This is a genomic window from Agrobacterium tumefaciens str. B6 (genome assembly GCF_001541315.1).
Taxonomy (GTDB): Bacteria; Pseudomonadota; Alphaproteobacteria; order Rhizobiales; family Rhizobiaceae; genus Agrobacterium; species Agrobacterium radiobacter.
The window spans coordinates 1-55,944 of record NZ_LMVK01000017.1 but is presented as its reverse complement, the minus strand read 5'-3'; the positions used below and the strand labels follow the sequence as shown (position 1 = coordinate 55,944).

Annotated in this window: 55 protein-coding genes (1 of these 55 only partly in view); 18 read left to right on the top strand and 37 right to left on the bottom strand. The window is 60.8% G+C overall.

The genetic code is table 11. The features are described from left to right. Both ASB65_RS15125 and ASB65_RS15120 read right to left on the bottom strand, forming a co-directional pair. Positions 1-123, bottom strand: partial view of a DUF1007 family protein gene (locus ASB65_RS15125; RefSeq protein WP_060724482.1) — the start only. 519 nt of this gene lie to the left of the window's left edge; the window shows 123 of its 642 coding nt (coding positions 1-123); its start codon is at positions 121-123; its stop codon lies beyond the left edge, outside the window. Between the two features lie 107 nt (positions 124-230). Continuing rightward, complete coding sequence (locus ASB65_RS15120) at positions 231-1,409, bottom strand: hypothetical protein (protein ID WP_060724481.1); 1,179 nt, start codon at positions 1,407-1,409, stop codon at positions 231-233. A gap of 269 nt (positions 1,410-1,678) precedes the next feature. Here ASB65_RS15120 and ASB65_RS15115 point away from each other — a divergent pair, with 269 nt between their 5' ends. From ASB65_RS15115 to ASB65_RS15105, 3 genes are all read left to right on the top strand, one after another. After that, positions 1,679-1,966 (top strand): hypothetical protein, encoded by a 288-nt coding sequence (locus ASB65_RS15115; protein WP_003505460.1) that lies wholly within the window; start codon positions 1,679-1,681, stop codon positions 1,964-1,966. A gap of 539 nt (positions 1,967-2,505) precedes the next feature. Continuing rightward, a complete protein-coding gene (locus ASB65_RS15110) occupies positions 2,506-3,153 on the top strand; it encodes an outer membrane protein (protein WP_060724480.1) in 648 nt (215 codons plus the stop codon). 211 nt (positions 3,154-3,364) lie between these two features. Beyond that, positions 3,365-4,546: an MFS transporter gene (locus tag ASB65_RS15105; RefSeq protein ID WP_060724489.1), complete on the top strand. Its 1,182-nt coding sequence runs from the start codon at positions 3,365-3,367 to the stop codon at positions 4,544-4,546. A 187-nt stretch (positions 4,547-4,733) separates the two neighbouring features. Here the strand turns inward: ASB65_RS15105 and ASB65_RS15100 are convergent, their stop codons facing one another. The 3 genes from ASB65_RS15100 to ASB65_RS15090 form a co-directional block, all read right to left on the bottom strand. Beyond that, positions 4,734-5,726 carry a WD40 repeat domain-containing protein gene (locus ASB65_RS15100; RefSeq protein WP_003505463.1) on the bottom strand — a complete coding sequence of 331 codons (993 nt, stop codon included), beginning with the start codon at positions 5,724-5,726 and terminating at the stop codon, positions 4,734-4,736. A gap of 407 nt (positions 5,727-6,133) precedes the next feature. Beyond that, positions 6,134-7,240: a CobW family GTP-binding protein gene (locus tag ASB65_RS15095; RefSeq protein ID WP_060724479.1), complete on the bottom strand. Its 1,107-nt coding sequence runs from the start codon at positions 7,238-7,240 to the stop codon at positions 6,134-6,136. Positions 7,241-7,353: 113 nt separating this feature from the next. Next, positions 7,354-8,154, bottom strand: a complete 801-nt coding sequence (locus tag ASB65_RS15090) for a creatininase family protein (protein ID WP_060724478.1) — start codon at positions 8,152-8,154, stop codon at positions 7,354-7,356. 79 nt (positions 8,155-8,233) lie between these two features. Here ASB65_RS15090 and ASB65_RS15085 point away from each other — a divergent pair, with 79 nt between their 5' ends. From ASB65_RS15085 to ASB65_RS15075, 3 genes are all read left to right on the top strand, one after another. Next, positions 8,234-8,743: a MarR family winged helix-turn-helix transcriptional regulator gene (locus ASB65_RS15085; protein ID WP_060724477.1), complete on the top strand. Its 510-nt coding sequence runs from the start codon at positions 8,234-8,236 to the stop codon at positions 8,741-8,743. A 133-nt stretch (positions 8,744-8,876) separates the two neighbouring features. After that, positions 8,877-9,899, top strand: a complete 1,023-nt coding sequence (locus tag ASB65_RS15080) for a LacI family DNA-binding transcriptional regulator (protein ID WP_003505469.1) — start codon at positions 8,877-8,879, stop codon at positions 9,897-9,899. Positions 9,900-10,262: 363 nt separating this feature from the next. Continuing rightward, on the top strand, positions 10,263-11,225 hold the full coding sequence (locus ASB65_RS15075) for a 2-hydroxyacid dehydrogenase (RefSeq protein ID WP_060724476.1): 963 nt from the start codon (positions 10,263-10,265) through the stop codon (positions 11,223-11,225). Positions 11,226-11,454: 229 nt separating this feature from the next. Here ASB65_RS15075 and ASB65_RS15070 read toward each other — a convergent pair whose 3' ends face one another. The 11 genes from ASB65_RS15070 to ASB65_RS15020 form a co-directional block, all read right to left on the bottom strand. Beyond that, on the bottom strand, positions 11,455-12,582 hold the full coding sequence (locus tag ASB65_RS15070) for a Gfo/Idh/MocA family protein (RefSeq protein WP_060724475.1): 1,128 nt from the start codon (positions 12,580-12,582) through the stop codon (positions 11,455-11,457). Between the two features lie 232 nt (positions 12,583-12,814). Further along, entirely contained in the window at positions 12,815-13,627 is an 813-nt protein-coding gene (gene iolB, locus ASB65_RS15065) for a 5-deoxy-glucuronate isomerase (protein WP_060724474.1), read from the bottom strand. A 186-nt stretch (positions 13,628-13,813) separates the two neighbouring features. Next, positions 13,814-14,722, bottom strand: a complete 909-nt coding sequence (iolE, locus tag ASB65_RS15060) for a myo-inosose-2 dehydratase (RefSeq protein ID WP_003505474.1) — start codon at positions 14,720-14,722, stop codon at positions 13,814-13,816. 1 nt (position 14,723) lies between these two features. After that, on the bottom strand, positions 14,724-16,550 hold the full coding sequence (gene iolD, locus ASB65_RS15055) for a 3D-(3,5/4)-trihydroxycyclohexane-1,2-dione acylhydrolase (decyclizing) (RefSeq protein ID WP_060724473.1): 1,827 nt from the start codon (positions 16,548-16,550) through the stop codon (positions 14,724-14,726). Continuing rightward, entirely contained in the window at positions 16,547-18,463 is a 1,917-nt protein-coding gene (locus ASB65_RS15050) for a bifunctional 5-dehydro-2-deoxygluconokinase/5-dehydro-2-deoxyphosphogluconate aldolase (protein ID WP_060724472.1), read from the bottom strand. Before ASB65_RS15050 ends, iolD begins: the two co-directional genes overlap by 4 nt. Before the next feature lie 203 nt (positions 18,464-18,666). Then, positions 18,667-19,482, bottom strand: coding sequence for a MurR/RpiR family transcriptional regulator (locus ASB65_RS15045; RefSeq protein WP_060724471.1), 816 nt, complete (start codon positions 19,480-19,482; stop codon positions 18,667-18,669). A gap of 168 nt (positions 19,483-19,650) precedes the next feature. After that, positions 19,651-20,367 carry an ABC transporter ATP-binding protein gene (locus ASB65_RS15040; protein WP_060724470.1) on the bottom strand — a complete coding sequence of 239 codons (717 nt, stop codon included), beginning with the start codon at positions 20,365-20,367 and terminating at the stop codon, positions 19,651-19,653. Then, the gene (locus ASB65_RS15035) at positions 20,348-21,112 is read right to left on the bottom strand and encodes an ABC transporter ATP-binding protein (RefSeq protein WP_060724469.1); all 765 of its coding nucleotides are present in this window, start codon (positions 21,110-21,112) and stop codon (positions 20,348-20,350) included. Before ASB65_RS15035 ends, ASB65_RS15040 begins: the two co-directional genes overlap by 20 nt. Continuing rightward, positions 21,109-22,116: a branched-chain amino acid ABC transporter permease gene (locus tag ASB65_RS15030; protein WP_060724468.1), complete on the bottom strand. Its 1,008-nt coding sequence runs from the start codon at positions 22,114-22,116 to the stop codon at positions 21,109-21,111. The genes ASB65_RS15035 and ASB65_RS15030 overlap by 4 nt, the downstream gene beginning before the upstream one ends. 1 nt (position 22,117) lies before the next feature. Beyond that, on the bottom strand, positions 22,118-22,981 hold the full coding sequence (locus ASB65_RS15025) for a branched-chain amino acid ABC transporter permease (RefSeq protein WP_003505482.1): 864 nt from the start codon (positions 22,979-22,981) through the stop codon (positions 22,118-22,120). 88 nt (positions 22,982-23,069) lie between these two features. After that, positions 23,070-24,242 carry an ABC transporter substrate-binding protein gene (locus ASB65_RS15020; protein WP_060724467.1) on the bottom strand — a complete coding sequence of 391 codons (1,173 nt, stop codon included), beginning with the start codon at positions 24,240-24,242 and terminating at the stop codon, positions 23,070-23,072. Between the two features lie 377 nt (positions 24,243-24,619). On the opposite strand from ASB65_RS15020, the gene ASB65_RS15015 reads away from it, so the two are divergent. Then, a complete protein-coding gene (locus ASB65_RS15015) occupies positions 24,620-24,991 on the top strand; it encodes a hypothetical protein (protein WP_060724466.1) in 372 nt (123 codons plus the stop codon). A gap of 27 nt (positions 24,992-25,018) precedes the next feature. On the opposite strand, the gene ASB65_RS15010 is transcribed toward ASB65_RS15015, so the two are convergent. The 6 genes from ASB65_RS15010 to ASB65_RS28730 form a co-directional block, all read right to left on the bottom strand. Continuing rightward, positions 25,019-26,752 (bottom strand): M14 family metallopeptidase, encoded by a 1,734-nt coding sequence (locus ASB65_RS15010; protein WP_060724465.1) that lies wholly within the window; start codon positions 26,750-26,752, stop codon positions 25,019-25,021. 5 nt (positions 26,753-26,757) lie between these two features. Continuing rightward, complete coding sequence (locus ASB65_RS15005) at positions 26,758-27,606, bottom strand: ABC transporter permease (protein WP_003505486.1); 849 nt, start codon at positions 27,604-27,606, stop codon at positions 26,758-26,760. A gap of 6 nt (positions 27,607-27,612) precedes the next feature. Beyond that, complete coding sequence (locus ASB65_RS15000) at positions 27,613-28,536, bottom strand: ABC transporter permease (protein WP_003505487.1); 924 nt, start codon at positions 28,534-28,536, stop codon at positions 27,613-27,615. A gap of 88 nt (positions 28,537-28,624) precedes the next feature. Further along, entirely contained in the window at positions 28,625-30,160 is a 1,536-nt protein-coding gene (locus ASB65_RS14995) for an ABC transporter substrate-binding protein (RefSeq protein ID WP_060724464.1), read from the bottom strand. A 41-nt stretch (positions 30,161-30,201) separates the two neighbouring features. Beyond that, positions 30,202-32,022, bottom strand: coding sequence for an ABC transporter ATP-binding protein (locus ASB65_RS14990; protein WP_060724463.1), 1,821 nt, complete (start codon positions 32,020-32,022; stop codon positions 30,202-30,204). 138 nt (positions 32,023-32,160) lie between these two features. After that, on the bottom strand, positions 32,161-32,298 hold the full coding sequence (locus ASB65_RS28730; protein ID WP_174014793.1) for a hypothetical protein: 138 nt from the start codon (positions 32,296-32,298) through the stop codon (positions 32,161-32,163). 228 nt (positions 32,299-32,526) lie between these two features. Here ASB65_RS28730 and ASB65_RS14985 point away from each other — a divergent pair, with 228 nt between their 5' ends. After that, on the top strand, positions 32,527-32,829 hold the full coding sequence (locus ASB65_RS14985) for a putative quinol monooxygenase (RefSeq protein WP_060724462.1): 303 nt from the start codon (positions 32,527-32,529) through the stop codon (positions 32,827-32,829). Positions 32,830-32,892: 63 nt separating this feature from the next. On the opposite strand, the gene ASB65_RS14980 is transcribed toward ASB65_RS14985, so the two are convergent. Then, positions 32,893-34,794 carry a bifunctional sugar phosphate isomerase/epimerase/4-hydroxyphenylpyruvate dioxygenase family protein gene (locus ASB65_RS14980; protein WP_060724488.1) on the bottom strand — a complete coding sequence of 634 codons (1,902 nt, stop codon included), beginning with the start codon at positions 34,792-34,794 and terminating at the stop codon, positions 32,893-32,895. A 119-nt stretch (positions 34,795-34,913) separates the two neighbouring features. On the opposite strand from ASB65_RS14980, the gene ASB65_RS14975 reads away from it, so the two are divergent. Further along, positions 34,914-35,609 (top strand): TetR/AcrR family transcriptional regulator, encoded by a 696-nt coding sequence (locus ASB65_RS14975; protein ID WP_060724461.1) that lies wholly within the window; start codon positions 34,914-34,916, stop codon positions 35,607-35,609. Here ASB65_RS14975 and aroQ read toward each other — a convergent pair. From aroQ to pcaD, 12 genes are all read right to left on the bottom strand, one after another. Next, entirely contained in the window at positions 35,581-36,024 is a 444-nt protein-coding gene (gene aroQ, locus ASB65_RS14970; RefSeq protein WP_060724460.1) for a type II 3-dehydroquinate dehydratase, read from the bottom strand. The genes ASB65_RS14975 and aroQ overlap by 29 nt on opposite strands. Further along, a complete protein-coding gene (locus ASB65_RS14965; RefSeq protein WP_060724487.1) occupies positions 36,021-36,890 on the bottom strand; it encodes a shikimate dehydrogenase in 870 nt (289 codons plus the stop codon). Before ASB65_RS14965 ends, aroQ begins: the two co-directional genes overlap by 4 nt. A 72-nt stretch (positions 36,891-36,962) precedes the next feature. Beyond that, positions 36,963-37,721 (bottom strand): amino acid ABC transporter ATP-binding protein, encoded by a 759-nt coding sequence (locus ASB65_RS14960; RefSeq protein WP_003505500.1) that lies wholly within the window; start codon positions 37,719-37,721, stop codon positions 36,963-36,965. A gap of 29 nt (positions 37,722-37,750) precedes the next feature. Continuing rightward, positions 37,751-38,590, bottom strand: a complete 840-nt coding sequence (locus tag ASB65_RS14955) for a transporter substrate-binding domain-containing protein (RefSeq protein ID WP_060724459.1) — start codon at positions 38,588-38,590, stop codon at positions 37,751-37,753. A 30-nt stretch (positions 38,591-38,620) separates the two neighbouring features. Beyond that, positions 38,621-39,460, bottom strand: coding sequence for a transporter substrate-binding domain-containing protein (locus tag ASB65_RS14950; RefSeq protein WP_060724458.1), 840 nt, complete (start codon positions 39,458-39,460; stop codon positions 38,621-38,623). 39 nt (positions 39,461-39,499) lie between these two features. Beyond that, on the bottom strand, positions 39,500-40,150 hold the full coding sequence (locus ASB65_RS14945; RefSeq protein WP_020009039.1) for an amino acid ABC transporter permease: 651 nt from the start codon (positions 40,148-40,150) through the stop codon (positions 39,500-39,502). Between the two features lie 10 nt (positions 40,151-40,160). Beyond that, complete coding sequence (locus tag ASB65_RS14940) at positions 40,161-40,829, bottom strand: amino acid ABC transporter permease (RefSeq protein ID WP_060724457.1); 669 nt, start codon at positions 40,827-40,829, stop codon at positions 40,161-40,163. A gap of 368 nt (positions 40,830-41,197) precedes the next feature. After that, complete coding sequence (locus tag ASB65_RS14935; RefSeq protein ID WP_060724456.1) at positions 41,198-42,259, bottom strand: 3-carboxy-cis,cis-muconate cycloisomerase; 1,062 nt, start codon at positions 42,257-42,259, stop codon at positions 41,198-41,200. Positions 42,260-42,271: 12 nt separating this feature from the next. Beyond that, positions 42,272-42,892, bottom strand: a complete 621-nt coding sequence (gene pcaG / locus ASB65_RS14930) for a protocatechuate 3,4-dioxygenase subunit alpha (protein WP_060724455.1) — start codon at positions 42,890-42,892, stop codon at positions 42,272-42,274. 2 nt (positions 42,893-42,894) lie between these two features. Then, positions 42,895-43,635, bottom strand: coding sequence for a protocatechuate 3,4-dioxygenase subunit beta (gene pcaH, locus ASB65_RS14925; RefSeq protein WP_060724454.1), 741 nt, complete (start codon positions 43,633-43,635; stop codon positions 42,895-42,897). Continuing rightward, entirely contained in the window at positions 43,632-44,051 is a 420-nt protein-coding gene (pcaC, locus tag ASB65_RS14920) for a 4-carboxymuconolactone decarboxylase (RefSeq protein WP_060724453.1), read from the bottom strand. Before pcaC ends, pcaH begins: the two co-directional genes overlap by 4 nt. A gap of 3 nt (positions 44,052-44,054) precedes the next feature. Continuing rightward, entirely contained in the window at positions 44,055-44,852 is a 798-nt protein-coding gene (pcaD, locus tag ASB65_RS14915) for a 3-oxoadipate enol-lactonase (protein ID WP_060724452.1), read from the bottom strand. A 94-nt stretch (positions 44,853-44,946) separates the two neighbouring features. Here pcaD and pcaQ point away from each other — a divergent pair, with 94 nt between their 5' ends. Beyond that, complete coding sequence (pcaQ, locus tag ASB65_RS14910; RefSeq protein ID WP_060724451.1) at positions 44,947-45,888, top strand: pca operon transcription factor PcaQ; 942 nt, start codon at positions 44,947-44,949, stop codon at positions 45,886-45,888. A 199-nt stretch (positions 45,889-46,087) separates the two neighbouring features. On the opposite strand, the gene pobA is transcribed toward pcaQ, so the two are convergent. Continuing rightward, complete coding sequence (pobA, locus tag ASB65_RS14905; RefSeq protein ID WP_060724450.1) at positions 46,088-47,260, bottom strand: 4-hydroxybenzoate 3-monooxygenase; 1,173 nt, start codon at positions 47,258-47,260, stop codon at positions 46,088-46,090. Between the two features lie 117 nt (positions 47,261-47,377). On the opposite strand from pobA, the gene ASB65_RS14900 reads away from it, so the two are divergent. Beyond that, the gene (locus ASB65_RS14900) at positions 47,378-48,301 is read left to right on the top strand and encodes a helix-turn-helix domain-containing protein (RefSeq protein WP_060724449.1); all 924 of its coding nucleotides are present in this window, start codon (positions 47,378-47,380) and stop codon (positions 48,299-48,301) included. On the opposite strand, the gene ASB65_RS14895 is transcribed toward ASB65_RS14900, so the two are convergent. After that, complete coding sequence (locus ASB65_RS14895; RefSeq protein WP_060724486.1) at positions 48,271-49,032, bottom strand: IclR family transcriptional regulator; 762 nt, start codon at positions 49,030-49,032, stop codon at positions 48,271-48,273. The two genes, ASB65_RS14900 and ASB65_RS14895, sit on opposite strands and share 31 nt — an antisense overlap. Before the next feature lie 136 nt (positions 49,033-49,168). Between ASB65_RS14895 and ASB65_RS14890 the strand changes: the two genes are divergently transcribed. The 7 genes from ASB65_RS14890 to ASB65_RS14860 form a co-directional block, all read left to right on the top strand. Next, on the top strand, positions 49,169-49,876 hold the full coding sequence (locus tag ASB65_RS14890) for a 3-oxoacid CoA-transferase subunit A (RefSeq protein ID WP_003505517.1): 708 nt from the start codon (positions 49,169-49,171) through the stop codon (positions 49,874-49,876). Next, positions 49,873-50,568 carry a CoA transferase subunit B gene (locus ASB65_RS14885; RefSeq protein ID WP_003505518.1) on the top strand — a complete coding sequence of 232 codons (696 nt, stop codon included), beginning with the start codon at positions 49,873-49,875 and terminating at the stop codon, positions 50,566-50,568. The genes ASB65_RS14890 and ASB65_RS14885 overlap by 4 nt, the downstream gene beginning before the upstream one ends. Positions 50,569-50,578: 10 nt before the next feature. Next, positions 50,579-51,784, top strand: coding sequence for a 3-oxoadipyl-CoA thiolase (pcaF, locus tag ASB65_RS14880; protein ID WP_060724448.1), 1,206 nt, complete (start codon positions 50,579-50,581; stop codon positions 51,782-51,784). 434 nt (positions 51,785-52,218) lie between these two features. Next, positions 52,219-53,247, top strand: a complete 1,029-nt coding sequence (locus ASB65_RS14875) for a LacI family DNA-binding transcriptional regulator (protein WP_060724447.1) — start codon at positions 52,219-52,221, stop codon at positions 53,245-53,247. A 279-nt stretch (positions 53,248-53,526) separates the two neighbouring features. Beyond that, positions 53,527-54,468, top strand: a complete 942-nt coding sequence (locus ASB65_RS14870; RefSeq protein WP_003505521.1) for a sugar ABC transporter substrate-binding protein — start codon at positions 53,527-53,529, stop codon at positions 54,466-54,468. 137 nt (positions 54,469-54,605) lie between these two features. Continuing rightward, on the top strand, positions 54,606-55,535 hold the full coding sequence (locus ASB65_RS14865) for a substrate-binding domain-containing protein (protein ID WP_060724446.1): 930 nt from the start codon (positions 54,606-54,608) through the stop codon (positions 55,533-55,535). 165 nt (positions 55,536-55,700) lie between these two features. Next, positions 55,701-55,944: TIM barrel protein (locus tag ASB65_RS14860; RefSeq protein ID WP_155643907.1), on the top strand; the 244-nt coding region annotated here is incomplete at its 3' end.

The window sequence follows — 55,944 nt, the reverse complement described above, 5'->3', positions numbered from 1 at the left end:
AACGGTGCCGTTCGGCCCCTCGACGATTTCCATGCGGGCTTCGGCAAAGATGTGCGGATGCGCAGCCGCCGCGACGGGAACGCAGGCGAGGCCGGCCGCGAGGAGCAAAAAGCGTCTGTTCATTATCCGGTCTGTCCTGCCTTCGAATCTTTAAGACCCGACTCTAGCAGAAATTGGGACCGAATTTCGACCTGATGCGTCTGATCCTTCGCGCGGGCCGCCAAGGGATTTCAGAAGGTGCCGCTGAAACGCGAGGTGATGCTGGAGCCGCTATAAGCGAGGTCGGTCTCGCGCTCACCATGCAGCAGGCGGTTGAACTCCAGCTCCAGCTTGCTGTTCTTGCCGGTATCGAAGGACAGCGTGGCGACCAGCCTGCGCTCGCTGGTATCGTAATTATAATAGATCCAGTCCTTGTGGACCCGGTTCAGGGCAAGATCGAGCCCGACCTTTTCGGTGAGCCTGCTTTTCACGACGAGTTGCCAGCGACGGTGAAACTCGGCGATCGGATCATCCGGATCGAAAAGCGCATAGTCCTGCGAATAGCCGACGCCGAAGGCGATGCGCTCGGTGGCCTTCACCTCGGCTTCGGCCCGAAGATAGGGCCGGGTACGCTTTACCTGGTCGCTGATCTCGTCACCGGAAATGGATGTGAAGCCCGCCTCGGCCAGAACCGCGAAACGATCGGAGAACTTGTAACCATAGGCCAGCGAGCCGCGCAGCGTATTGGCAGGGAAACGTTCATATTTCTCCTGCTGCCCCTCGGGCACGACGATATGGTCATAAGCAAGCGTCAGGCCCGCCTCGCCGCCGGCCAGCGGCCGCGCATGTTCGGCCTTCAGCGATAAAAGCGCCTCGTTTGCCTCCAGCCGTGTGGGCATGAAATAGGCCGGACGGAACCGCGCCTTGCCCTTCATCAGGCTGGCAAAGCTTGCCGTCAGCGTGTTCTTGCCGCCGAGCGCAAGGATGCCGAGCTGGGAAGAGGCCTCCAGCTTGTGATCGAGCTGCCGGTAACCAATGTCTTCTTCGGGTAGATGCAGGAAGATGTCGCCGGCATCGCTGCGGGTGCCGCGCAGCTCGATGGCCCATTCCAGCTTTTCGGAAAACCGTTTCGTCAGCCCCAGCGCCGCGATGGTGTTGTGTTCATTGGCGAAGCGGTAACGGGGGAGGCGGACCTCCTCGTGTTCGAGCGAATAACGCAACTCCGCACCATCAAGCACGACCTTGCCGTTGAGCCCGAAGCCGGCACGCAGCGAAATTGCACTCAGCCTGTTGGTGTCGGCGAAATAATTGGTGTCATAAGCAATACCGGACTTATAGGTGACATTATGCTCATCGGCTTTTTCACCCGCCCACGCGCCGCAGGCGCAGGCAAGGCCGAGAACAAGTGCGATATATCCCCCCAGCCGCATTCGCATCTCCGGTCGCTAATTAAGCAATATCTTATATTTGGATGGTTAATAAAGTCTCCGCGCCGTTTTACTTTCGTAGCCGAAATTCAGTGCGCCAGTACCGGAATAGAGGTGGCGGATTCCATAAGAAGATATGTAAAATTATATTAAAATCACCAGTATTAAAGTTAACTGTTTATTCTAATATTAGCCTTTGCTTGAATTAGAATCCTCTAAATATACAGTTCAGTTACGCCAGATGGCGTGATCAAACAAACGAGGAGAGAGAAATGATTGCAAAGTTCGCTTGTGTAGCCGCTATTCTTACTGTCGCTTCCGTTGGTCAGGCCAATGCGGGCGGTCTTCTGGGTGGCATCCTGTCCGGCAACAGCAACAAGGGCGGCGCCCTTGTCGTCGTCTCGCCCAGCATCGATCTCGGCGTCAGCGGCATCCTGTCCAATAACGGGATTTTGAACGGCAACAAGACCGGCATCCTGAACGGCCTGCTGAACGGCAACAAGACGTCAGTCGATGTCATCGACAACAAGAATGACGGCGGCAAGAAGCGCCGGCACTAACTGAAATTTGGAACGGGATGGCGAAACCATCGGGCTTTTCTCCATCCCGCTCCAACGGGACAGCTCGAAAATCATCAGGGATTTTCGACACAGACGATGCGCAGCGCATAAGCCGGCAATGATCCTCGAGTTGCGTGTGTTTGACGCATGGCGTTTCCGGCAAGAACAAACGGCGCATCGCATGACTGGAAGGGGGCCTTGCGGCCCTCTTTTTTTTAACCGTGTTACCGACATGGCGGCCCCGCACAAAAGTGCCTGACGACCACTACTCATGATGGTTTTGTGATGTCGTGAGAGCCCTTTTGCGTCAGGGCGGACGCCGTGTGAATGTCCGCGTAAATTCCGATTTATATTTGGTAAATATTGCAGATATTAATCGAAATACGCTCCATGGCGGTGTTTTTGCCTAAGCTATTTACGCGATTTTAACCATGACGTTCTTCAATCTGTGGGTGTGCTAACCCCATGATGCTGCGCTTCTGGTCGCGAAATACTCGCAGCCCGCAGGTGACGGGATGTTATTTTCAAGGAGCTATCGCATGTTGAAACAATCTCTTCTCGCGCTCGGCCTGCTCGGCGTTCTCTCCGGCGTGGCCGCTGCCGCCGACGCCGTCGGCGACATTCCGTCCGCACCTGTTGTCAACGACGTTGCGCCTGCCTTTTCCTGGGATGGTGTTTATCTCGGTGCGTCTGCGGGTTACGGCTGGAACCGGGTCAAGTCGACGACTTTTGGCGTCACCACCAAGCATGAATTTGACGGCGGCCGTTTTTCCGGCTTCGCAGGCTATAATGCCGAAGTTGCCCCTTCCGTCATTCTCGGCGTCGAGGGTGATCTCGGCTACGCTTGGGGCGACAAGACCATTGTCACCAGCGAAGTTTCTGCAGGCCTGAACGGCTCTGCGCGTCTGCGCGCCGGTTACGCAATCGACCGCGCGCTGATCTATACCGCCGCCGGCTACACCGCGACGGACAGCGAAGTCAAAGCGCCGTTCGGTGAGGACAGCAAGGTCCTGCACGGCTGGACGGTTGGCGCAGGCGTCGACTATGCCTTCACCAACAACCTGTTTGGACGCGTCGAATATCGTTACAACGACTTCGGCAAGGCAACCTACCATACCGGTCCGATCACTTCGACCGGCGATGTCAGCGAACACGTCGTCAAGGTTGGCCTTGGCGTGAAGTTCTGACGGTTATTCCGTTTTCGACAGGGGGCGGCGCAGCGTTGCGACGCCCCACACACCTGATGCGGCGATGCTGGCATCGGTACAGCGGACGCTGAAGACGTTCCGCAGGAAATCAAAACGCACATTGCCTTTAGCGCAGGCTTGAACAACGGGCCGTTTTGATGTGATGGTGGGTCCCAATCCACTCCCGCTTGCCAGTCTCCAGTCGACTCCCATGCTACAGAAAAGCACTTCGCCGGGCGCTTTTGACCGTCAGGCCTATTTGATCGCGTTGCTGGTTTTCATCGCCGGCAGCACCAATGCCGCCATCGTGCCGTTTATCGGTTTTTACATCATTCAGGTGCTCGGCCATCCGCCGGCGACGCTCGGTCTCTACAGCGTGACGGCGATGGTGGCCTCGATCGTCGCCAGCCGTCTTTATGGCGAGCGGGTGGACGCCGGCGTGCGGATCAAGCCGCTGCTCATGCTGTCCATTGCAGGCGCCTTCGTGGCGGCGGCAGCCGCGAGTTTCGGGCATCTGGCGCTGCTGGTGGCGGTAACGGCGACGGGCATGGGGCTTTCCAACGCCGCCACTACCCTCGTCTTCAGTTATGGCCGGTATCACGGCCGGGTGGAGGCGCTCGATACCACCGCTTATAATGCCTTCCTCAGAATGATGGTGTCGCTGGCCTGGATGCTGCTGCCGGCCGCAGCCTTTCTGATCGTCGATTTCGCCGGCGCAAAGGCCGTCTTCGTGAATGCGATGTTGATGGCGGCCATCTGGGGGGCGCTTGCGCTTGCCATCGTGCCGCGTGGCCAGACCTGCCCGATGGAGCGGCGGGATGAGGGCGGGGCCCATGCGGGGCGCAACCTGCCGCTGCTGATGGCGGCGACGGCCAGTTTCTGCATGTCTTTCGCCCATGCTCTCTGCGCCTCGGCCCTGCCGGTATTTCTGGTGCGCGAGGTGGGCCTGCCGGATTATGCGCCGGGCCTGTCGCTCAGCGTCAAATGCGCCATGGAAGTCCTGCTTATCCTGCTCGCGCCGAGGGTCATGCGCCGGATCAGCGCGCGGCTGCTTCTGAGCATCGCGGCGGTGACGGCGATCGCTGCCTTCAACATCATCGCTTCGGTCACGACCCTGCCGGCCATGCTGGTGGGGGCTGCCATGGAAGGTTCCTATTACGGCCTTTTCGCCGGCACATCTCTCACCTTCGTGCAGGGCTTTGCCCGCGGGCGCACGGCGCGGGCGACGGCGCTCTACATGAATTCGATCTTTCTTGCAGCACTTTTTGCGGTGCCGCTGATGGGGTTCGTGTCGCAATATGCAAGCTTCGGCACCTCGATCCGGCTCGCTTCGGTCGGTGCGGGTGCTGCGCTGCTGCTCTTGTTTCTGACGCGGCGGCAGGTGGCGGATTAGGGTGTTCGGCGCAGGTAGGGAGGATTTCATCTGGCCTTGCGGCCCGATCATCCCTCATTCCTGTGCTTGTCACAGGAATCCAGTCAGCCCAAGTCCTTGGGCTGAAAAAAGAGGTCTCTCGCCGCGCAGACGCGCGTCGGCTGGATTCCTGTGACAAGCACAGGAATGAGGGGCAGGGTGTTGGCCCTCACGCCGAAATATCGATGATCCCGCAATCACCCGCTTCCGAGGCGAAGGCGAGCAGCTTGCCGGTGGCGCTCCAGTCCATGGCTGTAATGGCGCCCTTGCCGGGGCGGCGAAGCAGGGCTTCCTTGCCGTCGGCCAGGCGCACACCGAGGATCATGCCGTCGATGAAGCCGATGGCGAGCACGTCTTCCACGGGGTGGAAGGCGACATTGGTGACCATGATGTTGGCGCGGCTGCCAAGTTCTTCCGGAGCCTTGCCCATCGGGCCGTCCTTGCCGGCGAATGGCCAGACAATGGCGGCTGGCGCACCTGATGAGGCGAGCCATTTGCCCTTTGCCGACCAGGAGATGGATTTCACCTTGGCGGGATAACCGGTCATGCGCATGTGGCGGGCTTCCATGCCGCCCTTGGTCGCTTCCATCTTCCAGCCATGCAGGGCATTTTCCTGCATGGTGGTGACGAGGAACTTGCCATCGGGCGAGAAGGTGACGCCGGTATGCGCTCCCTTCCATTCCAGATCGACCGGATCGCCCGCACTTGCCACCCAATGCAGCGTCACGCCGTTATAACGGGCGACAGCAATGCGCAGACCCTTCGGCGCGAAGGCGATGGCCTCCACTGTGCGCTCTTCCTTGAATTCCTTGACCGTACCGTCGGATAGCCGCACGAAGCTGGACTTGCCGACGCCATAAGCCACTGCCTTCTGCGGCCCGCCGGCAACGACGCCGACCCATTTGCGCGGCACATTGGCGAGCTCGCTGATGCTGCCATCATGGCCGATGCGCAGCACACGGCCGTCTTCGCCGCCGGAAAGCAGCGTGGCGCTGTAGGGATCGCGAATGCAGGTCAGAAGCCCGTCATGCGCCTGCGTCACCTTCTCGCCGCCATCCAGGCGGTGAATGGTGCCGGCGGCGGTGGCAAACAGGGGAATGTCGCCGAGAAAATGGGTCGAGACCACGTGGCCTTCGATATCAAGCGGGGCAACAGTCGGCATAGGGCATCGGTCTTTCGTATCTGTGTCTGGTGGGGCGACGATGTCGACCCCGGCGGCAGGCATGGTTCTAGAGCATTTCCGGCAAAAGCGGAACCGCTTTTACGTTCGCACGATTCGTGAAATCAAGGAGATAGACCGCTTTGTAGTCGAGGAATCCACGGCATACGGCACCATGATTTTACAGGACGTGCATCTCCCTGTCCCTCATTCCTGTTCCCCGGGACAAGCCCGAGGATGTCACAGGAATCCAGCCGACGCGCGTCTGCGCGGCGAAAGACTCCTCTCAGCCCAGGGACTTGGGCTGGCTGGATCCCTGTGACAAGCACAGGGATGAGGGGCGGTGAGCGCATCCGAATGACGGAGGCGGCGTCACCCCGGCGCAACGCCGGGGTACCGAAGAGAGAGGATCAGGCCGTGGCGAGGCAGGCGTTGAAGCTCTTTTCCAGCTTTTCGCGGTCCAGTTCGCGGCCGATGAAGACGAGGCGGCTTTCGCGCTTTTCGTCTTCCTTCCACGGGCGCTGGTGATCGCCCTCGATGATCATGTGCACGCCCTGCACCACGTAACGCTCCGCATCACCCTTGAAGGCGATGATGCCCTTGAGGCGCAGAATGTTCGGGCCGTCTGTCTGGGTGACCTTCTGGATCCACGGGAAGAACCGCTCGGGGTTCATCTCGCCGCCGCGCAGCGAGACCGACTGCACCGTCACGTCATGGATCGGGGAGGCCGCGCCATGGTGGTGGTGATCGTGCCCATGGTCGTGATCGTGATGCCCGTGATCGTGGTCATGGTCATGATGATGGTGGTCGTGGTGATGATGATCGCAATCGGGGCCGCAGGCATGATCCTCATGGCCGTGCTCGAGGAAGTGCGGATCGTTTTCCAGCGCGCGCTCCAGATTGAAGGCGCCCTGATTGAGAACCCGGGCAAGATCAACACCGGAACGGGTGGTCTTGTAGATGCGCGCGGACGGGTTGATGGCGCGGACGATATCCTCGATGCGGGCCACTTCCTCAGGCGAAACGAGGTCGGTCTTGTTGACAACGACGACATCGGCAAAGGCGATCTGGTCTTCAGCCTCGCGGCTGTCCTTCAGGCGCAGCGGCAGGTGCTTGGCATCGACCAGCGCCACAACGGCGTCAAGCTCGGTCTTGGCGCGCACATCGTCATCCATGAAGAAGGTCTGGGCGACGGGCACCGGATCGGCAAGGCCTGTCGTTTCGACGATGATGCCGTCGAAACGGCCGGGCCGGCGCATCAGGCCTTCCACGACGCGGATCAAATCGCCGCGCACCGTGCAGCACACGCAGCCATTGTTCATTTCGTAGATTTCTTCATCAGACTCGACGATCAGATCGTTGTCGATGCCGATCTCGCCGAATTCATTGACGATGACAGCGTATTTCTTGCCGTGGTTCTCGGAGAGAATGCGGTTGAGAAGCGTCGTTTTGCCGGCGCCGAGATATCCCGTCAGGACGGTGACTGGAATGGGCTTGGCTGGTGCTGTTTCGGTCATGGAAAACCCCGCGTGGAGAGAGGCTATCAAGCCTCAGGAAGATGTGTCGTCGTCCATATAGGCGCGACGCCCTGGCAGTTCAAAGAGATTTTGGCCGAATTCGGCCATGTCACTCAAATTTTGTTATAAAATAACGTTATGTCAAAAGCGTGGATATCTTCAAGCAGTTCGACAAGGCCATTCACAGCGTGGGAAATCAGCCTTTCGCCCTTTTCCGCTGTCGCGGCGGCGGCGTTTCCGGCAGCCCCGTCAGGGTTGAGATCGCTCATCAACCAGCCGAAGGCGTGTGGGCCATAGGCGCGCAGGTGTTTGAAGCGGCTGGCGAAATCGCTCTGGCGGGAGGCGAAGCTGGCGGCCTTTTGCATCGCCACCCGCTCGGGGTGAAGCGCCAGCATGACCGATGTCTCGATATCGCCGCCGTGAATATCGATCGCCTTGTCCTCCGGCTTCACGATATCGGCCGGCACGCCGAAACGGGTCCAGCTTGTGGCGACCGCCAGCATGCCGAAACGGGCGCGGGCCTCGATGGCGACAATGGTCATCAGCGGTGAATTGCCGCCATGGGCGTTCAACATCACGAACTTGCGTACGCCCTTTTTATATTCCGCCTCGGCAATGCCGAGCCAGCGCTCGATGGCCTCATCGTAACGCAAGGTCTTGGTGCCCGGCACATTCATGTGTTCGATGGAATATCCGACCGGTTCCACCGGCAGGAGGGAGACGGGCAGGTGGCCGGGCAGGGCGGCGGCGAGACGGGCGACAATGCCTTCGGCAATCAGCGTATCGGTCTCGAAGGGCAGGTGAGGCCCGTGCTGTTCATGCGCGCCGAGCGGCAGCACGGAAATTGCACCTGTTGCGCGAAGATGAGGGTCTGTTACGTTTTCGTCGTGATAATGCGTGTATGAGTTTGGCATCTGGCAGTCCGCACGTGTATTCGGTAAGGATTTCCAGCAACATATATCGGTTCCGCCACAGGGTAAAAGGCACTCGCATATGAGCAAGGACAAATCCGGGCATAAGGACAAAGGCGCCAAGAAGGAAAAGGGCAGCAAGAAGGTAAAGGACGCCAAAAAGAGGGATGAGAACTTCAACCCCGAGGAACTGGCGCAATCCATTACCCAGGCCGCCCGCTCCATGCGCACGGCGCTGAGCCACAGCCTTGCCGAAAGCGGGCTTTATGCCGGGCAGGACGGCGTTATCCTGGCGCTGGCGCAGGAAGGCAGCCTCACGCCGGGGCAGATTGCCCAGAAACTCGGCGTAAAGGCGCCCACCATGACGCGCACTATCGGCCGCATGGAGGCCCAGGGTTTCGTGGAACGCAGCGGCGACGACGAGGATGGCCGCGTGACGCTGGTGAAGTTGACGGAAACGGGCCTGAAAAGCGTCGACCACATCAACACCTCGATAGCGGATTGCGGAGCAAGGGCGATAGAGGGGCTTTCGGCCAAGGATATTCGCAACGTTGTTAAACTTCTCAAGGCAATCGACGCCAATCTTCAATAATCTTGTTGAAATTTTTAAAAGAACCATCTGTTTTGTGGCTATTCCTTAAACGGGTTGCGGATTTTGTTTAAATTGTTTAATTGCAATTTAAACGGAGACATCCGTCAGTGACACGCGTTTGGGGAGGAATGCCGTGGCCCAAAAAGTCAAACTGTCTACGATTGCCGAAAGCCTCGGTCTTTCGACCGCCACCATTTCCCTTGCATTGCGCGATAGCCCGCTGGTCGCTGCCGATACGCGGGACAAGATCAAGGAACAGGCGCGGGCGCTGGGTTATATCTATAACCGCCGCGCCGCCAGCCTGCGCACCTCGCGCTCCGGCATTGTCGGCGTGGTATTCCATGATGTGATGAACCCGTTTTACGGGGAAATTCTCAAAGCCATTGAAAGCGAGCTGGACCGCAGCCGCCAGACCTTCATTCTTTCCAATCATTATGATTCGGTGGAAAAACAGCGCACCTTCATCGAGACGCTGCTGCAGCTCGGCTCGGACGGCATCATCATGTCGCCGGCCATCGGTACGCCGATCGAGGACATGACGCTGGCCGAAGAAAACGGCATGCCTGCCATTCTGGTCGCCCGCTCCATGGACGGTGTCGATATGCCGACCTATCGTGGCGATGACAGCTACGGCATTTCGCTCGCCACCAACCATCTCATCAGCCTCGGTCACCGCACCATCGCCATGGTTGGCGGCACCGACCAGACCTCGACCGGCCGTGACCGTTACCAGGGTTACGTCAATGCGCTGCGCAAGGCGGGCATCGAGGTCGATCCGAACCTGCGCATTCCCGGCCCCCGCTCCAAGCAGGGCGGGTTTGAAGCGGCGGTGCATTTCCTGTCGCTGCCGCAGAAGCCGACCGCCGCCGTCTGCTGGAACGATCTTGTCGCCATCGGCCTTATGAACGGCATTTCCCGCGCCGGTCTGGTGCCGGGTGTCGATATCTCGGTAACCGGCTACGACGATCTGGAGGAAGCGGCGATTGCCACGCCGGCGCTGACCACCGTTTCCAACGGCCAGGCCGAGGTGGGGCGCTTAGCGGCCCGCGCGCTGCTGGACAGGCTGGCGGGCAGCCATGAGCCTGACGGCATTCACCTCATCAAGCCGGAAATGCGCATTCGGCAATCGACCGGGCCGGTGCGGCCGCGGGTGTGAGCTCGTTTGCGACTCTGAGCCGGCTGACCGCGCGCCCATAGCCGTCGTCGGCGTTTCCTTCCCTCGTCATGCCGGCCTTGAGCCGGTATCCAGCCAGCCCAAGTCCTTGGGCTGAAAGGATTGTTTTCGCCGCGCAGACGTGTGTCGGCTGGATTCCGGCTCGAGGCCGGAGTGACGAAGCTATATAGCGACGCCGCAAAAAAATCGGCATGAAACTTCCGTCTGCCCCCATAGCATCCCCTTATTGCCCTTTTCACGGCTGCCGTTGTTTGAAAAGATCGCCGCCCAGAGGAGTGGTATGGCGAGCAGTTCGCTTGAAAGCCACTCCGGCTATCGGAATGTTATCAGGAGGAATATCCGCTCATGTCTGACAAAAAGGCCGTCGTTCTCGTTCCCGGCAAGATAAACCCGCGCGTTCTCGAGCGCCTCGAAGGCAAGGTCGAGATCCTGACAGTGCCTGCCGGCGCCGAGCCGGTTCTGCCTGAGGGTGCGGCTGAGCGCATTAATGCCATCGCCGTTTCCGGCGTCGTCAACGCCAAATGGATCGATGCGCTGCCGAAGCTCGAGATCATCGCCAATTTCGGTGTGGGTTATGATGGCGTGGATGCCAAACATGCCGCCACGCGCGGCATCGTGGTGACGAATACGCCAGATGTGCTGAACGACGAAGTGGCCGATACGACGATTGCGCTGTTGATCAACACCGTGCGCCGGCTCTATCAGGCCGAAACCTGGCTGCGTGACGGCAAATGGGTTGGCGAAGGGCCGTTTGCCCTCTCGCCATTTTCGCTGCGCGGCCGCAAGGTTGGCCTGTTCGGCATGGGTCGCATCGGTCAGGAAATCGCCAAGCGGCTGGAGCCCTTCAAGGTGGAGATCGGTTACCACACCCGCAGCAAGCGGGATGGCCTCTCCTATACCTATTACGGTTCGCTGAAGGAGATGGCGAAAGCTGTCGACATCCTGATCTGCATCGTGCCCGGTACGCCGGAAACCCATAAGGCGATCAACGCCGAAATCCTGACGGCGCTTGGGCCTGAGGGCGTGTTCATCAATGTCGGGCGCGGCTCCAGCGTCGATGAGGATGCGCTTCTTGAAGCGCTTAAAAGCGGTGCTTTGGGGGCTGCCGGTCTCGACGTGTTCTATGCCGAGCCGAAGGTGCCGGAAGCCTTCCTGTCGCTGCCGAATGTCTCCCTGCTGCCGCATGTTGCCTCCGCCTCGGTTCCGACGCGCAATGCGATGGCCGATCTCGTGGCCGACAACATTCTCGGCTGGTTCAAGGATGGCACGGTGCTGACACCGGTGCCGGAAACGCCGGTGAAGGGGTGAGGTTCCGGCGATACTATGATGGGCTGCGGGAGACAGCCCATCCAGGTTTCTAAGAATGCGCCAACCTCTCATCCGTCATCCTCGAGCTTGCCCCGAGGATCCACAAGCCGTTGCAGTCGATGGATTCTCGGGGCAAGCCCGAGGATGACGTCGAGTGCAAAGGTTCAATGGTCATGTCCGAGAACGGAGAGAGGGCTCGGCGTCACCTAGGACGCTTTTACGCCAACCCCTATTCCGCAATCTCCTCCGCCGTCACCCAGCGCCCTTTGGCAAACGACCGGGCCATGGCGTGGATGCTGCGCTCGATCTTCAGCCCTTCTTCGAAATCGATGATATGGGCCTTCTTTCCCTCGATCGCCGCTATCAGTTCGCGGCATTCGATCACTTTCAGATCATTGAAGCCGAGGCCGTGGCCGGGGGCGGGGATGAAGCGGTCATAGGGCTTGTGGTGGGGGGCAGCGAGGATGGTTCTGAAACCCTGCTCCTCGGGGCGTCCATCCGTGGTGTAGAGCTGGAACTCGTTCATCCGCTCCTGGTCGAACAGGATCGAGCCGGTGGAGCCGTAGATCTGGATGGCGATGCGGCCCTTGCGGCACCAGGCCGAACGATTGGCGATTAGCACGGCGGAAATGCCGCCTTCGAGTTTCAGAAGCACGCTGGCAAGATCGTGTGTTTCCACAGCGCGTTCACCACCACCTTGCAGGGGGCGGGTTTCGTAGGGCTTCACCATATCGGTGATCGCGCTTTCGGCGTGGCCGAACAGGGCAAAAAGCAGCGACAGCGGGTGAACGGCGAAATCATCCAGCGCGCCGTAACCGGAGGACGCCTCGCTCTTCCAGTAAAAGGGCTGGGTGGCATCGGCCATGAAGTCCTCATCCATCTCGGCGCGGACATGGTAGACTTTGCCGATCACGCCTTCGTCGATCAGACGGCGTATGTGGCGGATGACAGGGTTCTGGATGTAGTTGTAGCCCATCGCCGCCGCCTTGCCCGACCGGCGGGCCGCATCGCGCATCTTCACCGCGTCAGTAAAGGCGGGCGCCATCGGCTTTTCGCACCAGACATGCTTGCCGGCCTCAAGGGCGGCAATGACCATGTCCGGATGGAACGCATTCGGCGTGGTGACCGAGATGACGTTGATCTCGGGATCGGACAGCAGATCGCGCCAGTTGCCGGTCGAGCGGGCAAAGCCGAACTCGGCCGCCTTTTTTGCTGCCAGTTCAGGATTGACTTCCGCCAGCGTCACGAGGCGCGGGCGCTCCACATCGCCGAAGACGCTGGTGACGTTGTTCCACGCGAGCGCGTGGCATTTGCCCATGTAACCCGTGCCGATAAGGCCCACGCCAAGAGCGGCCATGGTATTCTCCTCCCGATAGTTTTATAATGAAATCAATTCTTTGGATGCATTTGTTTCGCTCCAAGACAGTCTCGAAACGTACCTCCGCGCGCGCCCTCATTCCTGTGCTTGTCACAGGAATCCAGCCGGCGCGCGTCTGCGCGACGGAAAGACTTCTTTCAGCCCAAGGACTTGGGCTGGCTGGATCCCTGTGACAAGCACAGGGATGCGGCGGCGGCGGAATATGCCTGCCTTACGGATTATCCCGCTTGAAAATCCAGTCGTGATCCGGGTGGTTCTTGAAGCGCCATTTGCGCATCGGCCCCGCCATCACGTTCAGATAATACATCTCGTAACCGTAGGGCGCGCCGCAGGGGTGATGGCCCTTCGGGACGAGCACGACATCGCCATCCGAAACCGCCATGGTCTCGTCCAGAGAGCCGTCTTCGGTGAAGACGCGCTGGAAGCCGAAACCCTGCGCCGGGTTCAGCCGGTGATAATAGGTCTCTTCCAGATAGGTCATGTCGGGGTAGTTATCCTCGTCATGCCGGTGCGGCGGATAAGACGACCAGTTGCCTGACGGCGTGAAGACCTCCGTTACCAGCAGGCTGTCGGCCACGTCGCGCTCTTCCATGGCAATGGGGAAGATATAACGTGTATTGGCGCCCTTGCCGCGTTCGGTCAGCTGCACACCGGCGGGGCCGATCTGCTGCGCCTCGCGGCTGCCTTTTTCGCCGGGTGCGGTGCAGACGCCGACGGTGCAATCACTCGTGGCCGTCAGCGACCAGTCAGAGCCGGCGGGAACATAAAGGCAATGGGGCGGCTTGCGCTCGAACACATTCATGCGGTCGCCGAGTTCGCCGAAGTCCTTGCCATCAGCGGAAATCGTCGCCTTGCCTTCTACCAGCACGAGGATGACTTCCGTATCGCCGGTCTTCTCCGCCGCCGTTTCGCCCGGCTTCAGGCGGTAGAGGCCGAAACCGACATAACCCCAATCCGCGCTTTGGGGCGTGATATCGTGCACCTTGCCGCTTGTCGCGACCGGCTTGCGCAGAAGTGAGGTCATGGTGATGTTCCTTTTTGGTCAGTCGTTCGTCGGTTCTTGCCGTCTCGTCACCCCGGCCTTGAGCCGGGGTCCAGCCGGCGCGCATCCGCGCGGCGGGGAGAGTCTTTTCAGCCCAAGGCTGGCTGGATACCGGCTCAAGGCCGGTATGACGGGTGGAGTAGGCTGCCTCGCTTTCCGTGGTTCAGTTCAGGCAGCCTGAGCCTTGTCCAGCCCCGCCTCGCGCGCAAAAGCCTTCAGCGATTTCAGTCCAAGGCTCTGATACTCGAACGGATTACGCACATCAGGATCCTGCTCCGCTTCGATCACCAGCCAGCCGCTGTAATTGTGTTCGGCCGCCACTTTCAGCACCGGCGGAAAATTCACGCCGCCCTCGCTGTCGCCGGGCACGGTGAACACGCCGCGGCGAACGCCTTCGAGGAAGGAGAGCCGCTCGCCCCGTACCTGATCGGCAATGGCAGGGCGCACGTTCTTGGCATGGATATGGCCAACGCGACCCATGTATTTCTGCGCGACGCGGACCGGATCGCCGCCGCCGAACAGGCAATGGCCGGTATCGAGCAGGAGATGTGTCTTCGGGCCGGTGTGTTTCATCAAGAGGTCGATCTCCTCTTCGCTCTCCACCACCGTTCCCATGTGGTGGTGATAAACGAGGGTGATGCCCTGTTCGGCGGCAAAGGCGGCCAGCGCTTCGACCCCGGCACCGAACGACGCCCAGTCCTCGGCCGCAAGGCGCGGACGGTCGACCAGCGCCTTGCTGTCATCGCCGTGGATGGCGTTGGAGGTTTCGCAGACGATGATGACCTTCGAGCCCATGGCCTTCAAGAGATCAAGCGCTGGCTGCATGGCCTTCTTTTCGGATTCGATGTCGTCGGTCAGAAGGTTCAGCGAATGCCAGCCGGAGACGAAGGAAAGGCCACGCGGCGAAAGCACCCCCTTCAGGCCTTCCGGGTCGGTCGGAAATTTGTGGCCCTTCTCGATGCCGTCAAAACCGATCTTTGCGGTTTCATCGAGGCACTGTTCGAGGCTGATATGCGCACCCAGCGTGCGGTCGTCGTCGTTGGACCAGGCAATCGGGTTGGTTCCGTAACGGATCATCTTACTGTCTTTCCTTGACATGGTTTTCATAACGGGCGCGCGCATCGGCAACCTCAGTGCGCTCGGAGGTTTCAGGCACCGCGACATCCCACCAGTGACCGCCGGCGCGCGGCGTCGGGTAAGGATCGGTATCGATGACAATGACGGTCGTGCGGCTGGAGGCGCGGGCGGCGGCAAGCGCCTCTTCGAGTTCGGCGATGGTGGAGACCTTGCGCGAATCCGCTCCCATCGAGCCGGCATGGGCCACGAAATCGATAGCGATCGGGTTGACGTTGGTGTGGGCGTAGAGGTTGTTGAACTCCGCGCCGCCGGTTTCCATCTGCAGTCGGTTGATGCAGCCGTAACCCCTGTTGTCGGTAATGACGAGCGTGATCTTCACGCCCATGGCAACCGATGTCGCAAGCTCGGAATTCATCATCATATAGGAGCCGTCGCCGACCATGACGATCACGTCCCGGTCCGGTTCCGCCATCTTGATGCCGAGGCCGCCGGCCACCTCATAACCCATGCAGGAGAAGCCGTATTCCATGTGATAGGAGAGCGGCAGCTTGGATTTCCACAGCTGGTGAAGCTCGCCCGGCATGGTGCCGGCCGCGCACATGACAACGGTGTTGTCACGCGACTGGCGCTGCACCGCGCCGATGACCTGCATGTCGGTGGGCAGGCTGTTCACATGTTCCTCGCCCGGCGCCGCCGTATCGGCATCGGCCTCTTCGAACCATGCCGCCTTGAGGCGGGCATCCGGCGCTGCAAAACGGTGGTTGCCGAGGGCGGCGGAGAGCTTTTCAAGCCCGATCTTGGCATCCGCCGTCAGGCTGATCGCATCGTGCTTGGCGCTGTCATAGGGCTGAACATTGAGCGCCAGGATCTTGCGGTTGGGGTTCTTGAACAGCGCCCAGGAACCGGTGGTGAAATCCTGAAAACGCGTGCCGACGCCGAAGACCAGATCGGCCTTCTCGCTGATGATATTGGCGCTTTCCGCACCGGTGACGCCGACCGGGCCGAAATTGAGATCATGGTCCCAGGCGAGCGCCGATTTGCCGGCCTGCGTTTCGACGACCGGAATGGAATGGGTTTCGGCAAAGCGTTTCAGGGTCTCCGTTGCGCCGGCAAAATGCACGCCGCCGCCGGCAACGATGATGGGGTTTTTCGCCGCCTTCAGGGCGGCGACTGCCTCTTCGAATTCCACGACATCCGGCTCAGGACGGCGCTGGCGCCAGACCCGCTTTTCGAAGAAACTTTCAGGGTAATCATAGGCTTCCGCCTGCACATCCTGGCAGAAGGCCAGCGTGACGGGGCCGCAATCGGCCGGATCCGTCATGGTGCGCATGGCGCGGGGCAGGGCTGTCAGCAACTGTTCGGGCCGCATGATGCGGTCGAAATAACGGCTGACCGGACGGAAGCAGTCATTCACCGTCATGGTGCCGTCGCCGAAATCCTCGAGCTGTTGCAGCACGGGGTCGGGGCCGCGATTGGCAAAGACATCGCCGGGGATCAAGAGAACCGGGAGGCGGTTGACATGAGCGAGCGCTGCCGCCGTCACCATGTTTGCCGCACCCGGGCCGATGGAGGAGGTGACCGCCATGGCGCGGCGGCGGCGCAGCTGCTTGGTGTAGGCAATGGCCGCATGCGCCATGGATTGCTCGTTCTGGCCGCGATAGGTCGGCAGTTCGTCCCTGATGCCATAAAGCGCTTCGCCGATGCCGGCGACATTGCCATGGCCGAAAATGGCCCACATGCCGGCGATATAGGTTTCGCCATGTTCATTCATCTGCGCTGCCAGGTAACGAACCATGGCCTGCGCAGCCGTCAATCTGATTGTCTTCACGCTGCCTCTCCCTTTTTGGCGCGCGCCTCATCCCAAATACGGCACAGGCTGGTATAACGCTGCGCCATATCCCTGACCGCATCCTCGTCGGTCATCTTGCCGGAAAGCCAGCCGCGGGCGGCGTCGGCAAATATCGTGCGGCCAACGGCGAAACCTTTGACCAGATCGAAACCGGCCGCAAGGCGGAAGCTTTCTTCCAGCTCGCTTTGCGGTGCATCGAGACCGAGAACGACGATGCCCCGCACGTAAGGATCGTTGCGATGCACGGCGTCGCAGGCGTTCTTCCATGCCGCGCGGGTCTTCATCGGTTCCAGCTTCCACCAGTCGGGGTAAACGCCGATCTCGTAAAAGCGCTCGATGATGCGGGCGGCGGTGAGATCATCGGTCGGGCCGACTTTGGAGGGGATGACCTCCAGCAACATTTCCAGCCGGTTGCGACGCGCCGCCTCGAACAGGCGCATCACGGTCTCTTCCTGCGCGCTGCGCATCTCCTCGGTGTCATCGGGGTGATAGAAACACAGAACCTTGACGACGTTTTCAAGCGGCCATTCGGACAACCCGCCGAAATCCTTGCCAAGATCGGGTTCCAGCGTCAGCGGGCGCGAGCCCGGCCATTCCACCGGACGGCCAATCCAGAGGCCGGAACCGCTGGCGGCAAACAGCGCATCGCGGCCAAGGCGGCCATCGCAGAGAATGCCATAACCCGCCTCGCCACCGGAAACTTTCTGCGCTGCCTGAAGGCAGAGCTTCTTGAAGGCGCCGATCTGCTCGTGCTTGACGCCAAGCTCGTCGGCGATGGCCTCCAGCTGCATGCGATGATCGAAGGCGAAGACGCGCATCGTCTCCCAGTCGCCCTTGCGATTGGTGGACCAGTGTACCTGCTCCAGCGCCTCGTCCTTGCGCAGCGCCCTGTTGCGAATGCCGGCCTTGAAGAAATATTGCAGCTCTTCCCAGCTCGGATAGGCCGGGGTGCAGCCATGACGGGAGACGGCGAAAGCACCGCAGGCATTGGCGTATTTCAGCGTCGTCGGCCAGTCTTCGCCGCGCAGCCAGCCACGGAACAGCCCGGCCATGAAACCGTCACCCGCACCCAGAACGTTGAAGACCTCAATCGGGAATCCTTCGCCCGTCTCGCCATCATCGAGGCTATCGGGAATAGCGCCGGTGAAGACGACGGCGCCCATCGGTCCGCGCTTGCACACCAGCGTCGCATTCGAGACCTTGCGCACGGCGTTGAGTGCCGTGAGCGTATCGGTGGAGCCGCCCGCGATGTGGAATTCCTCTTCCGTGCCGACGATCAGATCGAACAGATGCAGGGTGGATTGCAGCTTGGCGGTAACCTTCTGCGATTCCACGAAACGGCTTTCGCCGTCGCCATGGCCGGCCACACCCCAGAGATTCGGGCGGTAATCGATATCGAGCGCGGTCTTTGCGCCATTTTCGCGGGCGAGTTTCAGTGCTTTCAGCACTGCCGCTTCCGTTTTCGGATGCGACAGATGCGTGCCGGTGGCGCAGATGCAGCCTGCCTCGGCAATGAAAGCGGGATCGATATCGTCTTCGCTGAGCGCCATGTCGGCGCAGTTTTCACGATAGAAGATCAGCGGGAACTGGTTCTGGTCGCGAATGCCGAGCAGCACCAGCGCGGTCAGCCGCTCCGGGTCCGTCTTCACGCCGCGCACATCGACGCCTTCGCGCACCAGCTGTTCTCGGATGAAGCGGCCCATATGCTCGTCACCGACGCGGGTGATGACGGCGCTGTTGAGCCCCAGGCGCGCCGCGCCGGCGGCGATGTTGGTGGGCGAGCCGCCGATATATTTGGCAAAGGAGGCCATGTCCTCCAGACGGCCGCCAACCTGCGAGCCGTATAGATCGACAGACGAGCGCCCGATCGTGATAAGATCAAGTTTTTTCAAAAGCTTCCTCCTTAGCACCGCGCTTTTGCGCGGTGTGCCTCATGGTGTCGGGCGGATCAGGCAATCATGCCGCCACCTATCGCCATCCCGTTTCGGTGAGCCTCCTCCGCTCACATATCCCGTCACGAGACGGACGATTATGGAACGCCCGTTTCATGGATTTGGATCATAAATTCTATTTTTCCCGTTTTCAATAAAAATATTCAGGCCGTCTGGCGTGTTCCCACAGCAACCGCCAGCGTGATGGCGAGACAGAGCGTGGCGGAAAGCGAGCGGAACGCGCCGAAATCGATCTCCGTCACGGTCAGCAGCGTCGCGCCTGACTTTCGGAGCGGATTGACGGCGGAATCGGAAAGCGCCACGACCGGAATGCCGTTGGCGCGGACATTTTCCGCAAGTTCCAGCGTTTCCGCGGAGTAGGGGGAAAAGGTGATCGCGATCAGGGCGTCGTCGCGGGAAATGGCGCTGATATTGCCGAGCCCGCCGACGGCGCTGTGCAGAACCGCCGGCACCTTCATCTTCTCGAAGGCATAGGCCAGATAGCTGGCAATGGGAAAAGAGCGCCGCAAACCGATGATATGCACGGTGCGCGCTTTTGCCAGTGCAGAAACCGCCTCGTCAAGCTGCCGCGTATCGACCGATTTGAGCAGCATTTCCAGCGAGGAACGGCCGGCCTCCACGAATTCCGCAAGCAGGCCGGAGGCGCTTTCATCGCCCTTTTCGCGCAGATGGTCGAGCCGCGTGGCATAATCCGGCCAGCCGCCGACATAGGAATCACGGAACAGGCGTTGCATTTCCGAAAAGCCGGAAAAACCCATGATCTGGCAGAAGCGCATGAAGGCCGAAGGCTGCACGCCGGCGCCTTCGGCCATTTCGGCGACGGTGGAAACGGCGATGCGATCCTGATTGGAAGCGACATAATCGGCGCATTGCCGCAATCGTTTCGGCAAACCCTCCGCGACCTGGAGCAGCCGCTCCTCAAAAGCCTTTACGGAGTCTGGCGCCTCGATTGCCGTCATTGTCATTCCCTCATGCAGACTGAAATCGTGTGCACTTTAACTGCAATGGAATTTTTATTCCATTGGGTTTTTTGAGGTATGAGTGATGGACGGGATTTGGGGCAGGAATGGCCAGCATACTCCCCTCATTCCTGTGACAAGCAAAGGAATGAGGGTGGTGAGGGGGACTCAGTGCAGCCCGCCAACCCCAAGGTGCGTATCGATAATACCAGGGTTCTCCGCAAGATCGCTCGACGGCCCTTCCCAGACGATGCGGCCGCGTTCCATGATGATGGCGTGGTCGGCGAAGTCGATGGCCATCTGGATGCGCTGTTCGACAAGAAGAATGGTCATTTCGCCGGATTGGGCGAGCTTGGAGAAGGCCGCCATCAGTTCTTCGCAGATGACGGGGGCGAGGCCTTCGAGCGGTTCGTCGAGCAGCAGCACGCGCGGCTGGCCGAGAATGGTGCGGGCGGTGGAGAGCATCTGCTGTTCGCCGCCGGAAAGTTGCGAGCCGAGATTGCGGCGGCGCTCCTTCAGGCGTGGAAACAGCGTGTAGGCTTCCTCGATGGCTGATTTCGGCCTGCCTTTGAGGCCGACGAAGAGGTTTTCCTCAACGGTCAGTGTGGGGAAGACATCGCGGGTCTGCGGCACGTAACCGAGACCGGCTTTGGCGCGGGCGGCACTCGGCAGGGCGGCGATATCCTGTCCGCCGAGGCGGATATCGCCGGCGAAGCGTTTCGTCTGGCCGGCCAGTGTGGCGAAGAGGCTGGTCTTGCCGACGCCGGTGCGGCCCAGTACGGCAAAACGCGAGCCCGATGGCACGGAAAGCGACAGGCCCTCGATGACCCTTGTCGGGCCGTAACCGGCGGTGAGGTTGGTGATTTCAAGCGGCGCTGCGGGCATCGGCGTAACTTCCCAGATAGGCTTGGCGGACTTGCGCATTGCTGGTCACTTCATCCGGCGAACCGTCGAAGATGACCGCGCCTGCGGCGAGCACCACCACACGTTTGGCAAAACGGAAGACCAGATCCATGTCGTGTTCGATCATCAATATGGCGAGATCGGCCGGCAGCCGGTCGAGCGCCTGTTCGATCCGCGCCGTCTCCGTGGAAGGCACACCGGCGGCCGGTTCGTCCAGCAGCAGGATTTTCGGGCGGAGCGCCATGGCGAGCGCGATCTCGATCAGACGCTGCTGGCCATAGGCGATTTCGCGCACCCGGGTTTCGGCAAGACCAAGCAGACCCAGCGTGCCGAGAATGTCGCGTGCTTCGCTCATCACCGAGGGCATGGCGCGGTATCGGCCGAAAACCCGGCCCGTCTTGCCTTCACGCTGGAGAATAGCGAGCGCCACATGTTCCTCCGGCGTCATGTCCTGAAACAGCCGGGTGACCTGGAACGACCGGACGAGGCCGCGCTTTACCCGCTGGCTGGACCTGAGGCCTGTCACGCCCTCACCGGCGATGCGTACTGTGCCCGCCGAGGGCTTGATATTTCCGGTGACGAGATTGACGAAGGTGGTCTTGCCGGCGCCATTGGGGCCGATCAGCACCGTGCGGTCTCCCGGCGAAAGCGACAGCGACACATTATTGGTAACGACGAGGCCGCCGAAATTTTTCTGCAGGCCGGAGACTTCGAAAATGGCGCTCATTTGCGGCCTCCGCGGATGCGCGTGATGATCTGCTCACCCGCGCCATAAAGCCCGCGCGGCGCAAAAAGCACGACGGCAATCAGCAGCAGGCCGACAATGGTGAGCCAGTGGAACGGATTGGCGGCGGAAACCACGTCCTCGAACCACATGAAGGTGACGGTGCCGATCAGCGCGCCGTAGAGCGAGCCCGCGCCGCCGAGCACCAGCATGACCAGCCCTTCGGCAGAGAGCGTAAAGCTGAGGCTGTCGAGACCGACGACCTGGGTGGAGATGGCGTTCAGCGCGCCGCCGATACCGGCCACGATGCCTGATATGACGAACATCTTCAAAATAGTGCCGTTGACCGAACCGCCCATGGCCTGAATTCGGATGCTGTCCTGCTTGACGCCGCGGCACAACATGCCGAAGGGCGAATTGACCACCACCTTGAGGGCGAGGAAGACGAGAAGCAGCAGACAGACGCCATAGATATAGGCGGTGCGGCCGAAAAGATCGAATTCGAAAGTGCCGAACAGGGCGTCGGGGGAGACGCCCGATAGCCCGTCGCTGCCGCCGGTCCAGCCGGAGGCCTTGTTGGCGGCCTCGTGGAACAGGTGGATGACGGCGATGGAGAGAACGAGCTGCGGCAGGCCGTGGGCGCGCAGCAGAACGGTGCCGGAGACCAGCCCGGCCACACCGCCCGCCGCCGCGCCGATGGCGGTCATCAGCAGCGGATCGGTGATCTCGAAATGGGCCGCGGCAATGCCGGCGGCATAGGCGCCCGCGCCGAAGAGCGCGGCATGGCCAAGTGTCGCGACGCCGCAATAACCGGTGACGAGATCGATCGACAGCACCAGCAGCGCGATGGCGATGATGCGGGTGAGCAGCGCCAGATTATCCGGAAACAGGTAATAACCGGCGACAGCGGCGGCGATGATGAGGAGCGGCCCTGCGAGCGCGCGCAGCGGCGAGCGCGTCTTCGGGATTTCTGCCGTTTCAGTCACGTCGTTCATGAGCACCGCCATCTCATTTCGCCCTTCCGAGAAGGCCGCGCGGGAACAGCGTGATGATCACGATGACCGCCAGATAAAAGAAGAATTCGCCATATTCGGGGGCAAGATACCGCCCGGTCGTGTCGATCGCGCCGAGCAGCAGACAGGCGATCAGCGCGCCGGGAATGGAGCCTGCGCCGCCAACAGAAACCACCACCAGGAAGGTGACCATGTAGCGCAGCGCATAATAGGGTTCGACCGGCAAAAGTTCCGCTCCGATGACGCCGCCCATGGCGGCAAGGCCGACGGCGATGGCGAAGCTGACGGCATAGATGATTTCGGTGCGCACGCCGAGTGCGGCCGCCATGGCGGCATTGTCGACGGCCGCGCGCAGCTTGATGCCGAAGGCCGTTTTTTCGAAGGTGAACCACAATGCGCCGGCCACGGCCAGCCCACAGGCAATGGCGAAGATGCGATGCGTGGCGATGGTGCGGAAGCCGAGATCGGTGGGGCCAGCCAGCTGCTGCGGCAGCGGAATGGTCTTCAGCGTTGGGCCGAAGACGAAATTGGCGATGCCGATGATGCAGAAGGTGATGCCGATGGTCATCAGCACCTGTGTCAGCTCCGGTGCGCCATAGATGCGGCGATAGAGGAAACGTTCGAGCGGAATGGCGATGACGATGGTGCCGACAATGGCGACGATGATCGCCAGGGCGTAACCGAGGCCGAGGCCGTGGGCGGCATAGGAGGCGAGATAACCGCCGATCATGGCGAAGGCGCCATGCGCCAGATTGACGACTCGCATCAACCCCATCGTGACCGAAAGGCCGATGGAGATGATGAACAGGACCATGCCATAGGCAAGCGCATCGATGAGGATGCTGAAGACCGTCTGCATGCTGAAAAACCCTCCCGGTGCTGCAATGCCCATCCGGGCCGGAGACGGGCCGCTACTGGCGGCCCGACAACGTTGTCAAAGCTGTCCTTTACTTCGCGGCGGCGAGGCCCGGATCGCCCTGCTTTTCGAAGGTCTGGACTTCATTGTTGTAATAGGCGCCGTCATCGGCCTTGGCCACTTCGCGCAGATAGATGTTCTGCGTGATGTGGCGGCTTTCCGGATCGATGCTGACAGGGCCGCGCGGGCTTGTCCAGGAAAGACCCTTCACCGCGTCCACTGCCTTTTCAGCATCCTGCTTGCCGCCGGTGGCCTCGATCATCTTGCTGATGACATACATGCCGTCAAAGGCGCCAACGGAAGGGAAGGACAGTTCCTTCGGATTGCCGATCGCCTTGGTGGCGGCTTCCACGAAGGTCTTGTTTTCAGGCGAATCATGCGAGACGGCGTAATGGAAGGTCGTCTGCATGCCGAGTGCGGCTTCGCCAAGCGCCGGCAGGTCGGATTCCTGCGTCAGATCACCCGGTGCGAAGAGCTTGACGCCTGAAGATTTCAGGCCGTTATCGTTGAAGGCCTTGACGAAACCGAGTGTCGTCGGGCCCGACGGCAGGAAGGCGAAGACGCCTTGCGCGCCGGAATCCTTCACGCGCTGCATGATCGGGCTGAAATCATTGGTGGAAAGCGGCATGCGGATGCTTTCGACAACCTCGCCGCCAGCGGCGGTGAAGGCCGCCTTGAAGGCGTTCTCGGCATCGACGCCCGGGCCATAATCGCTGACCAGCGAAATGACCTTCTTCACGCCGCCATCAAACGCCACCTTGGCGATGGGGGTGGAGGTCTGCCAGGTGGTGAACGAGGTGCGCACCACATAGGGGCTCTTGGTCACGATGGCCGAAGTGGCGGCATTCATGATGACCATCGGTACATTGCCCTGCTTCAGAAGCGGCGTAACCGCCATGGCGTCGGGGGTGAAATAGAAGCCGGCGAGATATTGCACGCCTTCCTTGACCACCAGTTCCTGCGCCAGCGCCTTGGACTGCGCCGGATCGGCCTGCGGCACATCGCGATAGACGACCTCGACCGTGTCGTCGCCGACCTTGTTGCCGTGCAGGGCGAACCAGGCATCGATGCCGGCCTTGAAGTTCTTGCCCTGCAGCGCGAAGGGGCCGGAGAACGGACCGACCACGCCGACCTTGATGGTCTCGGCATAAGCGGCAGTACTGAAGCAGATGGCCGCGATGGCGGCGGTGATCCGTAATTTCATGAATTCCTCCCAATTGATCCGTGGCTCCCATCCACCGATCCAGGCTGCCAGATTGATGAGTGCGGTGGCCAAAGTAAAATGAAATAAGGGGGGTGATAAATAACCTGACGGTTATCAATACCCGTCCCGCAGGGTTTGTCTCATGCGAGATCGCACAATAGTGATCATCCCGTGATTCTCAATGTATAGCGCCGCCGCAGCCATCACGACCGGTGTTTTCGCGGCACGTGGTATCGAAATGCTTCCTCATGAAAACCAGCTTTTGTAACATGTTTCGAAAATGACGGTCATACCCGCGCAAGCCTCGTGCCTTAACCAGTTCTAAGGGGATTGTTTGTAGCCTCGCGAAGCATATTGTGAACTTTATTTGGTGTCTGATGGGCGAATATCAAAATAGAGTTGTTGAGTTGATGCGGGATCGCGTTGGCGAAAGTATACTCAACAATAAAATCGAGCGCCGCGAAGCATTTCTTCGCAAGGCGCTGGTGCTGTATCACGTCATGGGCGGAGACGCGCAAGGCATGCACGCTGCGGTGGAGGATGTGGTCAACCTGCAAAAGCCGAGTGTCGATGTCGCTATTGGCGACGTGATGCATGAACTGGCAGCAATCGGTCACGTCGCCGATCTTGATATTATTCAGGCCGGGTACAACAAGCTTGACGCCGCTAACTTGCATATTCTGAGCAAGGGCAAGAGGCTTTTGCAGAAGCAGCGGGACCAAAAACTCGCCAGCACGGCGGGAAAATAGGCCGCCCATCGAGGGCGGCCTGCAATATCAGGCCACTTCCCCGACGAGAATCTCCTGCCATGCCTCATAGGCGGAAAGAACCGTTTCCATCTGCGCCGTGTGGCCGGTGATGAAATCGTCGCCATAGATCGTTTCATCGGGATATTCGGTGATCAGCGTCATCGGCACGGTGTGGCGGTCGTCGATGGAGGACAGGCACGGAAAGCCGTTGATGATGCGGAAACCGGTTTCGCCGGCATGGGTCTCGTAAAGTGCGATCTGGCGGTTGTTGTAATCGAGCAGGCCGGGAATGGCGCCAAGATGGCGGGTCACCCGGTCGAGCAGGGCTTCGGCCTGGCTTTCCCAGTCCGCATGGTGGCGGATGATGAGGAAGAAGCCCTTCGGCAGCGTCCACATGGCGAAATTGCGCGGCACATAACCTGATAGTGGCCGGGTCCATTCATGCGAGGGATAACCGTGCAGGTTCACATGCAGGCTGGCGCCGCTCATCTCCTGCGCCTTGAAGCGGATTTCCTTCTCGTTGATATGCCTGCCGGAATTTTCCGGCGTGCGATATTCGAGATCATCGCCAAGCGCCGTGTAGCGTGCGGCGTGGTGCATGTGGCGGGGATTATCGACGCGCAGGCGCTGGTGCAGGGCGTAACCGTCGGGGTTTTCCAGCGGCGAGATGGTGAAATGCGCGCCCTTGCGCTCTGCGAGCCTGCGGGCAGCGCGGATGGCGCCAACGATGCCTGTCGTCTCGTTGGGGTGCTGACCGCCGCTGATCATGACGGCGGCATCGTTGCCGGCGAGATAACGGGCGGCAAGAGTGCGACCGGAGCGGGAGCGGGCCTCGAAGGCCTCGCCGCCGATCTCTGTCAGTAGCGTCGCGAGCTGGCCTGCGGCGACCGGTTCGCGGGCCGTATCGATCTGCTGCTCGCCGCCATCGAGGAAGGCGGTGGTGAGCGCGCGGGTCTCGATACGGAGGGAGATTTCACCCTGGCTTTTCACGATTTCCGGTACGATCTGGCCGGGCTTCAGGTCCCGGTCACCCAGCGGCCGGCCGGACTTCTTCTGGAAGAACTCCAGGAGCGAGAAATAGAAATCCTCATGCAGCGCTTCACGCAGGCTGATGACCTCATCGCCGACGGAGAGGGGCAGATCTTCGGCCGGGTGTGCGACGCGGATGTTCAGTTCCTCGAAATAGGGCTCTTCATCGCCCCAGCCATGGTTGGCTACGGCATGGATCGCCGCTTCGAAAAGCCGTTCGTAATCCGTCTCCAGCCGTTCGCCTAAAGCGTCGCCGGCAAGCCGGAACCAGCCCGTGGGTGAAACATTGGTTTCGCCGACGATATCGGTGTGCACCCGGTTTGGTGCCAGAATCTTCAGGGTTTCCTTCTTGCCGTTGCGGCTGAGGGTAACATCATAATGGAAGGCGTCGTCTTTCCGGGCGATGAAGTCGATCTTCGCATCGCCCACCAGCGCGGCCAGCGGATAGGCCTCCAGCCGGAAACGGTTGGCGGGTGCATTTGCGTGCACCGGGTAACGCACCTCGATGGTGTCGACGCCGTCCAGATTGATCTCTTCCAGAAAGGTGAAGAGAAGCGGCTTGTAGGCGCTGCGGATGCGGGCGCTGACGCCTTTTTTCTTCAGTCGGTTTTCGGCTTCGCGGCGGCTTTTGGCGTCATCAAAGCTCCATGCCTCGAAGGACTGGCCGGGCTCGGCATTGGCGAGAAGCGCATCCAGCGTGCGTTCGAAAGTCTGGTCGAAAATCTGGCTCATCGCTGTTACCTCGAGGTTCTGCCGGTGGGGTCGAGGCTGTCGCGCAGCCAGTCGCCGAGAAGGTTGAGGCCAAGCACGGTGAGCAGAATGGCAAGGCCGGGGAAAACGCTGACCCACCATGCCGTCTGCAGATAGGTGCGGCCATCCGCCAGCATGCCGCCCCAGCTCGGAATGGTCGGATCAACGCCGAGGCCGAGGAAGGTGAGGCTGCTTTCCAGCAGGATGTTGTTTGCGACATTCAGCGTCATCAGCACGATGACAGGGCCGATCAGGTTCGGCAGCAGGTGCTGGAGGATGATGCGCCAGTCCTTCACGCCGATGGCGCGGGCGGAAAGGATGAATTCCCGTTCCCGCAGCGTCAGCACCGAGCCGCGCACGAGGCGGGCATATTGCACCCATTGAGACACGATCAGCAGGATGATGGTGTTGGTGAGGCTGCCGCCGACAATGGCGATGAAGGTGATGGCGAGCAGAATGAATGGCATGGCGAGCTGGATATCGGCAAAGCGCATGACCAGCATGTCCCAGAAGCCGCGATAATAACCGGCCACCAGGCCGACCGCGACGCCGAAGATGACCGCGCCGATGACCGAGGTGAAACCGACCAGCAGCGAGATCTTGCCGCCGGCGACGACACGGGCGAGCACGTCACGCCCGAGCGGATCGGTGCCGAGCGGATGGGCGGCATTGGCGAAGGGCTTGGCAAGACGCGCCATCAGGTCGATCTTGTCCGCGCCGCCGGGAAACAGCACGTCTGAAAACACGACCGCAAGGCAGATGACTGCCGTGAGTGACGCGCCGAGGATGAATTCGAGATTGGTGAAGCGCGACAGGCGCGAGGTTTTGGCAGCCATCGTCAATTACTCCGTGCGGATGCGCGGATCGACCAGCCCGTAGGCGATATCGACCAGAAGGTTGATGCCGACGATCATCAGCGACAGCACGGTGATGACGGCCTGAAGCACGGGATAATCGCGCGCGCCCACCGCATCGAAAGCCAGCGTGCCGAGGCCCGGCCAGTTGAAGACACGCTCAATGACGACGATACCGCCGAGAAGCCCGCCGAATTGCAGGCCGAAATAGGTGATGAGCGGAATGGCGCAGTTGCGCAGCGCGTGTTTGTAGAGAACCTTGCTTTCGCTCAGGCCCTTGGCGCGCGCCACCATGACATATTGCGAGCGCAGCGTATCGAGCATGGCCGTGCGCACCAGACGGACATTGGTGGCTGTCAGGATCACGCCCATGGTGACTGACGGCATGATGTAGCTTGCAAAACCGCCCATGCCGCTGGGCGGCAGCCAGCCGAGCGTGATGGAGAACAAGAGCACCAGCATGGTGGCGAGCCAGAAATTCGGGAAGGACAGGCCGACGAGCGAGAAGATGCGGATCACCTGATCGGCCGTCTTGCCGCGCGAGGTCGCGGCCTTGATGCCGAGCGGGATCGAAAGCGCGATCGACACCGCCATGGAGATGAAGGCGAGCAGCAGCGTCGCGGGCAGGGCATCTGCGATGAGGCGTGAGACCGGTGTGCTGCCAGTGAAGCTGCGGCCGAAATCCAGCGTCACAAGGCCCTTCAGGAAGCTGAAATATTGCACGAAGAACGGCCGGTCGGTGCCCAGCGCCGCGCGGATGCGCGCCAGATCGTCTTCCGTCATGCTACCGCCGCCCTGGAACATGGTGACAGCCGGATCGCCCGTCAGGCGGATGGCGAAAGAAACGAGAAGGGTGATGGCTATGACGACAAAAATCGCCTGCAGCAATCGCTTGATGAGGAAACCGGCCACGTTTTTTACCTTGCGAGGAAACGGGGAAGAGAAATCCCGCCTTGCCCGCGAGAGGCGGACAAGGCGGCGTGTCAAAGGATCAACCCGCTTATTCGACGGTCACGTCGGTAAGCTTCAGGCGGTTATCCGGCGGCGCGACGAAACCCTTGACCCGCTTGTTGATGCCGTAAATGGCATTGGTGTTGTAAAGCGGGATTTCCAGCGCGCGTTCGGCGGTATAGCTGCCGATTTCCTTGAGGATTTTTTCGCGCTCGGCACGGTTGGTCAGCGGACGCTGGGATTCCAGCAGCTTGTCCAGCTTCTCGTCCTTGTCATAGGGGTTCCACTTTTCACCCGAGTGATACATGGAATAGGCCGTGTTGTCGTAATCGAAGGTCCAGCCGCCCCATTTCTGCTGGAACATCGCGCCGGTCTTGCCCTGCGGGATGATGTCGTTCAGGAGAACGTTGGTTTCATAGGGCTTGATGGTGGCGGTGATGCCGACCATGGAGAGATAGCTGGAAATGACCTGCGCCACCTCGTTCATCGTCGCGTCATTGCCGCGGATATCGATCTGCAGCGCCGCTCCGGGCTTGACGCCGGCTTCCGCGAGCAGCTTTTTCGCGCCTTCCGGATCGTAAGGCAGCGGCTTCAGATCGGCGTCGTAACCGAAGGACAGCGCGCTCTGGAAGCTTGCGATCTCCGATGCCTGACCGGCAAGGATCGACTTGACGATGGTGCCGCGGTCAACGGCCATGATGATGGCCTTGCGCACCTTCGGATCGGCGGTGATGCCGTCACGGGTGTTGAAGCGCAGCGCATCGACCGTCGGGCCGGGCACGCTGACGATCTCAAGCTTGGAATCGCCCTCGATAACCGGGATCATGCCGATCGGGATGGTGGGCGGAATGACGAGATCGACGCGGCCGGCCTGCAACTCGGCAACGGCGGTCGCCGGCTCGGCGATGAAGCGGTATTCCAGTTCGGAAAGCTTTGGCGCGCCGCCCCAGTAATCCGGGTTGGCTTCCAGCTTGATATTGGTCTTCGGTGCGTAGGAAACGAATTTGAACGCACCGGTGCCGACTGGGTTGAGGTTGAAATTATCCTCGCCCTTTTCCTTGATGTATTCAGGCGGAACGATCATGCCGCCATAACCGGCAAGCTTGGTCAGCAGCACCGGATCGGGCGCCTTCAGCTTCATGTCGACGGTGTAGTCGTCGATGACATCGACGCTTTCGATGGCGACATAGTTGGAGCGCTGTGGGCCCTTGGCGCCCTGTTCGCCGAGAAGGCGCTCGAAGGTGAACTTGACGGCGGCGGCGTTGAAGGGCTCGCCATTGTGGAACTTGACGTTCTGGCGCAGCTTGAAGCGGATGCGCTTGCCCTCATCCAGCTCTTCCCAGGATTCGGCAAGGCCGGGCACAACCTTCAGGTCCGGGCCGCGATAGGTCAGGCCGTCGAAGATGTTGGTGGCGACAGCCGCCCATTGCACAAGGAAGGTATCGATCGGATCCCAGCTGCCGGGGTCCTGCGGGCTGGATATGGTCATCTTGCCGGCGGCAAGAGCCGGTGCGGCGGTGAAGGCCGTGGCGGCCATGGCAAGTGCGACGAACGTTGTCGTCATCCCCTTCTTGATTATTGTCATCTACCTGTTCCTCTTCAGATGGTTGCGGTTCTGGTTGTTATTCAGGCGCTCTTCGCGATGAAGTGGCCCGGATTGATTTCCTCATGGGCGAGAATGGCCGGCTCGTCGCCGACACGGCGCACGGGATTGGGTATTTCGCCCTCGATCATGGCGATGCGGCGCTCGATGGTCGGATCGGCGACCGGCACGGCCGAAAGCAGGCGGCGGGTATAATCATGCGTCGGCGTTTCGAACACCTGCCGGCGGCTGCCCATTTCCATGATCTGGCCGAGATAGAGCACGGCGACGCGATGGCTCATCTTTTCCACGACAGCCATGTCGTGGCTGATGAAGAGATAGGCGAGCCCGCGTTCGGCCTGCAGGTCCATGAACAGATTGATGATCTGCGCCTGAATGGAGACGTCGAGCGCCGACAGCGCCTCGTCGGCGATGATGAGCTTCGGATCGGAAGCCAGCGCACGGGCAATACAGACACGCTGGCGCTGGCCGCCGGAAAACTCGTGCGGATACCGCGATGCGTGCTCGGAGGAGAGGCCCACACGCTCCAGCAATTCATCCACACGCCGCCTTACGGCCTTCTGATCATTGATCAAACCATGCGTGTTGATCGGCTCGGCAATCGAAAAACCGACCGTCTTGCGCGGATCGAGCGAGGCGAAGGGGTCCTGGAAGATATATTGCACTTCCTGCCGCATGCGGAAGCGCTCCGCCGCCGACATCTGCGAATAGCTGCGGCCGTTGAAGGATATTTCGCCTGACACCGCCAATTGCAGCTGCTGGATGGTGCGGCCGATGGTGGATTTGCCCGACCCGGATTCGCCGACCAGCGCCAGCGTTTCGCCGGCATGAATATCAAAGCTCACCTTCTGCACGGCGCTGCAACGGTGGGTCGCCTTGCCGAACAGGTTCTTGCGGATATCGAAACGGACAAACAGGTCCTTTACCGACAGCAGCGGCTTGGCGTCATATTTCGCGGTGTTTTGCACACGCTCCTCACCAACCACGACCGGCTGGCCGTCCTGCAGCACCGTGAGGGGCAGGCGCTTTGGAAACTCCTCGCCTTCCATGCTGCCGAGGCGCGGAACGGCGGAAAGCAGGGCGCGTGTGTAAGGATGCTGCGGATTGGCGAAGATATCTTTTACAGGACCTTCCTCGACCTTTTTGCCCTTCCACATGACGACGACGTCGTCGGCCATTTCCGCCACCACACCCATGTCGTGGGTGATGAAGACCATGCCCATGCCGAGCTTTTTCTGCAGGTCGCGCATGATGTTGAGAATCTGCGCCTGAATGGTGACGTCAAGCGCGGTGGTCGGCTCGTCGGCGATCAGAAGCTTCGGCCGGCAGGCGAGCGCCATGGCAATCATTACGCGCTGGCGCATGCCGCCGGAAAGCTGGTGCGGATAACGTTTCAGAAGTTCGGCCGCGTCGGGCAGGCGCACCATTTCGAGGAGTTCCTGCGCCTGCGCCATCGCCGCCTGCTTGCCCATCTTCTCATGCAGGACAAGCACTTCGCAGATCTGGTCGCCGATGGTGAAGACGGGGTTGAGCGAGGTCATCGGCTCCTGGAAGATCATGGCGATCTCCTTGCCGCGGATCGAGCGCATCTCTTTCTGCGAAGCCTTCAGCAAGTCCTTGCCTTCAAACAGGATTTTGCCGGTGGGGTAGGTCGCGCCCATCATGTCCGCAAGGCGCATGGTGGAAAGCGAAGTGACCGATTTTCCCGATCCGGATTCGCCGACGACCGCGACCGTCCGGCCGGCCTCGACGCTGAAGGAGATATCGTCCACGACGCAGCTATTGCCGAACTCGACGCTCAGGCCTTCGACCGAGAGGAGGGCGTTTGCGTGTGCGGCAGTCATGTCAGCGTCTCCGGCGTGGCGCACGCGGCAAAGCTGGCGCGGCCATCTGAAAATGGGGAAGGGGAAAATGTCTCGGGCAGGCGCGTGCTGGGCGACGCCATGGGCAAGGACGGGGATGTCGCGAAGAACTGCATGTCTTCAGGCCGTTTTGTCGGCGGAATGCACATAGGTCGTCGCCCGCAGACGCGGCACATTCGATGTCACCGAAGCGCCGACGGCAACCTCATCGGTACCGGCCGGATGATTGGCGTCGGCCGCAGATTCAACGATGCGCATGTAACTTAAATTCCCCACCCTTGTTTTGTCGAAAAAGCTAACAAAACCGAACAATCATGTCCAGAGTGTTGAACAATTTTTGTGTACTGCTCTACAAATACGCAGCTGCATCGATTTTGAGCGCGGTCTGGCCAGGCGCAGAGTGTGGCGGCATTCGCGCGCCGTCCCGGCCGATCGTGACGAGCCGGCCGCCGCTGACAAAATGGATGAAGAGCAACGGAGAATGAAATGCCGGGCATGAAGAATAAGGCAGGCGCAGTCAGGCTGAGGGGCTTTCTACGGTGCTTGTCCACGGATGATGTCGAACTGGTCCGGCGTCATCTTCCCGAACATCTTCGCCTCACCAGAGCGGAACCCGGCTGTATTTCCTTCGAGGTGTTCGAGACAGACGATCTCCTGATCTGGCAGGTGGAGGAGCTTTTTGCCGATCGTGCCGCATTTGATTTTCATCAGCAGCGGACGCGAGCGTCGGAGTGGTTCACAGTGACTTCCGCCATTCCACGCGACTACGAGATAACGACACTGGCGTGAATGAGATCAGGCCGCAGCGGCGTTCCTGCCGGCTGCAGCCTGTTCGGATTTCGGTGCCGAGATTTATTCCTTCGGCATGCCGACCGGAGGCGCAAGCCGCCGTTGTGCGGCAATACGGAAAGGCGCGTTCATCGCGCCATAACCGCCATAGGCCCCACGTCTTTCGATGATTTCGAAGAAGAAACCCTCGCCGAAGGTGCGGCTGTAGATCTGGAAATATTCTCCATTGTCGTCGCGGTCATAAAGAATGCTCGCGGCCCGCAGCGCATCGGAAAACTCCGGCTCCAGCCCGAAACGGGCTTCCAGATCGTCGTAATAATTGCGTGAGATCGGCAGGGCGTGGAAACCACGCGCCTGCATCGCCTTGGCCGTCGCGAAAATATCGTCGGTGGCGAAGGCGATGTGCTGGATACTGGTACCGAAACCTTCGGCCAGAAATTTGCCGGCGAAGGTCTTGCGATTATCCGCACCGTTCATGGTCAGGCGGAAATGCGGCGAGGGAACGCTTTCGATGGCCTGGCTGCGTACCAGCCCGCCCGGATCGACCACATCGACCATCGGCGTGCGGCGGGTGGAAAACAGCGAGGTGTAAAACAGAAGCCAGGTCAGCATCTCATCATAATGCGTTGTTTGCGCGAGATGATCGATGCGCGTTAATCCGGCATCGCTTTCCCCTGCCGGGATGCCCGTGGAGACGAATTCCTTGCCCCAGATGGAGGCGAGCGCCGGCGAAGCATCAAGGAAATAGATGACGCCGTTGCCCACACCCTGAATGGCGGGAACGGCGACTTCGCCTGATTTGCGCGGCTCGGCGAAGGTGGGGGCGCCGAGCGCTTCGGCCCGGGCAAGCGCTGCCCCGGCATCATCCACCTTCAGTCCGAAGGCATATGCATTGGTGCCGTGGATGGAATAGGACGCCCCGGCGAAACTGTCGCCGTCATCGCTGGTATTGATGACGATGCGGATGTCACCCTGCGTATAAAGATCGACATTGCGATTGCGATGCCTTGCGGTTTTCTCAAAACCAAGCGTGGCAAGCAGGGCCTCCAGATTGGCCTTTTCTTCCGGCGCGGTGGTGAATTCCACGAACTCCACGCCTTGCGTCTCAACCCGTTCCGGCATGGCGGGCACATCGATGCGGATATCGGGTTCGAGACGCCGCACCTGATCCATGAGGTTGATGAGCGAGCGGTGACCGTCTTCGGCAAGCAGGCGGGCCGAGCCGCCGCGGAACTGGTCGTTGAAGATTTCGAGCGACAACGGGCCGCTATAGCCGGTGGCGGCGACGGCGCGCATGAAGTCCACGACCGGCAGATCGCCTTCGCCCGGCATGTTGCGGAAATGGCGGCTCCAATAGAGCAGGTCCATGTCGATCAGCGGCGCATCGGCCAGTTGCACGATGAAGATCTTGTCGCCGGGAATGGAGCGGATCGAATTGGGGTCGATCTTGCGCGACAGCGTGTGGAAACTGTCGAGGATAATGCCGACATTGGCGTGGTCGGCGCGGCGCACCACCTCCCAGGCATCACGGTGATCGCTGATATGACGGCCCCAGGCTAGTGCCTCGTAACCGACGCGCACGCCATGTTTTGCCGCAAGCTCCCCCAGTTGATGGAAATCGGCGGCGGCGCGGTCGATGCCGCCGAGCGAGACCGGCGAGACATTCGAGCAGATCAGCATCAGATCGGTGCCGAGTTCGCCCATGATATCGAACTTGCGCTGTGCTCTCTCGAAGGCGCGGGCGCGGTGTGGTTCCGGCATGCCCTCGAAATCGCGGAATGGCTGGAAGAGCGTGATATCCAGCCCGTGATCGGCGGCCAGCGCCTTCACCTCGCGCGGCGAGGCGTCATAGGCCAGGAAATCATTTTCGAAAATCTCCACGCCGGAAAAGCCGGCCTTGGCGATGGCCGCCAGTTTTTCCGGGAACTCGCCGCTGATCGACACGGTTGCGATGGATGTGCGCATTGGCATGCCGTGTCTTGTTGTGTCATAGCTCGCCATATTGCCTTCCTTTTCAGCCTTATGTACTAATTGGTTAATAAAGGGGACGCCGCCGGATGGCAGCCCCGTCCAGGGAATGAAGCATGAGCAAAAGCACGACCTTGAGCGGCGCCCGCGATACGCGGCAGGCGAAACGCGACCCGGAAGGGGTGCGCCGGGACATTCTTTCGGTCGCGATGGAAGAGTTTTCGCAAAACGGCCTGTCGGGCGCGCGCATAGACGAGATCGCGGCCCGCACGCGAACCTCCAAGCGCATGATCTATTATTATTTCAGCGACAAGGAGAGCCTTTACCAGCGCGTGCTGGAGGAGGCTTATGCCAAGGTGCGCGGCGGCGAAAGCGATCTGGAGCTGGATGATCTGGAGCCGGCGGCGGCGCTCGACAAGCTCTGTCGGTTCACCTTCGATCACCACAGGCGTAATCCGGCCTTCATCCGCATGGTGATGATCGAGAACATCCATCACGGCCGGCATATGCAGTCTTCTGAAACGATCCGCCAGTTGAACCGCCCGGCCATCGTTGCGCTGGAAGGCGTGCTGCTGCGCGGCCAGAAGCGCGGCATCTTTCGTGAGGGAATCGATGCGCTGGAACTGCACTGGCAGATCAGCGCGCTGTCCTTTTTCAACGTCTCGAACGTCGCGACCTTCTCGTTCATCTTCGGCGACAGCCTTTATACTGACAAGGGTCAGGAGACATTGTCGCGGCATGTCAGCGACATGGTGCTGCGTTATGTTCTGACGCCCGGCCATATCACGACGGACGCGAAAGACGGCCGATGAGGTGGCGCAGCGCCACGTCATAACCTTCGACGCCGAGGCCGGCGATCACGCCTTCGGCGCGGGTCGAGACATAGGAATGGTGCCGGAAGACCTCGCGTTTGTGGATATTGGAAATGTGAACCTCGATGACAGGCCCCTCAAAGGCATTGAGCGCATCGAGGATGGCCACCGAAGTGTGGGTGAAGGCCCCGGGATTGATGACAATGCCCGCGGACTTGCCGCGGGCTTCATGAATCCAGTCGATCAGCTCATATTCCCGATTGCTCTGGGCAAAAAACAGCGTGTGACCGGCGGCTTCGGCGATACTGCGGCAGTTGGCCTCGATATCCGCGAGCGTCTCGTAGCCGTAGATTTCCGGCTGGCGCTGGCCGAGCAGATTGAGGTTTGGGCCGTTGAGGATAGTGAAAAGGCTCACGCAACCCCCTCCGCCATGCAAAGCTCGGTGAAATGCGCGGTCATGCGCCCGGCATCCGGTTCGCGGCCGCATAAGAGGCGGAACGCACCGACGGCCTGAAACACCGTCATGCCGCCGCCGGGCAGGGTGCGACAGCCCTTTTTCGCCGCCGTCTCCAGCAGTTCGGTGACGAGCGGCATATAGACGATATCGGCCACCCAGTGCCGCTGTTCGATGAGATCGGCCGCAACCGGCATGCCGGGATGGGCGGGCATGCCCATCGGCGTGGCATGGATCAGGCCATCGGCAAAGGGCAGCGAGGCGGCGGGATCGTTCACGGCATGCGCGCGGCCCTCGCCGAAGCGGGCGTTGAGTTCCCGGGCCAGTTGTTGCGCCCGCGGGAAATCCCGGTCGAAAATGTCGAGACTGATAATATCGAGCTTCAATGCGGCATGGGCGACGGCTACGCCCGCGCCACCGGCGCCTACCAGAAGCGCCCGGTCGCGCTTCGCATCCGGCAGTCCGCGAACGAAGCTTTCATAAAAGCCGTACCAGTCGGTATTGTGGCCGATGCGGCGTCCGTCCTTAAAAACGACGGTGTTGACCGCGCCCAGCATACGGGCATCGTCCGACAGTTCGTGCAGATGCGGAATGACGGCCTGCTTGAAGGGATGGGTAATGTTGGTGCCGGCAAAACCGCACGCCTCCAGCTCGTCCAGCAGGTCGGGAAGCGCGCTGGTCGGCAGCTTGCGGGCGGTGACATCGACAAGCTCGTAGGAATAGTCGAGACCATGGGCCGCCCCTTCGCGCATGTGCAGCGCGGGCGATTTGGAAAGCTGTATATCGGCGCCTATCAGGCCGACCTTGAAGGATTTTTTCTCTGTCATGATCACGTGTCGCTCATCGGACGGTGTGGGAGAGGCGGGGTTATTCCCGCCCGCCTTAAGAGCGCGCGAACCTCAGTGGTGGGCGAGAATTTCGCCGAGGAACGTGCGCGTGCGCTGGTGCTTGGGATCGCGGAAGAATTCCTCCGGCGGGCCTTCTTCGATGATCTCGCCTTCCGACATGAAGATCACGCGGTCGGCCACCTGCCGTGCGAAGCCCATTTCATGGGTCACGCAGATCATCGTCATGCCGTCGCGGGCAAGGCCGATCATGGTGTCGAGCACTTCTTTCACCATTTCCGGGTCGAGCGCCGAGGTCGGCTCATCGAACAGCATCGCCTTCGGTTCCATGCACAGCGCCCGGGCGATTGCCGCACGCTGCTGCTGGCCGCCGGAAAGCTGAGCCGGGTACTTGTCGGCCTGGTTGAGAATGCGCACGCGCTCCAGATATTTGCGCGCCGTCGCCTCCGCATCGGCTTTCGACAGGCCCTTCACCCGCATGGGGGCGAGCGTGCAGTTTTCCATGATGGTCTTGTGCGGGAAGAGATTGAAGCTCTGGAACACCATACCCACTTCGCGGCGAACCGCATCGATGGCGCGGCTGGAATCCGACAGTGTGGTGCCCTCGACCGTGATCTTGCCCTCCTGGATCTCCTCCAGATGGTTGATACAGCGGATGAGCGTGGATTTACCCGAACCGGACGGGCCGCAAAGAACGATTTTTTCGCCCTTGCGAACCGTCATATTGACGTTTTTAAGCGCGTGGAAGGCTCCATACCACTTTCCTACCCCTTCAAGGGCGATCAGCGGAGCCTGAGCGGCGGATTGCGGCATGGAACTTTCCTTCATGCTTGGCAGCAGTTTTAGTTGACGGTGTAGGGAATGTCGGGAAGCGAGGCCGGAAACTGCGGCACTGGGCGCTTCATCCATTTGGCGTAGACTTTAGCGAGGTCGCCATTGGTCTTGATCTTGTCCAGATAGGCGTTCAGCGCTTCGTTCCAGTCTTTTTCGCCGGGGCGCGTGGCGGCGCTGTTATAGAGGGTCACGAGGTCGAACTTCACCTCGTAATCCTTGCCGCCGGCGGCCGAAAGCCGGTCGCCATAGAACTGGTTGCCGCCGATCGCCTCGATCTGGCCCGACAGGATCGCCTGAATGGTGGCGGCGTCGTCATCGAAACGAAGGATATTCGCTTTCGAACCCGCGCCGGCGGTCAAGGCCGTGTCGATCGGGCTGGATTTCGGCGCACCGACGGTCATTCCCGTCAGGTCGTCGAAACCGGCGATCTTCTTGTCCTTGGTGGCATAGACCGACATGACATTATGCGCGTAAGGCTGCGCATATTGCACGTTCTTCGCGCGCTCCGGCGTCATCCCCATCGATGCGAACAGGGCGTCGACCTTGCCGGTGCGAAGCGAAGGAATACGGTTGGCAACCGCAAGCGGCACGAATTCCACCTTCAGCCCCAGATAATCCGCAAACCCCCTCGCCAGATCGGCATCATAGCCTTCCTGAACGCCGGTGGAATTGATGAAACCCCAGGGCGCATTATCGCCTTGGATGCCGATCACGACCTTGCCGCTGGCTTTTGCCTCGTCAAGGGTTCTGGCATCTGCCGCTACGGGCGTCAGAACCGGCAGCAAAGCTGCCGCCAGTCCCGCCGCAACGGTTGCTCGCCAACCCGTGAGGGTTTTCAAGATCCTCATTGCTTTTCTCCTCCCAAATCCAGACAGCCGTTACTTCACGGTGAAAGGGATGTCGGGCAGGCTGTCCGGGAAGGCCGGAACTTCGCGCTTCATCCACTTGTCGTAGATCTTGGCGAGCTGGCCATCCGACTTGATCTTGTCGAGGAAGGTGTTGACGGTTTCGTTCCAGTCCTTTTCACCCGGGCGGGTGCCCGCGCCGTTGTAAAGCGTCGTCAGGTCGAACTTCGGTTCGTATTTGCCTTCGGCAGCCTTGTTCAGGCGGTCGCCGTAGAACTGGTTGCCGCCGACGACCTCGACCTGGCCTGAGATCAGCGCCTGAATATTGGCGGCGTCATCATCGAAGCGCAGGATATTGGCCTTGGAGCCGGCGCCGGCGGTAATCGCCGTATCCATGGCGCTGGATTTCGGCACGCCGACGTCGATACCGGTCAGATCGTCATAGCCGCCGATTTTCTTGTCCTTGGGGCCGTAGACGGGGAGCACGTTGCCGGCATAGGGCTTGGAATATTGAATGGTCTTGGCGCGTTCGGCCGTCATGCCCATGGTCGCAAACAAGAGGTCGACCTTACCGGTCAGAAGTGCGGGAATGCGGTTGGCCACGGCGAGCGGCACGAATTCCACCTTGACGCCGAGATAGTCGGCAAAGGCCTTGCCGATATCGGCATCAAGACCGTCCTGCACGCCGCTGGAATTGACGAAGCCCCACGGCGAATTATCGCCCTGAATGCCGATGACGACCTTGCCCTTGGCCTTGGCCTCTTCCACCGTGCCGGCGAAAGCATCGACCGGTGCGACGAAGGGCAGGGCAACCGTTGCCGCGGCAAGCGCGAGCAGGGCGCGGCGAGAGAATTTCATGCTGGTGGTTTTCATCTTTTGCTCCTCCTTACAAAGCTGATGAGTTTTCATGACTTAGCGGGTTGCGGTCTGCAGCCGCTTTTCAACGCTGGCGCCCCACAGGGAAAGCGGCCAGCAGATCAGGAAATAGATGATGCCGACGAGGGCGAAGACGGTGAGCGGGCGGAACGTCTGGTTGGAGACGATCTGGCCGGCGCGGGACAGCTCGACGAAGCCGACAATGGCCGCAAGCGAGGTGCCCTTGATCAGCTGCACGAGGAAACCGATGGTGGCCGGCAGCGAAATCTTGAAGGCCTGCGGCAGGACCACGTCCTTCATGCGCGATATATAATGCAGGCCAAGCGCATTGGCGGCTTCTGTCTGGCCCTTCGGCACCGCCTGGATGCCGCCGCGCCAGATTTCGCCGAGAAAGGCGCTGGCATGCAGCGTGAATGCGATGGCGACCGCAATCCAGGCATCGACATTAAAGCCCGCAAGCGCCACGCCGTAATAAACCACGAAAAGCTGCATCAGGAGCGGCGTGCCCTGGAAAACGGCGATGTAACCGGTGCTGGCGCGCTGGATAGCCGGGCTGTCCGCGACGCGGGCAAGCGCCACGCAAAGGCCGAAAACGCCGCCGCCGATAAAGCCGATGATGGTCAGCGCAAGCGTCCACTTCAGGCCTTGCAGCAGGAAGAAGAGTTCGTTGGGACCGATGGATGCCATTGTTGTTTCCTCACTTGACCGGATAGCTGAAGGATGCGCGGGAGATGAGCGAGAAAATGCCCATCATCAGCGAGGAAATGACCAGATAAAGCAGCGTGATCGAGAAATAGACCTCAAAGGACCGGAACGTATCCGCTTCGATCTTCTGCGCCACGGAGGTCAGCTCGTAAGCCGCGATCGAGGTGCAGACTGAGGTGGTCAGCGTCAGCATGATGAACTGGCTGGTGAGCGACGGGTAGACTGCCCGCAGCGCCGGCTTCAGGATGATATGGCGGAAGATTTGGGTGCGGTGAAGACCGAGTGCCAGTCCCGCCTCGACCTGGCCTTTGGGAACGGAATCGACGCCACCGCGAATGATTTCAATCGCATAGGCGCCGCCGTTGAGAGCCAGCGCAATGATGGCTGTTACCGTCGGGTTGAGCTTGATGCCGATCTGCGGCAGGGCGAAGAAAATGAAGAATATCTGCACCAGAAACGGCGTGTTGCGGATGGCTTCCACAAAGCCGATGACGAGCCCACGCAGCAGCTTGAACCGCGAGCGGCGGGCGACGACGCCCAGAACGCCGATGACGGTGGCGAGTGACATGCCCGCAATCGCAAGGCCGATCGTCGCCAGACACGCCAAAAGCAGCTCCGGCAGGCGGTCTATGACCGCCGAAAAATCGAGACTGTAAGACATTCTTCCTCCCAACCCGTTCGGGTCCGGACAGGCGTTTCGCCCTGTCCGCATCGCCTTGGAAACCTTACGGCGCCAAAGCCCTCCATTTGTCGGTTTCTGTCGCTGCGGGCTTCAAACCCTTGTCGGCAGCGTTCCGTTAATCTTAATGTTTGTACCAGTTAGTTCATTTTTGTGTCAAGCGGTATGTCCGGTTAAAAAGCAGCTTCAGCGCTGTTTTTTCATTTGCTGTGTTTCTGAATAAAGTCTTTTTTATCAATGACTAATGCGAAGAAGCGCAAGCGCTTTCCACGCGTCGTCGTACTGCCTCCGGCCTGCCGTTCGGCAGTGTCAGGAAGCCCTGTTGGCACACGAAATAGACCGCCTTGCGGCTAGTTTTCGCCTGCGCCCAGCCTGTCTATCTGCCCCGCCAATCGCTCGGCGATCAGCAGCGAGGCGCCCGTTGCCGCCACCATTTGCGGAAGCGACAGCCATTCCAGCATCCAGCCTGCGCCCGACCTTTCCTGTTCGTGCACCAGCGACTGGTGTAACGCCGATATCTGCACGGCATTAAAGCGCGCGAGCGTCACCAGCGTTTCGGCATTTACCGGGTTTTGTTTGTGCGGCATTGCCGAGGAGCCGCCGCCGCCGGAAAGAAGGATTTCCCCACCGAGTTCGGCCATCAGCGCGATATCCTGCCCGAACTTGCCGAGCGTACCGGTGATAAGCGAGAGAATATTGCCAAATTCGGCGATGCCGTCGCGCTGGCTCTGCCATTGCTGTCTGTCTGCAAGGCCGAGCCGTTTTGCAAGATCGGCGCGCACCGCTTCGGCATTGTCGCCGAGCTTTTCCAGCGTGCCGGCAGCCCCGCCAAACTGCAGGGAAAAACCGCTCTGCGTGAAGGTTTCCAGACGCAGCAGGTGACGTTCCAGCGGCGCGATCCAGCTTGCCATGCGGTCGGCGACAGTGATGCCGATGGCGGCCTGCATGCGGGTATAGCCCGTCAACGGGTTATGGCCGTCGCGGGCCGCAATGTCTCCCAGCGTGTCGATGAGGTGACCGAGCCGGGCAGCGATGATTTCCGCCGCCATTTTCAGCCGCAGCATCAGGCTGGTATCGATGACATCCTGGCTGGTTGCACCGAAATGCACCTTGTCCGCCGCCTGACCGGCGACCGTGGCCCGCATCTGCCGGATGAGTTGGGGAACCACAACGCCGTCCTTTGCGACGCCGTTGCGAAGCCCGGTCATATCGGCGGCAAAGTCGGAAAGCCCCGAGACGATCGCTTCCGCCACATCCCCGGAGATGATGCCGGCCTCCGCTTCCGCCTGCGCCAGCCCCGTCTCGAAATGGACCATGGCGTCGATATCCGCTCTTGCAGAAAACAGCTCGACGATTTCGCTATCGCCGAAAAGGCCTGACAGGAACGGATGCTCGAAGGGGGAAAGGCTCATCTTCCGTCTCACTCAGATATCGAAAAACACGGTTTCGCCTTCGCCCTGAAGGCGGATATCGAAACGATAGACGTTACCTTCTTCCTTTTGGGCGACAAGCGTGGCGATGCGGCTCTTCTGCTCGACACGGGCAAGAACCGGATCGGCGGTGTTGGCCTCCTGTTCTTCCGGGAAATACATGCGGGTCTGCAGGCCGATATTGATGCCGCGGGCAACGATCCAGAAGGTGATGTGCGGCGCCATCGGCCGGCCGTCGCGGAACGGCACCTTGCCCGGCTTGATGGTTTCGAAAACGAATTCGCCGGTATCCATGTCGCCGGGTGAACGGCCCCAGCCGATGAAATGCGGGTCGGCCTTGCCGCGCGTTTCGCTGGGGCTGTTATAATAACCGTCGGTATCGGCCTGCCAGATTTCGATCAGCGCGTCCTTCAGCGGCATTCCCGCACCGTCATAGACCGTGCCGCGCACGCTGATGCGTTCGCCGCGTGCCTTGTCGTTATAAAGCGGGCCGGAACCGAGATCCTTTTCGAACACGCCTTCGATGCCGACAAAATTGGGCGTACAGCCGATATGCACATAGGGCCCCGCCGTCTGCGAGGCGGTCTCCTTGAAATAGTTGAGCGGCTGAACCATGGTCAGTTGCCCTCCATGCGGTTTTCGAAAAGGGTCGAGCGGCGGCCGCGCAGGACGATGTCGAACCTGTAGGCGAGCATATCCATCGGCAGCGTCGCATTCATGTCCAGCGGCGCGATCAGTCTTCTGATCGCATCCTCATCCGGAATGGTCTTGACGATCGGACATTTCCAGATCAGCGGATCGCCTTCGAAATACATCTGGGTAATCAGACGCTGGGCGAAACCGTGGCCGAAGACCGAGAAATGGATGTGGGCCGGACGCCAGTCATTGACGCCGTTCGGCCAGGGATAAGCGCCCGGCTGGATGGTCTTGAACCAGTAATAGCCGTTTTCATCGGTGATCGTGCGGCCGACGCCGCCGAAATTCGGATCGATGGCGGCGAGGTAGCTTTCCTTCTTGTGGCGGTAGCGGCCGCCGGCATTGGCCTGCCAGAATTCCACCAGTGCGCCATCCACGCCGTGGCCGCGCTCGTCCAGCACCCGGCCGTGCACCAGAATGCGGGGGCCAACAGGCATTTCGCCGGGGCGGGCATAGTTGAGGATGAGATCGTTATCCAGCGGGTTAAGCATGCCATGGCCGAAGACCGGCCCGGTGATCTCGCTCTTGGTGCCCTCAAGCGAAATCAGAGCGCGCTGCGGCGAGCGCAGGATCGAGGTCTTGTATCCGGGTGCATAGGCCAGCGGGTGAATATCGCGGTTGCGCGCGAAGAACGGCCCGGGTTCGGGCGGTTGGTTGCTCATTTCGTCTCCTCCTCGCTGGAACTATCGGCTTTCATACCGGCCAGGGCAAGCTTGGCGATCTTGAAAGCGTGGTTGGCGGCGGGCACGCCGGCATAGATCGCCACATGCAGCAGCGCCTCGCGAATATCCGCTTCGGTGGCGCCGGTATTGGCGGTGGCGCGAACATGCATGGCCAGCTCCTCATCCTGCCCGAGCGCAGCGAGCAGGGCGATGGTGACCATCGAGCGCTCCCGCTTCGTCCAGTGGTTGCCGGACCACACAGTTCCCCAGGCGGCTTCGGTGATGAGCTGCTGGAAAGGCTGGTCGAAACCGGACGTCATGGTCTGCGCCCGGTCCACATGGGCGTCGCCGAGCACGGAGCGGCGGGTTTTCATGCCCTGTTCGAATCTTGCGTTCTTGTCGATATGGTCCGCCATCGGTCAATGCTCCGGCAATGTCTTGATAAAAATGGTGGCTGCCTGCGCGTAAGCGAGCGGCTGTTCAAGGCAGGGAATGTGGCCGCAGCCGGCGATGGTGACGAAGCGGCTTGCGGGAATGAGACCCGCCAGCGATTGCACCAGTTCCGGCGGTGTCGAGCCGTCCTGATCACCCGCGATACAAAGCGGCGGCACGGCGATACGCCCGGCCTCTTCGGTAAAATCCGCATCGCGGATGGCGGCGCAGGTGCCGCTATAACCGGCTTCCGGCTGTTGCGAGAGCATGTTGCGCGCGCCGGCATAGGCGGCATTGTCAGGCTGGCGGAAGGCGGGTGTAAACCAGCGCTCCATGACGGGATCGACCAGCGAGGCGAGGCCATCGGCGGCGATCTTGTCGATGCGGGCATTCCACATCTCGGCTGTGCCGATCTTGTGGGCGGTGTTGCTGAGTATGAGCGCGCGCACCAGGTCTGGACGGCGGGCATAAAGCCCCTGCGCGATCAGGCCACCAACGGACAGACCCCAGATGATTGCGCCTTTTACGCCGAGATGATCGAGCAGCGCGATCAGGTCATCGGCGTGATCGTCGATGGAATAGGGAGCATGCCCGACATCCGAGAGCCCGTGGCCGCGCTTGTCATGCCGCACATAGGCATAATCATCGCCAAGCGCTTCGATCACCGCATCCCAGATGCGGAAATCGGTGCCGAGCGAATTGATGAAGGCGATGACCGGCTTGCCTGTGTCCAATCCCTTGACGCGATAATGGATCACGGTCTCGCCACAGCGCAGAAAATGCATGATGTGCTCCTCCTGTCAGGGATATTGCAAGCGTGTTCCGGTTAAGTAAAATGACATTATCGATGAAAATCATAACCTGTGGATTATATGAGCGATGGTCGATCAGCGTATCAAGTTCCGCCACCTGCAGACTTTCGTGGAGGTGGCGCGGCAGAAAAGCGTCATCCGGGCTGCGGAAATCCTGCATGTCAGCCAGCCGGCGGTGACGAAGACGATCCGTGAGCTGGAAGATATTCTCGGTGTCTCGCTGTTCGACCGGGAGGGGCGCGGCATCCGCATCAGCCGTTATGGCGAGGTCTTCCTGCGCCATGCCGGTGCGACAATGACGGCGCTGCGGCAAGCGGTCGATTCGGTATCGCAGGAGGCGGCGCGCGCCGGTCCACCGGTGCGGGTCGGCGCTCTGCCTACGGTTTCGGTGAGAATCATGCCGAAGGCGATGGCCGGGTTTCTGGCCGAGAAAACCGGCAGCCCGGTGAAGATCGTCACGGGTGAAAACGCCGTGCTGCTGGAACAGTTGCGGGTCGGCGATCTCGATCTTGTTGTCGGCCGTCTGGCCGCGCCGCAGAAAATGGCCGGCTTTTCCTTCGAGCATCTCTATTCGGAAAAGGTGCGCTTCGTGGTGCGCGCCGGCCACCCGCTGTTGTCACCCGGTATTTCGGTGTTCGACCACCTGCACGAATATCCGGTGCTGATGCCGACGCGGCAATCGGTCATCGGTCCCGTTGTCGAGCAGTTCCTCATCGCCAACGGCGTTCCGGCCCTGCCCATCCGCATCGAAACCGTGTCGGACGCCTTCGGCCGCGCCTTCCTGCGCACCAGCGATGCGATCTGGATCATCTCGGAGGGTGTAGTGGCGGCGGATGTGGCGGATGGTATTCTCGCAATCCTGCCTGTTGAGACCGGCGATACCAGCGGCCCGGTGGGGCTGACGGTGAGGGCCGACACGCAGCCCACGCTACCGCTCTCGCTGCTGATGCAGGCCATCCGCGAGGCGGCGGGCGAGTTGCTGGATGGGAGGCCGGAGGCTGGTTCCTGATACGAGGGGCGGGGGTGGAAAAGTCTGAGAAGCTTTCCTCCGTCATGCCGGACTTGATCCGGCATCCAGCCCCGGCGTGTCCGCGCCGTAAATAGAGTCTTTTGCGATCAAGGACTTGATCGCGCTGGACCCCGGATCAGGTCCGGGGTGACGGGTGTGGAAACGGTGCAGATAAAAAGCCGCGTGTCTGGTGGAGCTCCTAATAGGGAAGCCCGACATAATTCTCCGCAAGTGCGGTAGATGCCGCGCGCGATTGCACGAGGTAATCCAGCTCCGCCTCCTGGATGCGCTGGCCGAAATCTCCCGTATCGGGAAAACGATGCATCATCGTCGTCATCCACCATGAGAAACGCACGGCCTTCCAGACGCGGGACAGTGCCTTCTGCGAATAGGAATCGATGCCGGCCTCTGACTGGTCGCGGTAAAATTCGGTCAAGGCCTCGCTCAGATAATGCACGTCGCTGGCGGCGAGGTTGAGGCCCTTGGCGCCGGTCGGCGGCACGATGTGGGCGGCGTCTCCGGCAAGGAACAGTCGGCCGAACCGCATCGGTTCACAAACGAAGGAGCGGAGCGGTGCGATGGATTTTTCAAAGGACGGGCCCGTCACCATGGCATCCGCATGGTTTTCCGGAAGACGACGGCGGATTTCGTCCCAGAAGCGCTCGTCGCTCCAGTCCTCCGGCCGGTCATCCAGCGAACATTGGATGTAATAGCGGCTGCGCGTGTGCGACCGCATGGAACAGAGAGCAAAACCACGCGGGTGGTTGGCATAGATGAGCTCATGGTTGACGGGCGGCACGTCAGCCAGAATGCCGAGCCAGCCGAAAGGATAGACCTTCTCGAATTCCTTGATCGCGCCCTGAGGCACCGATTTGCGGCTGACCCCGTGAAAACCGTCGCAGCCGGCGATGAAATCGCAATCGATCCGGTGGGTTACGCCATCTTTCTGATAGGTGACATAGGGGCTTTCGCCATCGAAATCATGCGGCTCGACATCAGATGCATCGTAAATGGTGACTAGGGCGGCCGCTTCGCGCACATCCATCAGGTCATGGGTCACCTCGGTCTGGCCATAGACCATTGCACGCTTGCCGCCGGTCAGGTCGAAGAGATCGATACGGTGATCGCGTCCGTCGAAGGTCAGCGAAAAACCGTCATGCGGCAGGCCTTCGCGGCGCAGGCGTTTATCCGCACCGACCTTTTCCATGAGTTGCACCGTGCCTTCTTCCAGCACGCCGGCGCGGACACGGCCGAGGATGTACTCCTTGCTGACCCGGTCGACAATGACGGTCTCGACGCCTTCTCTGGCCAGAAGCTGGCCAAGCAGAAGCCCTGATGGGCCGGAGCCGATGATGACGACCTGGGTGCGCATTGTTTCCTCCCGAACTTGTCTCCTATCAAGAAATTGCCGAGGGGATGCGGAAAGCTCAATGGACTTTCTGATCCGCAAATTGCACAATCCGACCATTGTGAGGAGGAGCGAAGGAACATGCGGCTTGCTGCAAGTGAAGGTTTGTATGGCGAGGAAGCGGTGCACGGCACTGATTTCCGCTTTCATTGCGAGACGCTTTTTTCCAGAAGCAGCCTGTACCGCTTTGAAATCGGCCTGCACCGTCACGCTGCCTTTCAACAAATCTTGTACATTTGGGGCGGTGAGGGCGATGCCCTGCTGGATGGCCGCATCGAGGCGATCCCCCCGCCGGTCGCCATTGTCGTCCCGCCGGGTTTCGAACACGGCTTCCGGTTTTCTCGTGATATTGGCGGGGTGATCGTCACCGTGCTGCCGGGCGCGTTGCCGGCATCGGTGCAGGCGCTGTTGCTGCGGAATTTTCAGCGGCCGGTCCTGTTGCCCCTGCGGGATTTTACCGATGGTGAACGCCTGCGCAGCGGGTTCGAACAGATTTCCGCCGAATATGAAACACGCGAAACAGGCCGGGATGCCATCATCGAAGGTCAGCTGGCCATCGTGACGGCGCTTCTGGCGCGGGCGGCGCGGCCTCTGCTTGAGGGAACCGGCGAGGGCCTTGCGGAACAGCGTTTCGAATTGCTGCTGTCACTGATTGCGCGCCATATTCGCGAGCCGCAAAAAGCGGAATTTTATGCGAAAAAGCTCGGTCTTTCCGAGACGCATCTCAATCGCCTCGTCCGTTCCGTTTCCGGCCTCAGCCTGCAGCGGCTGATCGCCAGACGCCAGATCGAGATTGCCCAGCAGGAACTGATCTTCACGGTCTCGAGCGTGCAGATGATTGCCGAGGGACTGGGTTTTGCCGATCCGGCCTATTTCAACCGGTTCTTCAAGCGCGAGACCGGCATGACGCCGCGTGCCTGGCGGTTGGCGGAGCAGCGGAAAATGGGGAAACCCGGCGTTCGGCAGGTGCCGTCTCAGACCAGCATTCTTGCCAGTTCGCGCTGAACGGCAAGAAGGGCGGGCAGGTATCGCTCCACCAGATCCTCCATCGAGGCGACCGAGGCGGCAAGCCCGACATTGAGCGCGGCAACCGTCTGGCCGCGCGCGCTTTTCAGCGGCACGGCGATGGAGCGAAGGCCGATCTCTACCTCCTGATCGATCAGCGCATAACCGCGATGGCCGGTGGCCTCGATTTCGGCGAGCAGGGCGTCCATGCCAGTAATGGTCTTTTCCGTGCGCGCCACCAGCCGGGAGGCTTCGAGAATGTCGCGCTGCCGCTCGGCTGTCTGCGCCGAAAGCAGAACGCGGCCCATGGAGGTGCAATAGGCGGGCAGGCGCGAACCCGGCATCAGCGCAATTGACATCACCCGCTGCTGCGCGGCACGGGCCACATAAACGATTTCGGTCTCGTCCAGAATGGAGACGGAAGTGCTCTGGCCGATCTCTTCCGACAGTCGGTCGAGCAGCGGCTGCACGATGCGCGGCAGCGGCATGGTGGCAAGACAGCCGGTGCCGAGCCGCAGCACCTTCGGCGTCACGGTAAAGAACTTACCGTCATAAGCCGCGTAGCCGAGTTCCGAAAGCGTGAGCAGGCAGCGCCGCGTCGTGGCGCGGTCCAGTCCGGCAATCTCTGCGGCATCGGAAATCGACAGGCGCGGCCGCTCGGCGCTGAAGGCCTCGATAACCCGCAATCCCTTGGCGAGACCGCCCATCATGTCTCTTTCGTTGACGGCCATGTCGCGGCTCCATTTGTGCGATATACGAACAAAAATCATATAGCGCACAAAATCCTTGCCGTCGAGGTGGTTTCGGATTTACCTCACGGTCAGGCAGCCTTGCGGGTTCCATCCGTCCGGCTGGATGGAGGTTTTAATGGACAAGACAATCAAGAGCGCTGAAGAGGCGCTTTCCGGCATCGGTGATGGTGCGACGATCATGATCGGCGGTTTCGGCGGCTCCGGCGCGCCCATCGAGCTGATCCATGCGCTGATCGACAAGGGCCCGAAGAACCTGACGGTCATCAACAACAATGCCGGCAACGGTCGTATCGGCATCGCCGCGATGATCGACGCGGGCATGGTCAGGAAGATGATCTGCTCCTTCCCGCGCTCGTCCGATCCGCGCGCCTTCACCGACCGCTATCTGGCCGGCGAAATCGAGCTGGAACTGGTGCCGCAGGGCACGCTTGCCGAGCGCATCCGCGCCGGCGGTGCCGGCATTCCGGCCTTCTACACCCCCACCGGCTTCGGCACGGAACTGGCTGAAGGCAAGGTCATCGCGGAGTTCGACGGGCGATCCTACGTGCAGGAGCGCTGGCTGAAGGCGGATTTCGCGATTGTGAAGGCCGAGCTTGGCGATACCTATGGCAACCTCACCTACAACAAGGCTGGCCGCAATTTTAACCCGCTGATGTGCATGGCCGCAAAGACCACCATCGCGCAGGTCTCGAAGATCGTCGCCGCCGGCGAGATCGACCCGGAGCAGGTCGTCACGCCCGGCATTTTCGTGAACGGCGTCGTGGAAATCCCCGATCCGCAACAGGAAGAAGTCCTCATTCGCGCGGGAGTAGCCTACGCATGACCACGACCATCGACACCCGCGAAGACATCAAGCTTTCCAACGCCCAGATCGCCTGGCGTGCGGCGCAGGACATCGAGGACGGTGCTTACGTCAATCTCGGCATCGGCTTTCCGGAAATGGTGGCGCGATACCAGCCGCCCGGCCGTCAGGCGATTTTCCACACTGAAAACGGCATCCTGAATTTCGGCGAAGCGCCGCCGGAGGGCGAGGAGGACTGGAACCTCATCAATGCCGGCAAAAAGGCCGTCACATTGAAGCCGGGTGCAGCCTTCTTTCATCATGCCGACAGCTTCGCCATGGTGCGCGGCGGGCATCTGGATGTGGCGATCCTCGGCGCCTATCAGGTGGCGCAGAATGGCGATCTCGCCAATTGGCGCGTCGGCTCCAAGGGCGTACCGGCGGTGGGCGGCGCGATGGATCTGGTGCATGGCGCCAAGCAGGTCTTCGTCATCACCGAACATGTGACCAAGAATGGCGAGCCGAAGCTCGTTGAAAAATGCGCCTTCCCGCTGACCGGCGTCGGCTGCATCACCCGCATTTATACCAGCCATGCCGTCATCGACGTGGTGGATGGCCGTTTCGTGCTGCGTGAAAAACTGCCGTCTATGACGTTTGAGGAATTGCAGGCCATGACCGGCGCGCCTTTGGCGGTCGATGGCGAGGTCGTTGATCTCGTCGCCCCGGAACTGTGAGGAAAAACCGATGACCGATGCATTCATCTGCGACTATATCCGCACACCGATCGGCCGCTTCGGCGGCGCGCTTTCCCCGGTGCGGGCCGACGATCTCGGTGCAATTCCCCTGAAGGCGCTTGTCGAGCGCAACCCGTCCGTTGACTGGGAAGCCGTCGAAGACGTGATCTTCGGCTGCGCCAACCAGGCGGGCGAGGATAACCGCAACGTCGCACGCATGTCGTTGCTGCTCGCCGGTCTGCCGGTTTCGGTTACCGGAACCACCATCAATCGCCTTTGCGGTTCGGGCATGGACGCCCTCATCGCGGCCGCTCGCGCCGTGAAATCAGGCGAGGCGGAACTGATGATCGCCGGCGGCGTCGAAAGCATGAGCCGCGCGCCCTTCGTTCTGCCGAAGGCGGAGAGCGCCTTTTCCCGCAATGCCGAAATCTATGACACCACCATCGGTTGGCGCTTCGTCAATCCGCTGATGAAGGCGCAATATGGCGTCGATTCCATGCCGGAAACCGGGGATAACGTCGCCATTGATTATCAGGTCTCCCGCGAGGATCAGGACGCCTTCGCCGTTCGCAGCCAGCAGAAGGCGGCCGACGCGCAGGCCAATGGCCGTCTCGACAGGGAAATCGTGCCGGTGACGATCCCGCAGCGCAAGGGCGATCCGCTGGTGGTATCGAAGGATGAACATCCGCGCGCCACAAGCCTCGAATCGCTGGCGAAGTTGAAGCCGGTCAACAGGCGCGAAGGCGCGACGGTGACGGCGGGCAACGCATCAGGCGTCAATGACGGTGCGGCCGCACTCATCGTCGCATCGGCGGAAGCCGCGAAGAAATATGGGCTGACGCCGATCGCCCGCATTCTCGGCGGCGCCGCCGCCGGCGTGCCGCCGCGCGTCATGGGCATCGGCCCGGCCCCGGCCTCGGCCAAGCTTTTGGCGCGGCCCGGGCTGAAGCAGGAACAGCTCGACGTGATCGAGCTGAACGAGGCTTTCGCCAGCCAGGGCCTTGCGACGCTCAGGCAACTCGGCATTGCGGACGACGATGCGCGGGTGAATGCGAACGGCGGCGCCATCGCGCTTGGCCATCCGCTCGGCATGTCCGGCGCGCGCATTGCCGGCACCGCGGCGCTTGAACTTTCGCTGACCGGCAAGCGCCTTGCGCTCGCCACCATGTGCATCGGCGTCGGGCAGGGTATTGCCGTGGCGCTGGAGCGGGTCTGACGGGATAGCGGCATTCGGCATCGTGATACGGTACGAACACCGCCGTAAAACGGTACGAATGCCCGCTGCCGCAGCTTCCTTACGTGTGACAGTGGCCATTCAGGTTACTCGGCAGGTGATTTTTCCGCTCTGACACATCCCAGCCCCCTCATTCCTGTGCTTGTCACAGGAATCCAGCCGACGCGCGTCTGCGCGGCGGAAGGACTCCTTTCAGCCCAAGGACTTGGGCTGGCTGGATATCTGTGACAAGCACAGAGATGAGGGGAGGAGGCGTGCTGGGCCAAGCAAGCCGGCCCTGCGATGCAGGCCCCGGTCGATTATTCCCTGATAAAGTACTCCACGCCCTTATCCCTTCGCACATGTTGGATTCCATCATCATCCGTGACATGTTTTGCAAGACATGACAGGAATCTTTCCGTCTATGGGGTGCCCACATGAAACGCCCGACCATCACAGATGTGGCGAAGGCCGCAGGCGTCAGCGTCGCCACCGTCGACCGGGTGCTGAACGGTCGCCTGCCGGTGCGTGAGGAAACCTCCCGGCGGGTGTTCGAGGCGGCGGAGAAGATCGGTTTTCACGCAACCAACATCATTCGCCAGCGCATGCTGGCCGATCTGCCGTCCTATAGTCTCGGCATCATCCTGCGCAAGGAACGGCACGCTTTCTACCAGACCTTTGCCGACGAGCTGGAGATTGCGGCGCGCAACGTCCGGGATCGCCATCTCAATCTGCGCATCGAATTTGCCCAGTCGGGCGAGCCGAGCGAGCTTGCAGCCCTTTTAACGGGGATGAAGGGCCGTGTGCAGGCCGTGGCGGCCACCGGGCCGGACCATCACGATGTCACTGCCGCCGTGGAGGCCCTGAAGGCGAAGGGCATTCCCACATTTTCGCTGCTTTCGGATTTCGCCCAGGGGGTACGGGAAGCCTATCTCGGCGCCAACAACATGAAAGTGGGGCGCACGGCGGCCTGGATGATCTCGCGGCTGGCGCGCAGCAAGGGCAAGGTGCTTCTGCTGCTCGGCGGCCACCGTTTTCACGGCCATTCGCTGCGCGAAACCGGCTTTCGCAGCTATATGCGCGAATATGCGCCGGAATTCGAGGTGATGGACGCGCTGATCACGCTGGAAACCCGGCGGCTGACCTATGAGCTTGTCATGGACACCATCGCCAAACACAAGGATCTGGTCGGCATCTATTGCGTCGGCGGCGGCATGGAAGGCGTGATAGAGGCGCTGCAGCAGGAAAACCGGCAGGAGAGCATTGTCTGTCTTGTCAACGAACTGACGCCCGAATCACGTCAGGCGCTGCTGGAAAAGCGTATCAGCGGCATATTCCAGACGCCGCTTCGCGAACTATGCACGGACCTCGTCTCCACCATGGTGCACACCATAGAACATGGCATGGCGGAAACGCCGGGGCAGCGGTTTGTGCCCGCCCATCTATGGGTTCCTGAGAGCCTTTGATGGTTTGATAGATTCCATCATAAATTCCGCGTCTCTTTCTATCAGCCTTGATGGTTTCGGCTGCCGCTGACCCGTTGACGCCGGGCGCGGACTGGGAAATCTTGGCCGCATGTGGAACGGGCAGGAGGCTGGTCCACGACACCAACGATGTTTCCGGATTGCCGCACGCCGCAGATGACCGTCTCCGGTGACCGGTATTCCTTTGCCGGCGCGGTTGCAGCACGATGTGACGAAGTTTGCGTGGCCGGCTTCTTTTCAAGGGTTTTGGAGGAGAACGACATGAAAAGACATTTAGCGATTGCAACGCTTGCCACCATGCTGGCGACCACCGCGTCGGCTGAGACCATCGGCGTTTCGATGGCCCTGTTCGATGACAATTTCCTGACCGTGCTGCGCAATGGCATGGTCGATTATTCCAAGGGCATGAGCGGTGTTTCGCTGCAGATCGAGGATGCGCAGAACGATGTCGGCAAACAGCTGAGCCAGGTGCAGAACTTCGTCGCCGCCGGCGTCGACGCCATCATCGTCAACCCGGTGGATACGGATGCGACCGTGGCCCTTTCGCAGGCCGCCGCGGCCGCCGGCATTCCGCTCGTCTATGTCAACCGCCAGCCGGTCAATCTCGACAGCCTGCCGGAAAAACAGGCCTTCGTTGCCTCCGATGAAAAACAGTCGGGCACCCTGCAGACGCAGGAAGTCTGCCGTCTGCTGAAGGCGGCCGGCAAGACGGAAGCGAAGGCGGTGGTGATGATGGGCGAGCTTTCCAACCAGGCCGCCCGCATGCGCACGCAGGATATCAAGGATGTGGTGGCCACCCCCGATTGCAGCTTCATCAAGCTTGTCGAGGAACAATCCGCCAACTGGTCGCGCACTCAAGGGTCGGATCTGATGACCAACTGGCTCTCTGCCGGGGTGCAGTTCGATGCCGTCATTTCCAACAATGACGAAATGGCCATCGGCGCTATTCAATCTCTGAAGGCGGCTGGCCGGTCGATGGACAGTGTCATCATCGCCGGCATCGACGCCACGCAGGACGCGCTTGCCGCCATGGCGGCGGGTGATCTGGATGTGAGCGTTTTCCAGAATGCCGCCGGGCAGGGCAAGGGTGCCCTGGATGCGGCGCTGAAACTCGCCAAGGGCGATGCGGTCGACAAGAAGGTCTTCGTTCCCTTCGAGCTGGTGACGCCGGCGAACCTCAAGAACTATCAGGCCAAGAATTGAGCCATGGCCTCGCCCAGGCGGCTTCTCCGCTCCCGGGGAGCGCCGCCGGGCGGGCCGAACGCGCCGGAGCCGGCGGAATGGCCGGCTCCGGCGACACAGGATGATGCAACCAGCGGCGATTTCCGCGGGAGGAAACCTTGAAAAAATTACTGATGGCGACGGCGCTCTGCATCTTCGCGACGCCGGCCCTTGCCGAGACCCGCATCGCAGTCTCGATGACGTCTTTCGACAACCCGTTTCTGACGATCCTGCTTAACGGCATCAGGGCCGAGGCCGGGCGTGATAAAAATATCGAACTTCTGGTCGAGGATGCCCAGCTTGATCCCTCGAAGCAGCTCAATCAGGTGCAGAATTTTATCGCCAATGGCGTCGATGCGATCATCGTCAATGCCGTTGACGGTGATGCCACGGCCGCGATCACCAAAGCCGCGTCCGCCGCCAAAATCCCTCTCGTTTATGTCAATCATCCGCCAGCCGAACTGGAAACCGGCCTGCCTGATGGTACTGCCTTTGTCGGCTCCAACGAGCTCGATTCCGGCACCATGGAGGCGGAAGCGGCCTGCAAGCTGATGGGCGGCAAGGGGAAGGCCGTCATCCTGATGGGGCCATTGGAAAACCATGCGGCGCTGGTGCGCACCAAGGATGTGGAAACGGTGTTTTCCCGGCCGGACTGCAAGATCGACATCCTCGAAAAGCAGACGGCGAACTGGAGCCGCACGCAGGCGCAGGATCTCGTCTCTTCCTGGCTGACGGCGGGTGTGCAGTTTGATGCCGTCATCGCCAACAATGATGAAATGGCGATCGGCGCCGTGCAGGCGCTGAAGGCGGCGGGCGTTTCCATGAAGGATGTCGTCATCGCCGGCATCGACGCCACGCCTGACGGTCTTGCCGCCATGCAGGCGGGCGATCTCGACATCACCGTCTACCAGAACGCGATGAAGCAGGGCGAAGTATCCGTTCAGACGGCGGTGAAAGCCGCTGCCGGTGAAAAAGTCGAAAAGACCCTCTGGGTGCCCTTCGAACTGGTGATGCCCGAAAACCTCGGAGAATATCAGGCCCGGAACTGAACCGGAGTTTTGGCCGGCATGCCGACCGAATGCCGTCAGCAGAGCACAAACATGGCCACCCGCGAAAAAGCCGGCCAAAGGCCGCGGTCTCCTCTCCCAGGCCGCGGCCTCTCATAACCGACCCGCAAGGGCCTTTCGACAGACAATAATGACAAGGAAGCGTATATGCGCATCGCCATCGACCCTTTCATGCACCGCCATCTCAGCCTCGAAGCCCTCCCGGCCAAAGTGAAGGAACTCGGCTTCGACTGGATCGAACTCAGCCCGCGCGCCGATTTCCTCGAATGGTTCAAGGCGCCGCGCGTCTTTCCCGAGCGCATCCGGTCCTTCAAGAAGGCGCTGAAAGAGGCCGATGTCGGTATCGCCTCGCTGCTGCCGATGTATCGCTGGGCCTCCAATGACGAGGCCG

What these genes read in the sequence shown, in the direction of transcription:
- ASB65_RS15110 (WP_060724480.1), top strand. Translation starts at nt 2,506, where the DNA reads ATGTTGAAACAATCTCTTCTCGCGCTCGGCCTGCTCGGCGTTCTCTCC.
- ASB65_RS15035 (WP_060724469.1), bottom strand. Translation starts at nt 21,112, where the DNA reads ATGAGCGCCATTTTCGAAGTCTCCGGCCTGCAGAAAAATTTCGGCGGC.
- ASB65_RS15005 (WP_003505486.1), bottom strand. Translation starts at nt 27,606, where the DNA reads ATGGCTGCCAAAACCTCGCGCCTGTCGCGCTTCACCAATCTCGAATTC.
- ASB65_RS14980 (WP_060724488.1), bottom strand. Translation starts at nt 34,794, where the DNA reads ATGCGCACATCCATCGCAACCGTGTCGATCAGCGGCGAGTTCCCGGAA.
- ASB65_RS28730 (WP_174014793.1), bottom strand. Translation starts at nt 32,298, where the DNA reads ATGCGCATCGTTGAATCTGCGGCCGACGCCAATCATCCGGCCGGTACC.
- pcaD (WP_060724452.1), bottom strand. Translation starts at nt 44,852, where the DNA reads ATGCATTTTCTGCGCTGTGGCGAGACCGTGATCCATTATCGCGTCAAG.
- pcaG (WP_060724455.1), bottom strand. Translation starts at nt 42,892, where the DNA reads ATGGTTCAGCCGCTCAACTATTTCAAGGAGACCGCCTCGCAGACGGCG.
- iolB (WP_060724474.1), bottom strand. Translation starts at nt 13,627, where the DNA reads ATGACCTCACTTCTGCGCAAGCCGGTCGCGACAAGCGGCAAGGTGCAC.
- ASB65_RS14950 (WP_060724458.1), bottom strand. Translation starts at nt 39,460, where the DNA reads ATGAAAACCACCAGCATGAAATTCTCTCGCCGCGCCCTGCTCGCGCTT.
- ASB65_RS15115 (WP_003505460.1), top strand. Translation starts at nt 1,679, where the DNA reads ATGATTGCAAAGTTCGCTTGTGTAGCCGCTATTCTTACTGTCGCTTCC.
- ASB65_RS15095 (WP_060724479.1), bottom strand. Translation starts at nt 7,240, where the DNA reads ATGACCGAAACAGCACCAGCCAAGCCCATTCCAGTCACCGTCCTGACG.
- pcaH (WP_060724454.1), bottom strand. Translation starts at nt 43,635, where the DNA reads ATGAGCAACCAACCGCCCGAACCCGGGCCGTTCTTCGCGCGCAACCGC.
- pobA (WP_060724450.1), bottom strand. Translation starts at nt 47,260, where the DNA reads ATGCGCACCCAGGTCGTCATCATCGGCTCCGGCCCATCAGGGCTTCTG.
- ASB65_RS14985 (WP_060724462.1), top strand. Translation starts at nt 32,527, where the DNA reads ATGCCGGGCATGAAGAATAAGGCAGGCGCAGTCAGGCTGAGGGGCTTT.
- ASB65_RS14935 (WP_060724456.1), bottom strand. Translation starts at nt 42,259, where the DNA reads ATGAGCCTTTCCCCCTTCGAGCATCCGTTCCTGTCAGGCCTTTTCGGC.
- ASB65_RS14945 (WP_020009039.1), bottom strand. Translation starts at nt 40,150, where the DNA reads ATGGCATCCATCGGTCCCAACGAACTCTTCTTCCTGCTGCAAGGCCTG.
- ASB65_RS15100 (WP_003505463.1), bottom strand. Translation starts at nt 5,726, where the DNA reads ATGCCGACTGTTGCCCCGCTTGATATCGAAGGCCACGTGGTCTCGACC.
- pcaC (WP_060724453.1), bottom strand. Translation starts at nt 44,051, where the DNA reads ATGGCGGACCATATCGACAAGAACGCAAGATTCGAACAGGGCATGAAA.
- ASB65_RS15090 (WP_060724478.1), bottom strand. Translation starts at nt 8,154, where the DNA reads ATGCCAAACTCATACACGCATTATCACGACGAAAACGTAACAGACCCT.
- ASB65_RS15085 (WP_060724477.1), top strand. Translation starts at nt 8,234, where the DNA reads ATGAGCAAGGACAAATCCGGGCATAAGGACAAAGGCGCCAAGAAGGAA.
- ASB65_RS14940 (WP_060724457.1), bottom strand. Translation starts at nt 40,829, where the DNA reads ATGTCTTACAGTCTCGATTTTTCGGCGGTCATAGACCGCCTGCCGGAG.
- ASB65_RS15020 (WP_060724467.1), bottom strand. Translation starts at nt 24,242, where the DNA reads ATGAAATTACGGATCACCGCCGCCATCGCGGCCATCTGCTTCAGTACT.
- ASB65_RS14900 (WP_060724449.1), top strand. Translation starts at nt 47,378, where the DNA reads ATGCGGCTTGCTGCAAGTGAAGGTTTGTATGGCGAGGAAGCGGTGCAC.
- ASB65_RS15075 (WP_060724476.1), top strand. Translation starts at nt 10,263, where the DNA reads ATGTCTGACAAAAAGGCCGTCGTTCTCGTTCCCGGCAAGATAAACCCG.
- pcaQ (WP_060724451.1), top strand. Translation starts at nt 44,947, where the DNA reads ATGGTCGATCAGCGTATCAAGTTCCGCCACCTGCAGACTTTCGTGGAG.
- ASB65_RS15040 (WP_060724470.1), bottom strand. Translation starts at nt 20,367, where the DNA reads ATGCCCGCAGCGCCGCTTGAAATCACCAACCTCACCGCCGGTTACGGC.
- ASB65_RS14990 (WP_060724463.1), bottom strand. Translation starts at nt 32,022, where the DNA reads ATGACTGCCGCACACGCAAACGCCCTCCTCTCGGTCGAAGGCCTGAGC.
- ASB65_RS15010 (WP_060724465.1), bottom strand. Translation starts at nt 26,752, where the DNA reads ATGAGCCAGATTTTCGACCAGACTTTCGAACGCACGCTGGATGCGCTT.
- ASB65_RS15070 (WP_060724475.1), bottom strand. Translation starts at nt 12,582, where the DNA reads ATGGCCGCTCTTGGCGTGGGCCTTATCGGCACGGGTTACATGGGCAAA.
- ASB65_RS14955 (WP_060724459.1), bottom strand. Translation starts at nt 38,590, where the DNA reads ATGAGGATCTTGAAAACCCTCACGGGTTGGCGAGCAACCGTTGCGGCG.
- pcaF (WP_060724448.1), top strand. Translation starts at nt 50,579, where the DNA reads ATGACCGATGCATTCATCTGCGACTATATCCGCACACCGATCGGCCGC.
- ASB65_RS14975 (WP_060724461.1), top strand. Translation starts at nt 34,914, where the DNA reads ATGAGCAAAAGCACGACCTTGAGCGGCGCCCGCGATACGCGGCAGGCG.
- iolE (WP_003505474.1), bottom strand. Translation starts at nt 14,722, where the DNA reads ATGATCCGTTACGGAACCAACCCGATTGCCTGGTCCAACGACGACGAC.
- ASB65_RS14965 (WP_060724487.1), bottom strand. Translation starts at nt 36,890, where the DNA reads ATGACAGAGAAAAAATCCTTCAAGGTCGGCCTGATAGGCGCCGATATA.
- ASB65_RS14875 (WP_060724447.1), top strand. Translation starts at nt 52,219, where the DNA reads ATGAAACGCCCGACCATCACAGATGTGGCGAAGGCCGCAGGCGTCAGC.
- ASB65_RS14870 (WP_003505521.1), top strand. Translation starts at nt 53,527, where the DNA reads ATGAAAAGACATTTAGCGATTGCAACGCTTGCCACCATGCTGGCGACC.
- ASB65_RS14995 (WP_060724464.1), bottom strand. Translation starts at nt 30,160, where the DNA reads ATGACAATAATCAAGAAGGGGATGACGACAACGTTCGTCGCACTTGCC.
- ASB65_RS15015 (WP_060724466.1), top strand. Translation starts at nt 24,620, where the DNA reads ATGGGCGAATATCAAAATAGAGTTGTTGAGTTGATGCGGGATCGCGTT.
- ASB65_RS15025 (WP_003505482.1), bottom strand. Translation starts at nt 22,981, where the DNA reads ATGCAGACGGTCTTCAGCATCCTCATCGATGCGCTTGCCTATGGCATG.
- ASB65_RS14960 (WP_003505500.1), bottom strand. Translation starts at nt 37,721, where the DNA reads ATGCCGCAATCCGCCGCTCAGGCTCCGCTGATCGCCCTTGAAGGGGTA.
- ASB65_RS14885 (WP_003505518.1), top strand. Translation starts at nt 49,873, where the DNA reads ATGACCACGACCATCGACACCCGCGAAGACATCAAGCTTTCCAACGCC.
- ASB65_RS14890 (WP_003505517.1), top strand. Translation starts at nt 49,169, where the DNA reads ATGGACAAGACAATCAAGAGCGCTGAAGAGGCGCTTTCCGGCATCGGT.
- ASB65_RS15030 (WP_060724468.1), bottom strand. Translation starts at nt 22,116, where the DNA reads ATGGCGGTGCTCATGAACGACGTGACTGAAACGGCAGAAATCCCGAAG.
- ASB65_RS14895 (WP_060724486.1), bottom strand. Translation starts at nt 49,032, where the DNA reads ATGGCCGTCAACGAAAGAGACATGATGGGCGGTCTCGCCAAGGGATTG.
- ASB65_RS15120 (WP_060724481.1), bottom strand. Translation starts at nt 1,409, where the DNA reads ATGCGGCTGGGGGGATATATCGCACTTGTTCTCGGCCTTGCCTGCGCC.
- ASB65_RS15045 (WP_060724471.1), bottom strand. Translation starts at nt 19,482, where the DNA reads ATGACGGCAATCGAGGCGCCAGACTCCGTAAAGGCTTTTGAGGAGCGG.
- ASB65_RS15105 (WP_060724489.1), top strand. Translation starts at nt 3,365, where the DNA reads ATGCTACAGAAAAGCACTTCGCCGGGCGCTTTTGACCGTCAGGCCTAT.